Source organism: Eubacterium sp. BIOML-A2 (assembly GCF_009680135.1).
Lineage (GTDB): Bacteria > Bacillota > Clostridia > Lachnospirales > Lachnospiraceae > Faecalicatena > Faecalicatena contortus_B.
The window spans coordinates 1-57,671 of record NZ_WKZK01000027.1 but is presented as its reverse complement, the minus strand read 5'-3'; the positions used below and the strand labels follow the sequence as shown (position 1 = coordinate 57,671).

Below are 57,671 nucleotides of genomic sequence, written 5' to 3'. Positions count from 1 at the left end.
TCTGCAGATACGGCGCAGGAGTCTGTAGGTTTTGAGTGCCGCGTCCCCCGGGACTGCTGCTGACTGGGCGGTACGCATGGCTTCACAGCGGACGGGGGCCCGCAGCAGGCTCTGGCCCGCGGCTATCTGGCCGTAGAATTTGTCTGAAGTAACGGAAAGCCCGCGGACGGAGAAGAATTCCCGGTTTCTTGTTTCACAACCCGGGATGGGCGTGGTGTGGACGATAGGGATTCCTTTTACCGCTGCTTCTGTGCTGGTCAGGCCTCCGGGTTTTGTGTACAGCACATCACAGGCGTCCATGTAGGCGGCAATGTGCTCTGTATAACCCACGATCCTGACGTTGGCAGAACGGCCGAATTCTCCCGTCAGAATATGGTATAATTTTTTGTTGGCGCCGCAGATGACGATGATGTATTCATCGGGCTGAATTCTGCGCAGCAGTTCCGCGACGAACAGCTGGATCTTTCCGAAACCCATGCTGCCGCTCATGATCAAATAGACATGTGCGTTCTCAGGTATCTTACACATCTGCCTTGCTGCTTTTGGAACCCGGGGAGCCGAAAATGCCTGCCGGACCGGTATGCCGTAAGGTTTCAGCCTGTGTGCAGGGAGCCCCCTGGCAGCAAACTCTTCTTTTAGCTCTTTGTGCGGGATTATATAATAATCGCAGTCCGTTTCTTCCCAGAATGGAATGCAGGTATAGTCGGTCTCAATAGCAACTACTTTATGGGACAGCATCTTTTTATGCTTCATGTAGGTAAGTGTCTCCGCAGGGAACAGATGCGGTGTGGCGATGACATCATAATGGTGTTCCTCCAGATAGCGTTTCAGGGGTTTGGCGAGCATGGCGTTCGCATAGTATACGGGAGACTTGCGGTGTGATGAGCTGACAACCCCTCCCAGTCTATACAAAAAATGAAAAAAGCGGGGAGCATGTTTTACAATTGACACATACCCACCGCCCACGAAACGGGACACACGTTTACCCGCAAGCAGCATGATGTCAAGCATATCCGCTTCATCACCGTGAAGGCGGATACACTCCTGAAGTGCTTTTCCTGCATAGTTATGTCCTTCTCCTGTGCTGCATGATAAAATTAAAACTTTCATATAAACTCTCTCTGAATCTGATTAGTAGTCTCTTTTACAGGATATCCATTTTCCCTTAGAAATTTCTATTTTATTAAAAATCCGGCAATAAAAGTAACGAAAGGAATCGTCACCATAGACAAAACGGTAGTAAATGTAAAAATTTCTGAAGCGTATGTATAGTTTCTTTTATAACGAATTGACATCATTGTCATTGTGGTAGCTGTGGGACATGACGCTGCGATTAATGTAGTATATGCAATGTCATGGTCTATACGAAGCAGGTATAAAAATACGGTGACTGCCAGCGGCACAGCGATCAGCTTCAGAAAGCTGACCCAGTAGATGTGCAAATGTCCGAATATTTTCTTCAGGTCAGCCTGTGCAACAGAGAAACCTGCAATCATCATGGCAAGAGGCGTATTCATATCTGCTATATAATTCATAGAATCCAGAACAGCGGAAGGAATCCGCAGCTGTGCAAAAAACAGAATCAGAGCGGCGCAGGTAGCAATGATCATAGGCGATAACAGCCCCTCCTTCAGCTGCCGCAAAGAGAACTTATTCTCCAGCAGGCTGAGCCCGTGAGTCCATGTAAATAGATTGAACATGGTCATATAGGCGGTGAGATAGAAGACTCCTTCGTTTCCCAGCACACTGTAGATCAGTGGAATTCCGATAAAGCCGCAATTGGAATAGATTGAGCCAAAGCGGTCGAGATAATAATTCGGGTTATTTTTCTCAGGTACCAGAAAGCGGGCAATCAAAATGGCTATGATATGGGCAGCAAAAGCGGCCGCAAATGCGATCAAAAGCCCTCTGACAAGTCTGGCGTCATAGTCTGTCTGATATACGGTAATAATCAGGCAGGGGTTGACAATCATAAGGAGCAGATTGGATATACTTCTGTTTCCTTCCTGGCTTACGATCTTCAGCCTGTAGCAGGCAAACGCCAATATCATAATAATGAGCATTTTCAGCAGTTGATTAAAAATTAATAGAAACATAATAGATACTTTACCCTCTCCTATAAGAACTACAGCTCCGGCAGCGAATACAATGTTTCAGCGAAACAGGCTGAATACCGGTATGCCTGACCGTCAGTTAACAACTCAATCAGTATACTTTATAATGCTTAAAAAATCAATCCTGCAAAAGTGGACGGTTACATTAAGATTGTACATCTTGCACAAAAACGTACTGCGGTTTTTGAGTATAGTGTGGAAAAAGTCGTTGAATCTTGACTTAATTATAAAGAAATGATAAACTGTTTATAAAATGAGAATCTGATTCACATATACGAATCGGTGGAACGGAGTAAACTTTGAATGTGTCATTTTAAAGAAAAGAAAGGAAGGTACTTATTATGGCATTAATGGGAAGAAAGATTGCAGCAATCCGTGCTTATGTTGTCGAAGGAGGTGGCGCTGATTATCATGATCAGAGTGAAGATCATTGGATTGTTAAGCAGATTGCAACTCCTATGAGCATCTATCCGGAGTATAAGGCAACCAGATCCAGCTTTGGAATTAATGCGCTGAAGACTCTTGTAGTGGAAGTTGAGGCGGATAACGGTGTGACTGGATTCGGTATTACAACGGGCGGATATCCGGCGGCATGGCTGGTTATGAATCATCTTGACCGCTTTGTTGTGGGCAAGGATGCCAATGAGATAGAGATCATCTGGGATCAGATGTATCGTGCCTCTCTTTACTATGGACGTAAAGGCGTGGTAATGAACGCGATATCTGCAGTCGACCTGGCGCTCTGGGATCTGCTCGGCAAGTTAAGAGAAGAACCTGTATATGCGATGCTGGGAGGTAAGGTTCGCGAGGAACTGACTTTCTACGCTACAGGGCCGAGACCTGACCTTGCAAAGGATATGGGATTTGTCGGAGGCAAGATTCCGCTTGTTTACGGACAGGCAGATGGAATGGAAGGCCTGAGGAAGAGCATTGAACTGGCGGCTGATATGCGTGAAAAGTGCGGGGATGATTTCCTGCTGATGTGGGACTGCTGGATGGCGCTTGACCTTTACTATGCAAAACGCCTGATGCAGGCTTCTGCAGACCTGAAGTTTAACTGGATTGAAGAGTGTTTCAACCCGGATGATTACTGGTCATACCGTGACCTTAAGAAAGCAGCGGGTAACCAGATCATGGTAACAGGCGGTGAGCATGAAGCTTCCAAGTTCGGTTTCCGCATGTTGATCGAGGACTGCGACCTGGATGTCATTCAGCCTGATGTCGGCTGGTGCGGCGGTATGACAGAACTGATTAAGATCGGTAACATGGCAGAAGCGCACGGCAAACTGGTAATTCCTCATGGAAGCGGTACATACAGTTATCATTATGTAACAACAAAAACAAATTCACCGATCACAGAGTGCCTGATGATGGCGCCGCAGGCTGATAAGGTGGTTCCGCAGTATTATCCGCTGCTGAAGGATGAGCCAATGCCGGTTAACGGTAAGCTGAAAGTCAGCGACAAGCCGGGATTTGGTGTGGAACTGAATAAGGATAAGACACTCATTGAAGTAAAAAAGGGAACAAGACTGTAAAAGCAGCCTTTATGTAGGAGGGTAAAATGTCAACAGCATTTTTAATTATAAGTTTAATAATCGCAATCGCAGTTGTTGTATTGTTTATTATCAAGGCCAAGATGAATCCGGCGATCGCCCTGATCCTTGGTTCTCTGCTCCTTGGTGTTCTGACTAAAGTACCGCTGGTGGATATTACAGCCGCGGACGGGACGGTAACAACCGGCCTGGTTAACGTGATTAACAATGGTTTCGGCAGCATGCTGGGAAGTATCGGATTCCCGATCGGCCTTGGTATCATCCTCGGCCAGTTCGTAAGTGATACCGGCGGTGCAAGTGTAATTGCTGATAAACTGGTATCTGTATTTCCAAACAAATGGGCAATGTACGCGGTAGGTTTTGCCGGATTCGTACTTTCCATCCCTGTATTTTTTGATGTAACATTTGTAATTTTGATCCCGATCGGTGTAGCTTTGATGAAGAAGCTGAATAAGGGAATCGGTTATATCGTAGGAGCAATCTCTATCGGTGCCGGTGTTGCGCATACCCTGGTTCCTCCGACGCCAAACCCGCTGGTTGCTCCGGAGTATTTTGGATTCGATCTTGGTATTATGATCGCAGCAGGACTGCTGTTCGGTATTCCTATGGTACTGATTGCCGTTACGATTCATGGGTTCTTAATGAAGAAAGGGCTTTGGAATGCAGAAAAAGATGAGAATGGAAACGGCTTGGACATCAATGAGCTGGAACTTCCGGAAAAAATGCCGGGATTCTTCGTTTCACTGCTCCCGATCCTGCTTCCGATCATCTTCATTCTTTTGAATACAGTAGCAGGCGCTATGATGGATTCTGTTCCGACCTGGATTGATTTCCTTGGACAGAAGACAACATCTATGCTGTTGGGAACTCTGGCTGGTATGGTTATCTCTATTAAGTACCTGGGACTGGCAAAGACAGAAAAAGTAGCGACTACAGCCTTGAAATCTGCCGGGCTTGTATTCCTGATTACCGGAGCCGGCGGTTCCTTCTCCTCTGTAATCACTGCCTCAGGCGTGAGTGAAGCAATTAAGAATATGGTATCCAATATCTCCAACAATATCGTGCTGATTCTGCTGATTGGCTGGATTCTGGGACTGCTGTTCAGACAGATCACCGGATCCGGTACAGTGGCTTCACTGACCACATTTGCGATAATGCAGAGCGTTGCAGCAACCGTAGCTATCCACCCGGTATTTATCGCCTTGGCGTGCCTGGACGGCGCACTGTTCGGCGCAACGGTTAATGACTCAGGCTTTTGGATTGTATCAAATATGACCGGATTTAATTTTACCGGCGGATTGAAAACATATACTTTGGGGCAGGCAATTGCTTCGGTTGTAGGTATTATTCTGATTATTATTGTAGGTTTGATATCATGCCTGTTCATCTAGTGCAAAATGCATCAGGTATGACATAGGTATACGGCAGTATGCCGTAATGTACAGGCCCCTCAGAATTGAGGGGCTTGTGCACTTTATCATCATTTTAGGCATTCTCTTTTTAATAGGAAAAGAGGCAGTATAGAAGAGCCATGCAGAGCTCTTCAAAGTTGACAAGAAAAGTTGGGCGTGGTAATGTAATTTTATATTGAAAATGGGGAAGTCGCCCTTTGAAAATGAAAGGAGCAGGTGTTTTATATGGCGGTTAAATCGGCAGAAAGAGTATTGAAAATTTTCGACCTTTTAGAGGGTAGCTCCGATGGGCTGACGAACAAGGATATCAGCACTCGTCTGAATTATGCTCCAAGCAGTACGATAGCCCTTTTACAGACAATGGCGGAAAACGGTTACCTGGCGGTGGATGAGCAGAAGCGGTATTCACTGGGGGGCAAGCTGGTAAGCCTTGGAGCGGTAGCGGCATCCAGATTCGATATCGGGAGGATGGCTACACCTTATTTAAAGCATCTCATGCAGACGCTGGGTGAGACCTGTTTCCTGGGGGTTCTCTCGCAGGGAGAGATTGTGTATATTGCGAAGGAAAACTGCGAGCGGACGATTAATACAAATGCACAAATCGGATCCAGAAAGCCGGTTTACTGCACCGGTCTGGGAAAAGCATTTCTATCCTTTCTTCCGCCGGAGGAAAGCCGTGATATAATGAATGGGCTGAAATTTACCGCATTTACGGAAAATACGGTGAAGGGCGTGGAAGAATTGAGAAAGCAACTGCAGGAATTTCGTCTCCAGGGCTATGCGACGGACGACCAGGAGATCGAAGAAGGATTATGGTGTCTGGCAGTTCCGGTCTATGACGGCTACCATAGGATGATTGCTGCCCTCAGTGTATCGGGCCCGAAAGAGCGCATGATGGACAAGAAGGAACTAATCATAGCAGAGATGCTGAAGGCCGGAAAGAGTTTATCCAGAGAGCTTGGGTATCAGAAGGAGGAATAGTATAATGAAGAAACTGTGTGGCGTGAATCCGCCGGTCATCACGATATTTGATGAAAAGTGTAAGATAGACATTGAGGCAAGCAAGAGACAGGCGGATTTCCTGATCTCAAAGGGTGTGGACGGACTGGCATATCTGGGGACATCCGGAGAGTTCAGTATTATGACTGTAGAAGAGAAAAAGAATTTTATTAAAGAAATGATAGACCATGTCAATGGGCGGGTGAATGTGATCGTAGGTGTCGGAGATACCTGCCTTGAGAATACAATGGAGCTGCTAAAATATGTGGAGGCTGCCGGCGCTGACGGCGTACTTCTGATTAATCCGTATTTCAGTGTATACAGCTCAGAGATGGTGGAGGCATATTTTGGTTATGTGGCTTCCCATACGTCTCTTCCTATTATAATATACAATTTCCCGGATCTGACAGGCTATTGTTTCAATGCGGATGTGGTGAGCAAGCTTGTGAAGGATAACCCGAATATTGTGGGAATCAAAGATACGATCAATGACTTTAACCATGTTCTTTCTATGCAGAAGGTGAAGGAAGTGAATCCTGATTTTTCTGTGTTCTCAGCCTATGAGAACCAGGCTATGGGACTTCTGGTCTGCGGTGTGGACGGATTTATCAATGCAACCGCTAACTTTGCTCCTGAGTTTACGGTCAATACGTATCAGTCCGCAAAGAGGGGTGACTATAATGAGGCAGCTCTCTGGTTTAAAAAGATGGTGAATGCCATGGACATCTATGGTTACAGTACGCCGCTCTTTTTGGCATGTAAACAGGCTATGTACTACCGCGTGCTGAACCAGGACGGCCACGAGAGGCTGCCGGCTCTTTCTCTGGATGCAGAGGCTAAGGCTAATGTATATAATAAGATGAGAGAACTGAAACTGCTGTAGATGCAGACGCAGATTTGACAGATTGGAGAGGTAGCATAATATGATAATGGATAAGCTGGAACATTTCCGCTATTATCAGCGGTGTGTGCCCGAACTGTGGGATGCGGTGCGTTTTGTGGAACGTGTGGAGAAGGAACGCCTGCCGGCTGGCAGATACCCTGTCGGAAAGGGGTTCGCATTCGTTCAGGAGGGACAGACCCGGAGCTTTGAGGAAGCAGATTTTGAAACCCATGACAAGTATCTGGATGTGCAGATTCTTCTGGAAGGCTCGGAGATGTGGGAATACGCGGACAAGGCGGATCTAACGGTGAAGACACCATATGATCCCGACACAGATATAGAATGGTTAACCGGGCAGGGCGACAGAATACAGATGAAGCCGGGAATGTTTTACCTGGTTTATCCCACGGACGGACATAAACCCTGCTGTCATGAACGTATACCTTCCTCCTACAGGAAGGTCGTTGTGAAGATCAAGATTGACAAGCTGCTGCACGGAGTGAATACAGGCAGATCCGGAATGCAGCACAGGCGAATATCCTGGTAAAGGAGATACGAAGATGGATTTAAAGATTGATGATATAGTAAAACAAGTTCTCTCTGAGGTTGGGACACACAAAGAGAACAGGACAGCATTTACCCTGGAAAGAATGCCGGTGCTTACGGGCAATGAGACGGGGAGGAGTGCCGTGCTGGTGTCTCCTGAAAGTTATGAACTGAAAGAATATAAGCTGCCGGAGATCGGCGCAAAAGAGATTCTCGTGGAAGTGGAAGGCTGTTGTGTGTCACCTTCCGATACGATAGAATTCATGAAAGAAAAGAGAGTGGGCCAGGCGTCCCTTCTGGGACAGCAGGGAACCGGCCGCATCGTGAAACTGGGCAGCCCTTCTCTGCAGGATGCGGCAGGAACAGCCCTCAAGGTCGGTGACAGAGTCGTTGCCGTAAAAAAGGCCGGCGGAGCGGCCACCGCTTTCGGTGCAAACCGCGGCAGTGCAGGGAGCGGCTTTCACGGGTGGTATTCCAACTATGTAGTGCTCAGAGCCGACAACCAGATCTACCAGGTAAACGATCTGGATTTAGAGTCCCGTCTGCTTACAGAGACGGTCATTGCGGTAAACAGCGCGGTACAGAGGACTGTCAAGCTCGGACATCTGGATTCTTCAAAACGTGTTATCGTACTGGGCTGCGGCTTGGAAGGCCTCACAGCCATCGCCATACTGAATTGTATGGGCATATACAACATAATCGCAATAGACGGAGACGAACAGGCTCTCAAACTGGCTATAGAATTCGGTGCCAGGGAAAGCATCAATTACCGTAACAAAAACGGCATATCAGCCGTACTGGAAAAGATCCAGAAGTACTTCGGCGGAAGCCTTGCAGACGCCGTATTCCAATGCACCGCATCCCCACTGGGCCGAAGCACTGCAAAACGTTTCGCAAAAAACAGCGGCAGCATCTGCGAACTGCAATACGTCCTCGGCAAGTCCAAAACAGCCGTAAAACATTATGAAGATTCCATGCCGGCAGGAGGAAGATACTACACAACCCGCGACTACGAAGAATGCTTCAAATTCATGAAAAAAGCCGCCGAAAAAGACCTCCCCCTCTACCGCCTCATCACCCACCGCTACCGCCTCGAAGAAATCAACGAGGCCCACTGGTCAGCCATAAGAGGCGAGGGTCTGGCAATAGCCGTATTTAACAGATAGAAGTGTTTATCTCATCATTTACGTCTACTTCCAAAAACGCTCCGCCAATTCAGCCCGATCCACCGCTCCCCGTCTCCCGGCAGGATGCACCCAGCCCGGGGAACAGGGGCGTATGGGCTTTTCAGGGGCGTCAAGAAAGACGTGCTAGATTTACTTAAAGTCCAAATAGGCCGATTGCAGGATAAAAATATGATTTCCAAATCATATTTTTACTTTGACCTGACATGCGAAATCATCAGATTTCGGATGGCATGTCAAAGGTGCCTGCAATCGGCCTATTTGGACTTTTAGTAAATCTCACGTCTTTCGCCCGCCCCAGAAAAGCCCATACGCCCCTGTTCCCCGGGCGGCCCTCTTATATTTTATTGGATTAATGACGCCACGATTGTGCTTACGAGTTTCCCATCAGCCTTTCCTTTTACCTTCGGCATCAGTTCTTTCATGATCTTTCCTTTATCCTTTGCGGTTGGAGTCTCTATACCAAGATCGGCAAGCACACCCATCACGATTTCTCTGATCTCATTCTCGCCCATCATCTTCGGAGCATACTCTTCCAGAACAGCAAGACGCTTCTGGCATTCCTCAATAATATCCGTGCGGTCTTTGGGAGTCATTTCCAGTGTTTCCTTTGTCTGTTTAATCTCTCTTAGAATTACCTGGTTTTCCTCTTCCTCCGTCAGATCTGCCCGCTTGTCGATCGCCTTATTTTTCAGGGAAGATAACAGAAAAGAGAGAGCTGCCTTTCTTTCCTTGTCGCCGGCCTTCATAGCGGACATCATAGCGCTTCTTACTTCATCGATTTTACTCATGTTAAAATACCTCCATTTTGAAATTGTCAGAATAGTGTCGGATTTGCACGGGGGTCTGACCCCTTTGCAAAGGGGTCAGACCCCCCTGTTGATTCCGGACTGCAGTTCATCTGCCCATGTCTGCAGATTATAAGTATGCCCGTCAAATAGTTTTAAAATCACGCCGGTTGGGTTATCCTCGTTGGCAAATGCGTTGGCTTCGTCGGTATCCACATGCATGGACAATGCGAATTTAGGGCTCACCCGGACGACCACATCGGAAAAAATAAGGGAACGCTCATAGCTTGTGGTTATGACAAAAACGATATCGTTGTCCTTTACATGTGCCCTGAGGGCATCGATGGGCGTCATATGAATGTGGCGTTTGGCTACGATGACCCCTTCCTTCAGCTCTACTTTTCCGTGAGGGCCCACGAGAGTGCATCCCGGTGTGCCGGCGATATCTCCGGACTGGCGGATGACGCTTGGTATGCCAAGCCTGCGGGCATCTGTAACGGATATTTCGACCTGGGTTGCGGGACGAAACGGGCCCAGTAAGATGACCTTTTCAAAGCGTCCTTTGGGGCCGATGACGGTCAGCCTTTCTTTGCATGCATACTGGCCGGGCTGACTGAGCTCCTTTGTATAGTTCAAACGTGTGCCGGGGCCAAACAGTTGTTCAAAGTCTTCCTGGGAGACATGGATATGCCTGGCGGAAGTTTCTATTGGAATTTTCAGGCTCATATTGTTTTCTCCATCCTGCGTATACTTTTTTATTTCATGACATGTAAATTTTAGCAGAATATAATGAGGTTTTCAATATCTACCTGGCGGTTTTGCAGATGGCGCATCCGATCTGGAGCAAAAATTCGTTCGCGGGCAGTTGCACTTTGACTGCGGCAGTGCATGAATTCGTGTGATGTAACGCAAAAGCTCCAGTAAGTAATTAAGATACCGCTAAGAAACGTGCCGGTCAGATTGACCTCGTGTTTTTGGCTATGATAATCTGTGTTAAGAGTGCGTAAAAATTAAGGCATGCAAAGGAGAAGTATGAGAGATGGGAATTAAGGATTTACTTGCATTACTGGGAGGGCTCGCTCTCTTCTTATACGGAATGCAGATGATGAGCAACGGTCTGGAGGCTGCGGCGGGCAACCGGATGAAATCAATTCTGGAAAAACTAACATCCAACAGAGTAAAAGGGGTGCTGGTGGGAGCAGGCATCACAGCGGTCATACAGTCTTCCTCCGCTACGACTGTTATGGTAGTCGGCTTTGTAAATTCCGGGCTGATGACATTGAAACAGGCTGTATGGGTGATTATGGGCGCCAATATAGGGACGACAATCACCGGTCAGCTGATTGCACTTGACATCGGCGCCATTGCCCCTATATTTGCCATCGGCGGTGTTGCGGCCATCATGTTTGTAAAAAACGAAAAGGTCCACCATATCAGCAGCATTTTTGCCGGACTTGGTATCCTGTTCATGGGCATGGATATGATGGGAAGCGCCATGGAGCCGCTGCAGAATTCACCGGCATTTATTCAGTTTATGACTACATTTAAAAATCCACTGGTGGGTATACTGATTGGGGCGGTATTTACCGCAGTGATCCAGTCCTCTTCCGCATCAGTAGGAATCTTGCAGGCACTGGCGGGTACCGGTATGATCCCGCTGTCCAGTGCGGTATATATTCTTTTTGGACAGAATATCGGAACCTGTATCACAGCGGTTCTGGCTTCCATCGGAATGAAAGTCAATGCCAAGCGTACAACCGTGATCCATCTAATGTTTAATATATTCGGTTCGGTACTGTTCACTCTGATCTGTATGTTTACACCGTTTGTAGCATGGATGGAGGCATTGGTTCCGGGAAACCCGGTATCCCAGATCGCCAATGTACATACCGTATTTAATATCGTAACGACCCTGATTTTACTTCCGTTCGGCGAATACATGGCCCAGGCTGCGGTAAAGATTCTGCCGGACAGCAAAAAAGAGGAGGAAGAAGATTACCGGCTGAAATATATTGCCAGATTCGAACCATCGTATGCCATCGGACAGAGCGCCGTCGCGATATCCCAGGTGGGGAATGAAGTGGGAAGAATGCTGGGGATGGTAGAAAAAAATATTTCGCATGCATACGATATACTCATGAAATACGATGACAGAGAAATGAAAAAGATCCGGGAAAGAGAGACTTACATCGATTATCTGAATCAGGAAATATCTGCTTATATAGTATCCCTTATGGCCAACGAAATGTCCATGTCCGACTCCCGGCAGATTAATGGATATTATGTGATCATAAGCAACCTGGAGCGGATCGGGGACCATGCGGTCAATCTGGCGGAATATGCGCAGGACTTAAAAAAATGGAACGGTGAATTTTCGGATATTGCCAGGGACGATTTGAAAAATATGAAAAAGCAGTGCCTGGAAGCTTTGCGTATCGTGAACAGGCAGGAAGAGGATGTTCCCGCCGTTATCCTGAACCAGGCGGCTCTGATGGAGCAGAAAATAGACGACACCAGAGAAAAATATTTTAAAAAGCAGATGCAGCGTCTGAAAAAAGGTAAATGCCGTCCGCAGACAGGAATTGTGTTCACAGAGATCCTGACAGATTTTGAAAGAATCGGCGATCATGTGAAAAATATAGCAGAACAATACGTGGAAATGGAAAACTGACTGGAGCACGAATATTTTCCTCTATTTAACAAATACTAGTAGAAGTGCTAATGATTACTAAGACGTTAAATGGAGGAATTTCTTTATGAAAGCTACAGGAATCGTAAGGCGGATTGACGATCTGGGAAGGGTTGTTATTCCGAAGGAGATACGAAGAACCCTGCGGATCCGGGAAGGTGATCCGCTGGAAATATTTACAGACCGGGAAGGTGAAGTAATACTTAAGAAATATTCCCCGATTGGGGAGCTTGGCACACTTGCCAAACAGTATTCAGAAAGCCTTGCCCAGACAATGGGATGTACAGTGTGCATCACCGATAACGACCAGATCGTGGCTGCGTCAGGCAGCGGAAAAAAGGATCTGCAGGATAAGTATATCAGCAAAGAGCTGGAGAAAGTAATTCAGGCAAGAGAACAGCTGCTGGCAAAATCCGACAGTGCCAAATATGCGGGGGTTGTGCAGGATGAAAAAGAATTCAAAGAGGAAGTCGTGTGTCCGATCCTCTGCGAGGGAGATGCCATAGGCGCGGTTGTTTTCCTGAATAAGGACGAAAAGAAAAAATTTGGCGAACTGGAGCAAAAAGTCGCAATGAGCGCGGCAGGTTTTCTGGGACGGCATATGTGCACTTGGGCGGATTGCGGCTATCCCTTCCTTCCGCTGGGTGCATCCAATCGGCAGGGCGCAAATGGGGAGGATCATTAATGGGGGCGGCGTATGGATTCTTTTGATGGTACATCATAGCTCCGGTAGATAAAAAGAAGAGTCATACCTTATTCTGCAGCTGTGCTGCAGATCCGCCCGCAGGGCATGAGTTACGGGGTGCCCTTTGGGTATACCGTATTCTGCAGTTTGGCTAAAGCACCCCTAAGCAGTGAATAAAGCAATGGGGATTATATGCCCCACCGGGCGAATCAATACACTGCGCCCGTTACGGAGCCCTCCCGGCAGGCAACCTTTCCTTCCGATTGGATGCATCTAGCAAAATGAAGGGACCGCCGCCAGCCTGTCTAATGCACCTATGCCGGTGAAAAGTGCTAAAGCGGACCTTAGAAATTCTTGGAAGGCGGCAGCCAGAAAAGCAGGGAGATTTTGTGATCACCGAATCACAAAATCAGGCGGCCCAGCGCGAGAAATCATGGGATTTCTTGTGATGTGCCGCCTGTGCCCTGCTTTTCTGGCTGCCGGCTTCCTAGAATTTCTTAGGTTCGTGTCCGCACTTTTCACCGGCATAGGTGCATTTGGCAGGCTGGCGGTGGTCCCTTTATTTTGCGCCCCGCCCCCATCCACAATACGAAACTTGCCCGTCACACTCCGCTTTTTTGGGGATAAATGCATATTCCGGGAAGGACAATCATATGTTGTAATAGTACATAGATGGACGAGGAGGAATTAGATGGAGAATAAGACAAATAAGGGGCGGGGGGCCGAGGGGAAAGTCGTCTGGCTTTTAAAGGCTCTTTTGTGTGCTTATGTGGTGACGGGAATCCTTCTGCTTTTACTGACTCTGCTGCTTTATAAATTGAACCTGGATGAGGGGAAAGTAACGGGAGGGATTATCGTTATTTATGTTGTTTCCACATTTGTAGGCGGCTTTGCGGCAGGGAAGATGGCAAAATTCCGTAAATTTGCATGGGGGCTGACGATCGGGATTCTGTATTTTGGTCTGCTGCTTCTGATCTCTCTTGGAGTGTACCGCTCCATGCAGGGAAGCGGGGCAAATATACTGACCACATTCCTGCTCTGTGCGGGCGGTGGGATGCTGGGGGGCATGGTCTCCTGATGAATTAAGATATACAGGAGAATACGTGCGGGAACGCTTATAGACAGCCGATACCGTTCACGAAAAAAACACTTTAAAAACTACAGGCACTGTGCTATAATGTTACGAGGTAAATACATGCCTGCAGCATGAATATAGGAGGAGAGAACATGAAACATATTAAAACACTGAATACACAGACCTTAAACAATACAGTAAAAAAAGGCGGCTGCGGAGAATGCCAGACATCCTGTCAGTCTGCATGCAAGACTTCCTGCACAGTGGGAAACCAGACCTGCGAACATAAGAAGTAATATATTTGCAACGGGAAACAGAATATAAGCACAGCACTTACATAACGACGGATGGTCGGGCGTGTGCTGTGCTTTCAGAGTATTTAAAAGTACCAATCAGGGCAGCGACCTCGGCCGCTGCCTTACGCTTGTTACCGGGAATCAAAACCGGTAATGGCCTGAATTATGATGAAAGTGAGGGTATCTGTTGTGATACATCAGTACCAGAATAATGGATATAACATTGTCCTTGATGTGAACAGCGGTGCTGTCCACGTGGTGGACAAGGCCGCATATGATGTGATAGCATGTCTCGAGGCAATGAATCCTTCCCATACTGTGGAGTCTCTGCAGTCAGAAGAAACATACCGGTGTCTCAAGGAGACTCTGGGAGGATCCTTGAGCGAATCGGATCTGCAGGAAGTGCTGGAAGCGGTGATCGGGCTGACCGAAGCCGGACAGCTGTTTACGGAGGACATCTATGAGGATTATATTGGGGAGGTAAAGCAGCGGAAAACGGTGGTAAAGGCGCTCTGCCTTCATATCGCACATGACTGCAACCTGGCCTGTAAGTACTGTTTTGCGGAAGAGGGGGAATATCACGGGAGACGTGCGCTGATGTCCTATGAAGTGGGCAGGAAGGCGCTGGATTTTCTGATTGCCAATTCCGGAAGCAGAAGGAACCTGGAAGTGGATTTCTTCGGAGGCGAGCCTCTGATGAACTGGCAGGTGGTAAAGGACCTGGTAGCATACGGAAGAGAACAGGAAAAGCTGCATGACAAGCATTTCCGTTTTACCCTGACCACGAACGGCGTTCTTCTCAATGATGAGGTTCAGGAATTTGTGAACCGTGAGATGGATAATGTCGTGCTGAGCCTCGACGGCAGAAAAGAAGTGAATGACAGCATGCGGCCCTTCCGCAACGGAAAGGGAAGCTATGACCTGATTGTGCCTAAGTTCCAGAAGCTGGCCGAGAGCAGAAATCAGGAGAAATACTATATACGCGGAACATTTACCCGGGGGAATCTGGACTTTTCGAAGGACGTGATGCATTTTGCGGAATTAGGTTTCCAGCAGATATCTATCGAGCCGGTGGTGGGGGAAGAGACGGATCCCTATGCCATACGCGAGAGCGACCTGCCGCAGATCTTCAGCGAATACGATACGCTGGCAAAGACAATGGTGGAACGCGAGCGAAATGGCGAAGGATTTACATTCTTCCATTTTATGCTGGATCTGGAAGGCGGACCGTGTGTGGCCAAGCGTCTGTCCGGCTGCGGTTCGGGAACCGAGTACCTGGCGGTGACGCCTTGGGGGGATCTGTACCCCTGCCATCAGTTTGTGGGGGATGAAGCATTTTTAATGGGAAATGTGGACAGCGGAATTGTGAAGCCGGAGATTGCAGATGAATTCCGCGGCTGCAGCGTTTACTCAAAGGAGAAGTGCCGCAGCTGTTTTGCAAGATTTTACTGCAGCGGCGGCTGTATGGCTAATTCATACAAATTCCATAATACAATCCACGATACCTATGATGTCAGCTGTGAGATGGAACGTAAGCGTGTGGAGTGCGCGATTATGATAAAGGCTGCATTGGCAGACGAAGAAAGGAATGTGACTCATGAAGAAAAGTAAAGGCGTTATCAGCCTGATTCTGACGGTTGTCCTGATTGCCCTTCTGGGCTTTACAACGATTGTAGGATTCGGGAAAACAGGTTCAGGCGCTGCAAAGAACATTAAACTTGGGCTGGATTTGGAAGGCGGTGTCAGCATCACCTATCAGGTAAAAGGGGACAAGCCGTCCCAGTCTGACATGGATGATACAATCTACAAGCTGCAAAGGCGTGTAGAACAGTATAGTACAGAAGCAACAGTTTACCAGGAAGGTGAGGACAGGATCAGCATCGAGATCCCTGGAGTTAAGGATGCCAACAAGATCCTTGATGAGCTGGGTCAGCCCGGTTCCCTGTATTTTATCCGGGAGAAAGACAGTGAAGGCAATGCAAACTACAGTCTGGATTCCAACGGCAAATACAAACTGGACAAGACAATTGAAGAGCTGCAGGAAGACGGCTCCATTGTTCTGAATGGTACGGATGTTAAGAATGCGCAGGCAGCGACCACCCAGGATGATCTGCAGAATAAGGAAAATATCGTACAGCTGTCTTTTACAAAAGAAGGGACAGAGAAGTTTGCCGCGGCTACAAAGGCTGCGCTGGCGGCTAAGGAGACCATTGCGATCTATTACGATGGAGAGCTGATCAGTGTTCCGAGTGTGAATTCCGAGATTAAGGACGGCGAGGCTCAGATTTCAGGCAGTATGAGCTTCGAGGAGGCGGACAAACTGGCTTCTACGATCCGGATCGGCGGGCTGAGCCTGGAACTGGAAGAACTCCGTTCAAATGTAGTGGGGGCACAGCTCGGTGAAGAGGCAATCAGCACGAGTTTAAAGGCGGGAGCTATCGGCCTTGCTATTGTATTTATCTTTATGTGCGTTGTTTATCTGCTTCCCGGACTGGCGGCAAGTATCGCACTGCTGATTTATACAGGGCTGATCCTGGTTCTGCTGAATGCATTTGACATTACACTGACCCTGCCGGGTATTGCGGGTATCATCCTTGGCATCGGCATGGCGGTGGATGCGAACGTAATTATCTTTGCCAGAGTGCGGGAGGAACTGACGACCGGCAAGTCCGTGAGGGCATCCCTGAATGCAGGTTTCCATAAGGCAATGTCAGCCATTCTGGACGGCAATATTACAACACTGATTGCGGCGGCAGTCCTGTGGCTCAAGGGAAGCGGCACTGTCAAAGGTTTTGCGCAGACGCTGGCCCTAGGTATTGTGGTTTCTATGTTTACTGCGCTTGTAATTACCCGTCTCATCGTATATGCTTTCTATGCCGTGGGTATTCACAATGAGAAAGTATACGGACGTGTGAAAGCGGAACGCAAACCTATCGATTTCCTCGGAAAGAGAAAGGTGTTTTTCGGAATCTCCATCGCGTTGGTTTTAGTAGGTTTTGTCTTTATGGGAATCAATGGAGGCCAGGGGAAGGGCGTTCTGAATTACAGCCTGGAATTTAAGGGCGGTACCTCAACGAATGTGACCTTTGATCAGGAATACAGCCTGGAGGAGATTGATCAAAATATCGTACCTCTAATTGAGGACGCAACCGGCGACAATAATGTCCAGGTTCAGAAGGTGGAAGGAACAAACCAGGTCATCTTCAAGACACAGACTCTCGAACTGGATAAGCGGGAAGCATTTAATAAGGCTATGGTCGATAATTTCAAGGTAAATGAGGATGAGATTACGACAGAAAATATCAGTTCAACGGTCAGCTCAGAGATGAGACAGGACGCGGTCATCGCGGTTCTGATTGCAACAATCTGCATGCTGCTTTACATCTGGTTCCGTTTCAAGGATATCCGCTTTGCAACCAGCGCGGTACTGGCGCTGCTGCATGATGTTCTTGTGGTACTGACGTTCTACGTGATCGCAAGAGTATCCGTTGGAAATACATTTATCGCATGTATGCTGACTATAGTAGGTTACTCCATCAACGCAACCATCGTAATCTTCGACAGAATCCGTGAGGAGATGAAGACGAAGAAGCGCGGGGAGGATCTGGCTGTTCTTGTAAACAGATGCATCACCCGTACACTGACGCGTAGTATTTACACCTCATTGACAACATTTGTAATGGTGGCGGTTCTTTATATTATGGGTGTAAGTTCAATCAAAGAATTTGCACTGCCGCTGATGGTGGGAATTGTATGTGGAGCTTATTCATCTGTGTGCGTAACGGGAGCACTTTGGTATGTGATGAAGAAGAGAAGCAAGTAGAGTGGCGGCGGGGGCGCCTGAGAAAATCGGGATGCACCGCCGCTGTCCGGTGAGGCTTATGCTGATTCCGGAAACCGGGCGCTTAGCCTAGTACTGCGTTGCGCAATTAACAGTGATAAAGCACCTGCTATCTACAACAGGAGCACGTCTGCGAAGCTAGACGTAGGAACCGCTACGCCGTCGCTTCGCAGACGCACACCTGATGCAGATATCAGGCACTTTATTCACTGCTAATTATGCAACGCAGTACTAGAAGCGCTAACTGCGAAAAAGCCGCATTTTATGGAACCGAGCGTATTCACTTAGAAAGCTGATGCTTTCTAAGCTCAGACGCTCTGGATAATTGATTCGGAATCAATTATCCTCCATAAAATGCGGCTTTTTCGCAGTAAGCGCTTCTATGGCACGCTAGAGGCTTCCGGAATCAGCATAAGCCTCACCGGACAGCGGCGGAGCATCCCGATTTTCTCAGGCTGGACGCATCCTTGCGGGAGGGGGGCTTGCCCGGAGGTTTGGCGGGGGCAGCTGATTGGGTTGGGAGACGGGGGAGCTTTTTAGAGAGTTTATAGTTACTATGCGCGGCCCCTGGGGCGTTAGTAGTAACTGTTTATATGCTGCGTCGACAAATTACGACAGGTTCTTGTTGACAGTGGGGTGTGTTTGTGGATAATATGGTACTGATATGTGTAATTCGGAGATGTTTTGGGGGATGCGCTTTTAGGGGCGGCAGTGAGTTGTTATGTTATGTACGGGTGTGCGGATGTGGTGATGTTTGACCAGGCTAATGGGTGAAGGCAATAGATGTGCACTGGGGTGCGGTATAATGTGTACGAGGAGGATAAAAGGTGGAGAAGTGGTTTGTTTCTATGAAGAAGGCGGATTTTAATGGGATTGCTGAGCGGTACCATGTTTCTCCGATTCTTGCGCGGCTGATTCGGAACCGGGATTTGATGACGGATGAGGAGATTGGGTTTTATTTGAATGGGACCATTGCGGATTTGTATGATGGAATGCTGATGAAGGATATGGATAAGGCGGTGGAGATTCTGGCGGAGAAGATCCGGGGAGGGGAGGCCATCCGTGTTATCGGGGATTATGATATTGACGGGGTGAATGCGACTTATGTGCTGCAGGAAGGGATCTCTAAGCTGGGCGGTGATGTAGATACGGATATTCCGGACCGGATACGGGATGGGTATGGACTGAACAGGATGCTGATTGACCGCGCCCTGGAGGATGGTATCGATACGATTATTACATGCGATAATGGGATTGCGGCTGCGGAGGAGATTGCTTATGGCAAGCAGAGGGGACTTACGATTATTGTGACGGATCACCACGAGGTGCCATATCTGGAGGCAGGCGGTGTGAAGGAATATCTGCTGCCCCAGGCGGACGCAGTGGTAGATCCGCACCGGGCGGATTGTGAATATCCTTTTAAAGGGCTTTGCGGGGCGGCAGTGGCTTACAAACTGGTGGAAGCGCTTTATGAGGTGATGCAGAAAGATGTGGATGATATTGATTATCTGATGGAAAATGTGGCCATAGCTACTGTAGGGGATGTGATGGATCTGACCGGTGAAAACCGGATTTTTGTGAAGCAGGGGCTGGAAATGCTGAAGCGTACCGGTAATCTTGGACTGAGGGCGCTGATTGAGTGTACGGGAGTCCCTGTGGACAGACTGTCGGCTTATCATATCGGATTTGTGCTGGGGCCCTGCATTAATGCCAGCGGCCGTCTGGACACGGCAAAACGCGCGCTGGAGCTTTTGAATGCACCGAACCGCAGAGAAGCAGTGATGCTGGCGGAGGATCTTAAGGCTCTCAATGACAGCCGCAAGGAGATGACGGAAAAGGGCGTGGAGCAGGCGGTGGAGCAGATTGAGAATACTTCTCTGAAGGAGGATAAGGTTCTGGTTGTTTATCTTCCGGAGTGCCATGAAAGTATAGCGGGCATCATAGCGGGAAGAATTAAGGAGAGATATTACCGTCCCACTTTTGTGCTCACCCAGGGCGAGGAGGGCGTGAAAGGCTCCGGGCGGTCCATTGAGTCCTACAATATGTTTGAGGAGATGTGCAGATGCCGGGCGCTGTTTACGAAGTTCGGGGGGCATAAGCTGGCGGCAGGGCTGTCCCTGGAGGAGGAAAATGTGGGCAGATTCCGTGAAACAATCAACGAGCTGGCTGTTTTATCTGAGGAAGATCTTCTGCCGAAGGTATCCATTGACATGCAGCTTCCTCTTGCATATGTGACCGAATCGCTGGTATCCGAACTGGAGCTTTTAGAGCCTTTTGGAAAAGGGAATACGAAACCCCTGTTCGCAGAAAAGAATCTGAAGGTGCTCAGTCCCAGGATTATCGGAAAAAATCAGAATGTTTTGAAATTTCGTGTCCAGGACAGGCGGGGAAACCAGATGGAGGCAATTTACTTTGGGGATGCGCAGGACTGCCTGGATTATATAAAGCGGAAAGACGAGTTGTCATTTACTTTCTATCCGTCTGTGAATGACTATATGGGTAAGAAAACGCTGCAGATTACAGTAGTAAACTATCAATAGCGCCATTTTAAGTTACTGTATATAGTAATTTTAGCAGCAATTCAGACAGGTTTGGGTATTTACTGCGAAGACCGTACGAAAACATGGCAGCAGCAGGCATCCGGCTCTTCGCAGGAGGCGAATTTAAATGAACTGGATGCGCAACAGTTCAGGTCTGTCTGAACTGTTTCCAATTTTATGCGTTTTTGCGTCTATTTATGGGGAAATAGTTTGAAAATTGTTAAAATAATGTTATACTTAGGGGTATGAAACTTACCATAGAAGAAAGGGGGAATTGATATGGCGGGAACTCCGGAATATGAATTACTGAATAAAAATCTGGAGATTGTGGATGGGCATGCTGTGAAAGCACCCGAAGATTATCAAGACCCTGAACAATTATATCAGGCTTTGATAGCCAGAGTCAGGAAGTATCACCCATCCGCAGATATTACCCTGATTGAGAAGGCCTATAGGACGGCTAAAAGCGCGCATAAGGATCAGGCGCGCAAGTCAGGCGAGCCGTATATTATACATCCTCTCTGGGTGGGCATTATACTTGCCGATCTGGAGATGGATAAGGAGACGATTGTTGCAGGTATGCTGCACGATGCCGTGGAAGACACGGAGATGACACTGGAGGATGTGGCAAGAGAGTTCGGCGAGGAGGTAGCACTTCTGGTCGATGGGGTCACGAAACTGGGACAGTTATCCTACTCCCAGGATAAGCTGGAGGTTCAGGCCGAGAATCTGCGTAAGATGTTTCTGGCCATGGCGAAGGATATCCGTGTGATCATTATTAAGCTGGCGGACCGGCTGCACAATATGCGTACACTGGAGTTTATGACCCCGGCTAAGCAGAAGGAAAAAGCCCGGGAGACGATGGACATTTACGCCCCGATCGCACACAGGCTCGGTATCTCCAAGATTAAGACGGAACTGGATGACCTGTCGCTGAAGTATTCCCAGCCGGAAGTGTATTTTGACCTGGTGAGGGATCTGAATGAACGCAAAACTGAGAGGGAGGAGTTTGTACAGCAGATCGTGGCTGAGGTTTCCACCCATATGAAAAACTCTCACATCGAGGCCAAAGTATATGGCCGGGTTAAGCATTTTTTCAGTATTTATAAAAAGATGGTAAACCAGAATAAAACGCTGGATCAGGTGTATGACCTGTTTGCCGTGCGCATCATTGTGGATTCGGTTAAGGACTGCTATGCTGCGCTTGGCGTGATTCATGAGATGTACACGCCGATACCGGGGCGTTTTAAAGACTATATTGCCATGCCGAAAGCCAATATGTACCAGTCCCTGCACACAACACTGATGGGACCTTCCGGGCAGCCTTTTGAGATACAGATCCGCACGGAAGAGATGCACAAGACGGCAGAATTCGGAATCGCGGCGCACTGGAAGTATAAAGAAGGCGGCGCAGGAAAGAGCGTGAAAGCGCAGGAAGAAGAAAAGCTGAGCTGGCTGCGCCAGATTCTGGAATGGCAGCGTGATATGTCGGATAACCGGGAGTTTTTAAGCCTGCTAAAAGGCGACCTGGATTTATTTGCAGAGGATGTATATTGTTTTACCCCCAACGGGGACGTAAAGAATCTGCCTAACGGCTCCACTCCGGTGGATTTCGCATATGCGATCCACAGTGCGGTGGGGAATAAGATGGTGGGCGCCAGGGTGAACGGGAAGTTGGTCAATATTGACTATAAGATACAGAACGGGGACAGAATTGAGATTCTGACCTCACAGAATTCCAAGGGGCCCAGCCGGGACTGGCTGAATATTGTCAAAAGCACCCAGGCGAAGAACAAGATTAATCAGTGGTTTAAGAGAGAATTTAAAGAAGACAATATTATCAGGGGAAAAGAGCTGATCGCTGCCTACTGCAAGACAAAGTCTATCAATCCCCAGAATATCATGAAAGCGAAATATCAGCAGATTGTGCAGCAAAAGTACGGATTCCGCGACTGGGATGCGGTGCTTGCGGCGCTCGGGCACGGCGGTGTGAAGGAAGGCCAGGTCGTGAACCGCCTTGTGGAGGAGTATGAGAAAGAACATAAAAAAGAGATCACGGATGAAACAATCCTGGAGAAGATCTCCGAGGCGAATAACCAGAAGGTGCATATCGCTAAGTCCAGGAGCGGGATCGTGGTTAAGGGAATCGATGATATGGCGGTGCGTTTTTCAAAATGCTGTAATCCGGTGCCCGGAGATGAGATTGTTGGTTTTGTCACCAGGGGACGCGGCATGTCGATTCACAGGACAGACTGTGTGAACATGATTCATCTCTCCGAGACCGAGAGAGAGAGGCTGATTGATGCCGAGTGGGAAGAGACGGCAGCGGAAGAAAACGGCGGTCAGTATCTGGCGGAACTGAAGATGTTTGCCCATGACAGGCAGGGGCTTTTGATGGAGATTTCCAAGATTTTCACAGAGGCTAAGATTGACGTGAAGTCTATGAATATTAGAACGAGCAAGAAGGGAACGGCTTCTCTGGATATGGGATTTATTGTCCATGGCAGAGAGGAACTGAACCGGGTAATTGAGAAGCTGCGCCAGATTGAAGGCGTGATGGATATTGAAAGGACGGCGGGGTAGAGCGATGAAAGTAGAGAAGTTTGTTATTGGAATGCTCCAGACGAATTGTTATCTTGTACAGAATGAAGAATCAAAGGAATGTTTTCTGGTGGATCCGGCGATCTGTCCGGAAGAGCTGGTGGGCCATATAAAAAGCGAGGGACTCAAGCTGAAGGCAATTCTGCTGACCCACGGGCATTTTGATCATATTATGGGGCTTGATGGATTCCTGAAGGAATTTCCGGTTCCCGTCTATGCGCACGAGGAGGAGCAGGGGCTGCTAAATGATTCTGTGCTGAATGCCTCGGCAGAATATGGACCAGGCTATACCTTTTCCGATGCCGAGTATTTAAAAGACGGCCAGAAGCTGACAGCCGCGGGGATGGAGATCGAGGTGCTGTATACGCCGGGACATACAATCGGCGGATGCTGTTACTATATTCCTGCGGAAGGAGTCCTGTTCAGCGGGGATACCCTGTTCTGGACTTCCATCGGCAGAGGGGATCTGCCCACAGGAAGCTACAGCGAGCTGGTGCGGTCCATTCAGGATAAGCTGATGCGCCTTCCCGGGAAGACCAAGGTTTATCCGGGGCATATGCAGGAGACTACGATTGGTTTTGAGAAGATACACAATCCGTTTATTTGATATGGCAAATCCGGTTGGAAATCCCTTTACTACATGGCCAGTAACTCTCCAAAAATAACGTATAGTCAGGAATTTGAGTTTATTATGATAGAGATCAGCAGTAATGATACATTGTATATGTACAATTTGTACCATATCGTAAAAGCCTTTTTTCCGAATGAGGAAATCAGGCAGAAGGTGGATGACAGGCAAGAACCCCTGGTAAGACTAGTGTTGGAAGGGGGCTCTTGCTTTTCCATTACGAAGGAGCAAGCCGGGCATTCCGGGGACCGGCAGGAGACGAAACGGCATGTGACAAAACAGACCTATGATTATCTCAGCAGCGTGACCGGGAGGACACTTGCCTGGGGAATGCTGACCGGCGTCAGGCCGACGAAGCTGGCAATGCAGAAGCTGGAAAACGGTATGAGCAAAGAGGAGACGATCAGATTTCTGGAGGATGTATTTGGGGTCAGCCCACAAAAAGCGGAGCTTGGATGTGAGATTGCGCAGCGTGAAAGGGATCTCCTGGGACGGCTGGACTGCAAAAATGGCTGGAGCCTTTATGTAGGTATCCCATTCTGCCCCAGTATTTGCTCATACTGTTCCTTTGGATCGTCCCCGCTTAACCGGTGGGCGGACAAGATGGATCTGTATATGGAAGCCCTGTGTAAAGAGGTGTCGGCCATCGGCAGGGCGGCAGCGGGCCGAAAGCTGAATACGATTTATATCGGGGGAGGCACCCCAACCACGCTCCACGCAGCGCAGCTTGATCAGCTGCTAAGCCTTTTGGAGGAGGAATTTTCTTTTGACAATCTGCTGGAATTCACGGTAGAAGCGGGAAGACCGGACAGTATTACGGTTGAAAAGCTGGAGGTACTGGCGCGTCATCCGGTGACCCGGATTTCGGTGAATCCGCAGACCATGCAGCAGAAGACGCTGGATGCAGTTGGAAGAAGACACAGTGCCCAGGACGTGAAAGACGTGTTTTGGCAGGCCAGGAGACTGGGATTTACGAATATTAATATGGACTTGATTGCGGGGCTCCCCGGAGAGGACGCCGCGGATATGCGCGATACGCTCAGACAGATCGAGGAACTCGGGCCGGACAGTCTTACGGTTCACTCGCTTGCAATCAAAAGAGCCGCGAAGTTTGGGCAGGAGAACCGGGAAATAGACATGCATTCCGGGATTGAGCAGATGGTGGAAGAGAGCGCCGCGACCGCGGAAAGAATGGGCCTTTTACCTTATTATCTGTACCGGCAGAAGAATATTGCAGGAAATTTTGAAAATGTTGGCTATGCAAAGGTTGACAAAGCCGGAATATACAATATACTAATTATGGAAGAAAAGCAGACAATCCTGGCTGCCGGAGCCGGTGCTTCCACGAAAATCGTGCTGCCGGAGAAGATTACCCTGGAGAACGGCAGGCAGACAAGTCTGGTGAGAATTGAAAATGTGAAGGACATTGCGGAGTATATCGGCCGCATTGATGAGATGATAGAGAGAAAAGGAGAATGGTTATGGCGTTAAAGAAAAAACCGGTTACCGGAATGAAGGACATGATGCCCGGCGAAATGGAAATCAGGGATTACTGTATCGGGCTCATTAAGGAAACATACAAGGCATTCGGATTTTCATCAATCGAGACCCCTTGCGTGGAGCATCTTGAAAATTTGTGCAGCAAACAGGGCGGAGATAATGAAAAGCTGATTTTTAAGATCCTGAAAAGAGGAGAAAAGCTGAAAATTGATGCGGCCCGGGAAGAGGCGGATCTTGTGGACGGCGGCCTGCGCTATGACCTGACTGTGCCGCTGTGCCGTTATTACTCCAACAATGCGAACGACCTGCCATCCCCTTTTAAGGCGCTGCAGATGGGAAATGTATGGCGTGCCGACAGACCCCAGAGAGGACGTTTCCGTCAGTTTATGCAGTGTGATATTGACATTTTAGGAGAGCCGGGCAACCTGGCTGAGATCGAACTGATCCTTGCCACATCCACCCTGCTTGGAAAGCTGGATTTTAAAAACTTTACCATCCGCATCAATGACAGAAGATTTTTAAAGGCAATGGCAGCATACAGCGGATTTCAGGAAACAGACTATGAAAATGTATTCATTACACTGGACAAGATGGACAAGATCGGAATGGACGGTGTGGCAGCAGAATTAGAGGATTGCGGTTATGCAAAAGAAACGGTGGAAAAATATCTTCAGTTATTTAAAGAAATTACGGGGGACGTGGAAGGCGTACGCTACTGCAAAGAGAAGCTGGAAGGCTTTCTCGAGGATGAAGCGGCGGCTTCACTGGAAATGATTATTACGAGCGTAGACAGTGCAAAAGAAGCGGATTTCAGAATCACATTTGATCCCACACTGGTGCGCGGCATGTCTTATTATACCGGAACTATATTTGAAATCTCCATGGATGAGTTTGGTGGTTCTGTTGGCGGCGGAGGACGCTACGATGAGATGATCGGAAAATTCACCGGGCAGAACACCCCGGCGGTAGGGTTCTCCATCGGCTTCGAGCGGATTGTCATGTTATTGCTGGAGCGGGGCTATCAGGTGCCGGCCAGCCGGGATAAAAAGGCATTTCTAATCGAGAAAAATATGCCACAGGAAGGTATGCTGAAAGTGCTGAACCTGGCAAAAGCAGAGCGCGCGGCAGGGCGGCAGGTTATGATCGCCAATATGAAGAAGAACAAAAAGTTCCAGAAGGAACAGCTGACAGAACAGGGATACGCAGACATCGTAGAATGTTATCGGGATTCCATAGATACTCTCTAAATGTGAAAAAAGTGTGAACGGGGTCTGACCCTTTTGCAAAGGGGTCAGACCCCTATGAAGAAAGGATGAATAGGAAATGGCTGAATCAATGAAAGGATTAAAGAGAACTCACCGCTGCGGTGAGTTGTCCAGTTCAAATATCGGTGAGATGGTAACGGTTATGGGCTGGGTCCAGAAGAACAGAAACAAGGGCGGGATTGTGTTTGTGGACCTGAGAGACCGTTCCGGTATTCTGCAGATTGTGTTTGAGGGGGAGGATAAGTCTGCCCTGATCGATAAAGCTGCGAAGCTGCGCAGTGAGTTTGTAATTGCGGTTGTGGGCAGGGTGGAAGCGCGCAGCGGCGCTGTGAATGAAAACCTTGCAACAGGAGAGATTGAAATCAGGGCGGATGAACTGCGGATCCTTTCCGAATCAGAGACCCCTCCGTTCCCGATTGAAGAGAACAGCAAAACAAAGGAAGAACTCCGCCTAAAATACAGATATCTGGATCTGAGAAGGCCGGATCTGCAGAAGAACCTGATGATGAGAAGCCGGATTGCTACTCTTACCAGACAGTTCCTTTCTGAAGAGGGATTTTTGGAGATTGAGACTCCGATACTCGGTAAGAGCACTCCGGAGGGCGCAAGGGACTACCTGGTGCCGAGCCGTGTTCATCCGGGCAGTTTTTACGGGCTTCCCCAGTCTCCGCAGCTTTTTAAGCAGCTGTTGATGTGTTCGGGTTATGACCGCTATTTTCAGATCGCAAAATGTTTCCGCGATGAGGATCTCCGTGCGGACAGACAGCCGGAGTTTACCCAGATCGATATGGAGCTTTCCTTTGTGGACGTAGACGATGTAATTGATGTAAATGAAAGACTTCTTGCAAGACTCTTTAAAGAGGTGCTGGATGTGGATGTAGCGCTGCCCATTCCAAGAATGACATGGCAGGAGGCGATGGACCGTTACGGTTCCGACAAGCCGGATACCCGTTTCGGCATGGAACTCGTGGATGTGACGGAAGCGGTCAAAGATTGTGAGTTCGTTGTATTCAAAGGCGCCGTGGAGAATGGCGGGACAGTCCGGGGCATCAATGCCAAAGGCCAGGGCGGCATGCCGCGCAAGAAGATCGATAAACTGGTCGATTTTGCAAAAGACTTTGGCGCTAAGGGACTTGCCTATATTGCACTGCAGGAGGATGGCAGCATGAAGTCTTCCTTTGCCAAATTCATGACAGAGGATGAAATGCAGGGCCTTGTACAGGCAATGTCCGGCGAGCCGGGGGATCTGCTGCTCTTTGCGGCCGATCAGAACAAGGTTGTATGGGACGTTCTGGGAAATCTCCGCCTGGAAATTGCAAGACAGACGGAAATCCTGGATAAAAATGAGTACAAGTTTGTGTGGATCATGGAATTCCCGCTGCTCGAATGGAGCGAGGAGCAGAACCGTTATGTGGCAATGCACCATCCGTTTACCATGCCGATGGAAGAGGATCTGCAGTATTTAGATTCTGACCCTGGGAGAGTGCGCGCAAAGGCATACGATATCGTGCTGAGCGGAAATGAAATCGGAGGCGGCAGTGTCCGAATATTCCAGAATGACGTGCAGGAGAAAATGTTCGAGGTGCTTGGATTTACAAAAGAGCAGGCCCATGAGCAGTTCGGATTCCTTCTGGACGCTTTCAAATATGGAGTTCCGCCTCACGCAGGACTGGCATACGGACTGGACCGTATGGTAATGCTAATGGCAAAAGAAGACAGCATCCGTGATGTAATGGCCTTCCCGAAGGTAAAAGACGCTTCCTGCCTGATGACAGAAGCGCCGAATATTGTGGATGAAAAACAGTTGGGAGAACTGGGACTGGAACTTAAAAGCGCTGAATAGGAAGGTGGACCATGTATATTGTTGCTTATCGGCTGATTAACCTGCTCAATGATTCGGAATATGATTCTACAGAAGCCCACATTGCGGAAAGCCTGCTGGGGATGATCAAAGATATCGAACACATGCCCATAGACCAGGTCGCGGACAAATGCCACATATCAAAATCCACGTTGTCCAAGTTTGTAAAAAGACTGGGGTTTGAAGACTACAAGGAATTCCGTGACAATGCACGCAATGAAAAAAAGAGGGCAGGATACCATAACTACGAAGAAAAAGTCCCCATGGACAGATTCATTGAACAATACGGTATCGAGAGATTCCTGAGCGTTCTCTCGGGAGATATCGAACACTTCTTATCGGGCATAGACAGAAATCAGATCAGGGAACTCGCAAAAGCCCTGCATCAGTATAAAAAGGTGGCGGCATTCGGTTCTGTATATTCCGAGACCGTTGCAATGGATTTTATGTACGAAATAGCCGGAGTGGGTAAATACATCAAGACCAATATCTATGATGTCAAGCAGGAACAATATATCAACGAGGCCGATGAGGACACACTCATTATCATCTTCTCAAATTCAGGACAGTATATATACGAAAACGGGATGAAGCCCCTGGATCAGTCCAGGTCCTTCGTTCGCAAAACAAAGGGCAGGATTGCCCTGATCACCTCCAACCGGGAGGCTGCATCCGATCCAAGCGTCAGCTATCCGGTACTGTATCATTTCACAACCAGGGTGCAGAACCATCCCTTCATAGAACGAATCATAGCCCAGATGATTGTCGAGGAGTTTAAACGTATTGGAGGGGGTCGCAGTACAGGCCCATAGAACGCCGTCCGCCGCTGGAAACGGAGATAGGGGGATTGGGAAGCGGGGGTTCGGCTGTAAGCTGGAGTAGAGTAAAAAAGAAGGAAAACCGGGGTAACCTGGCCACATCACCCGAAGCCTGATGGCTTCGCGCGCTGGGGCCAGGAATTTTTGTGATTCGGAATCACAAAAATTACCCCGGTTTTCCTTCTTTTTTACTTTACTCCAGCTAACAACCGAACCTACGCTTCCCAATCCCCCTATCTCCGTTTCCAGCGGCGGACGGCGTTCTATGCGCTGTACTGCTGGGGAGTTCCGGGGGCGGGAGTTTAGCGGGGAAACTGAGAGTTTTTTAGGCGGGAGAGGCGGATTTTGGATGGGGATGCGGGAAGGGTATCGGTATAATAGGATGAAAAAGCACCGGCTTGGTTATTGTGCATTTGATCAATATATATCCTCATCTCCACATCTAATTCTGCAGCGGATATGCCTGCATAGCCAATTTGATCCACTGCTCCCGTCCAAGCCGCTTCCATCTGCAAAGATAAACCCAAACTCCCGTCCGGATGGACCCAGCCTGACAGGGGCGGAGGGGGTGCCGGAGGGGGAAACTTTGCAGGCCTTTTTGAGCGGCATAGAGAGCGCCGTAGTATCACTTGATAAAAACCGCACCGGATGAGAAGGCTAAACTCTGCTTCCGAAGCAGAGTTTAAGCCGGCCTGAGCCGCGCAATTCATCAGAATTGCGGGGTGAATGCCGGTGGTGCCTTCTCATCCGGTGCGGTTTTTATCTAGTGATACTTGGCAAACGGACAGCCGCTAAAAAGGCCTGCAAAGTTTCCCCCTCCGGCACCCCCTCCGTCTCTGTCAGGCGCCCCTTCCCTCATCTTTTTGTGTAGACTACACAAATTTGGGGTATCCTATGCTTGCAATTTGCATAAAAAAGTTTCCAAATTGCGAAATTTTACACGTTAAAAAAATAATCTGTTTATAATTAGGACAATCTATTATGCATAATAAATTTATTTGAAGGGAGACAGAGTGTGGAGATGATTAAGAATTTTGAATGGCCGGATGACTATGGGAATCCTGAATGGTTTATGGAGGACCGCTTCGGGCTGTTCATACACTTTGGATTATTTTCGGCCGCGGCCAGACATGAATGGGTAATGACACTGGAGCAGATTGGAAAGGATGGATATCAGAAGTATTTTGACAACTTTAATCCGGATCTGCTGGACGCCAGGGAATGGGCAAAAAAGGCAAAGGCAGCGGGCTTTAAATATGCGGTGCTGACAGCAAAACACCATGAAGGATTTGCTTTGTGGGACACAGCACTCAGTGATTACAAGATTACCAATACGGCCTATGGCCGCGATCTGGTGAAAGAATATACGGAGGCGTTCAGGGCAGAGGGCCTGCAGGTTGGCCTGTATTTTTCTCTGATCGACTGGAACCACCCGGATTTCCTGGTAGACGGGTATCATCCGGAGAGAAATAACAAAGAATATATTGAGAATCATCCGGGGGATATGGAGTCCTATACAAAGTTTATGCATGGGCAGGTCAGAGAGCTTCTGACCAATTATGGTAAGATCGATTATCTGTGGTTTGACTTTTCCTATGCAAACAGAGACTGGGGAGATTCCGTCGGAAAAGGCAGGGAAGACTGGAAATCCGAGGATCTGGAGAAAATGATCCTCTCCCTTCAGCCCGACATTATTCTGAATGACCGTCTGGATCTTGGGCGGGGCGTAGGAACTCCGGAGCAGTATCAGCGTAATGCCAGGATGGAAAGCGGCAAAAAGCAGCTTGTCTGGGAGGCATGCCAGACGCTGAACGGAAGCTGGGGCTATGACAGAGACAATCTGGACTGGAAGACACCGGAGATGGTAACGAAGTTATTGATTGATACTGTTTCCAAGGGCGGTAACATGCTGCTGAACATCGGACCGAACGCCCGCGGCGAATGGGATGCAAAGACGGAAGAGATTTTGAACCGGGTCGGTGAATGGATGTGGCTGCATGGCAGGGCAATATATGGCTGTGGGGCCAGCGAGTACGATGCCCCGGCAGATGCACGCTTTACACAGAATGGGAACCGCCTCTACCTGCACCTTTTCTCATGGCCGTACAGAACGCTGCTGATCGAAAAGCTGGGAGGAAAGGTTGCCTATGCACAGCTGGTCCATGATAACTCTGAAATAAAATATATTCAGGACGAAGGGCTTTCCGGCAAGAGAAAATCCCATAAAGATTTAAACGCTGAGGTAACCGAGATTCATATTAAAGACAAGTTTGAGGATAACTCTCTGTTGGTAACCCTGCCGGTGCAGAGACCGGATGTGCTTGTACCGGTCATTGAATTTATCCTGAAAGACTAGAGGAGGAAGACATATGTATTATATCCTTGCTTCACACGGAGAATATGCAAAGGCTTGCAAAGCAAGCTGTGAAATGATAACAGGGGCTGCACCGCAGTTCTTTGTGGTCACATTTACCGAAGACATGACAAAAGAGTCTGTGGAAAAGGCTTACAGGGCAATACTGGCAGAGAACGGGGCCGATCAGTGTGAGGCCATCATTACGGACGTGCCGGGCGGCACACCGTTCAATGCGGCTGCACCTGTTATACATGAAAACAGCCGGATCGCGCTGGTATCAGGATTGTGCATGGGAATGCTTATAGCGCTGAATACAGGTGATACTCTGTACAGTGCGATGGAACAGGCAAAGGAAACGATCATGGGCGAAGGTGTTAAAAATGACAGCCAGCCGGAAAAGAAACAGGAGCATAAAGAGCCTGTTGAAAAGAACGGTATTGTAAACTTCAGACTGGATGAACGTCTGATCCATGGCCAGGTGGCAACTTACTGGACAAGGACACTGGGAGCAACCAGAATCATGGTGGTCGGAGATGACATCGTAAATGACGAGATCGCTAAAAATGCACTCAGGGCTGCAGTTCCGGCGGGTATGAAGCTAAGCGTGCTGACTGCTGAAAATGCTGCAAAGCGCCTGAATGAAGGTATTTATGCAGGACAAAGAGTCTTTTTAATTGTCAAAGACCCCTCTACGATTGTAAAACTACTTGAATATGGCGTTAAGGTTAAAGAAGTCAATATAGGAAATATGGGAATAAAAGAGGGCAGGGAACAGATTAAAAAGTCTGTCTACTGTACGCAGGAAGAGCTGCAGACAATTCTGTCCATTGAAGAATCCGGGGTTCCTGTATATGCACAGATGGTGCCCAACGATGAGAAAAGGAAATTTGCATCTTATTTAAAATAGCAGAGGAGGAAACAAAAAATGGAAATTCAAATGTGGCAGATTCTTGCATTGACAGCACTTGCATTCTTTGCAATTTGTGAAAACTTATCCACATCAGTTCTGGGAAACCAGCCGGTTATTATAGGTACGATTGCCGGAATCATCATGGGGGACATGAAGATGGGGCTGGCTGTTGGAGCAACCCTGCAGCTGATGATTCTGGGTGTTGGTACTTACGGCGGTTCTTCCATGCCGGACTACATGACGGGATCAATTATCGGTACGGTGTTTGCAGTAACATCCGGAAAAGGAATGGATTTTGGTATCGGACTTGCGGTTCCGGTAGGACTTTTGATGGTACAGCTGGACGTGCTGGCCAGATTCAGCAACGTATTCTTTGCGAAAAGAGTAGAGGCGGCTGTAGAGAGAATGGACTTTAAGGCCATTGGAAGAAATACATGGCTGGGATCTTTGTCCTGGGGGCTTTCCAGAGCACTTCCCGTATTTTTAATGTTGATTTTCGGACAAAATCTGGTCAATCTGATTGTGGACTACATGCCGGAATGGCTGATGGGCGGACTTACAGTTGCAGGCGGACTGCTTCCGGCAGTCGGTATCGCAATCCTGCTGAGATACCTTCCGGTGAAGAGTTATATCTCATATCTTCTGGTTGGATTTTTTGCTGCTGCATATTTAAGTGTTCCTATGGTCGGAGTGGCAATATTAGGTACAGCATTGGCAGTCGTTGCATTTAAACAGTTTCTGGAGAAAAACCAGAAAGTAGTTACGGTTAATACAGGATCAGCTCAGGAGGGATTGTTAGATGGAGAATTTGAAGATTAATCAGGAGAAGATTACAGATCAGGATATTAAAAGGGTCAGCAAAAGATGGATTCTGGCATCCCAGATTACATGGAATTATGAGAAAATGATGGGTGTCGGTTATCTCTATGCGATCCTGCCTATATTGAGAAAGTTATACAAAAAGTCCGAGGACTTAAAAGAGATGATGAAAAACCATGTGCAGTTTTTTAACACCACACCGCATATGGGAGGATTTATACTGGGAATTGATGCAGCGACAGAAGAGTCAGGCGGTAAAACGGCGAAGGATGCAGCCAGTGGTATCAAGACAGGTCTGATGGGACCGTTTGCAGGCGTGGGCGACACTATTTTCGGAGTACTGATCCCAACCATTTTCGGTTCTATTGCAGCTTATATGGGACAGAATGGAAATGTGACAGGTGTTGTGATCTGGCTGCTTGTCAATATTGCAATACTGATTTTCAGATATTTTACAACAGGAATTGGTTACCGCGAGGGAACAAAGCTGGTTACCTCTGCAAAGGATAAGCTGGATGCTCTTACACACGCAGCCACCCTTCTTGGAATAACCGTTGTGGGTGCGCTGATCCCTACAGTTGTAAAGGCTAATATTGCGGCAAACTTTAAATCCGGTGATGTAACTTTGGAAGGCCAGGCAATTGTGGATCAGATTATGCCAAGCCTCGTGCCGGTACTTGTAGTAGCCGGGATTTATTTCCTGCTCGGCAAGAAAAAAATGACTTCAACAAAAGCAATTTTAATTATTATGGTGGCATCTATCGTATTCTATGCTATCGGATTATTAGCATAATTGAAAGACAAGGAGAGCGTTATGGGACTGGAATTTTTTGACAAGGCAAAAGAAGTTATGGAGAAACTGGAAAATACGCAGGCAGAGAATATTCATGCAGCAGCACTTTTGATTTCAGAATCGATCCAAAAAGGCGGTATTCTGCAGGCATTCGGCAGCGGGCATTCCTATGCCGGGGCGATTGAAGTGTGCGGAAGAGCAGGCGGTCTGATACCAAGCAAGGTTATACGAGACAGAGCAGAAGGCATGTATGAAAGCGTGGAAGGCGTTGCGCCGTTCCTTATGCGCTGCGTAGACATACAGCCAAACGATATTTTCATCCTGATCTCCAACTCAGGGAGAAATCCAATGACGATCGAGATGGCAGAACATATTAAGAAAAAAGGCAACAAGTTAATTGTAGTGACAGCGCTGGAAGTATCCAGCAGTTCCACTTCCAGACATTCTTCAGGAAAACTGTTATATGAATTTGCCGATGTGGTTCTGGACAACCAGTCCACCTTCGGAGACGCCTCTCTGGACATAGAAGGGCTTGACAGCAAGGTGTGCGGTACATCCTCATTCAGTACATGTCTTCTTCTGCAGCAGACAATTTATGAGGCTGTGAAAGACATGACCGAAAAGGGATATGAGGCTCCGGTCTATAAGAGTGCGAATATAGATGGCGGCAGGGAGTTTAACAATGTCCTGGAACAGAAATATGCGGACAGAATCTGGCATATTTAAAGATATAGAGAAAGAGGGCCGTTTTTACGGTTCTTTTTCTATTTGATGTATTATATGAAACAGGAGAAACGGTGAGTGCTATTATGCTACGGCGTTTTCATTGCGCTGAAAAAACGAGAACCGGACAAAAAATAAGAAGACCGTGGCAAGCGGCAGAATGGAGGATGATATGAAGTTAATAAAAGATAAGAAAATATACACCGGCAAAGAAGTGATTTACCGGGGATATATCCGATTTGACCAGAAAATTACAGAAGTAGGTGATATGGAAAGCTTTACGGAAAAGGCCGGCGACGAGGAGGTTGCGACGGAAGGGAATATTCTGATTCCGGGATTTATTGATGTCCACAGCCACGGCGGATATGGTCAAGACAATATGGATGCACTGCCTGGAGAAATCAGCAGCATGGTGAATAAAATGGCTGCAGAGGAAGGGATCACTTCCTATTTCTGTACAACCATGACACAAACTTATGATAAGATAGAAGAAGCGATGAAAAATATCTGCAGTGCAGCAAAAATGAACCCGATCATCCAGGGAATCCATGTTGAGGGGCCGTTTATTTCTGAAAAGTTTAAAGGTGCGCAGGATGCCTCTTATATTAAAAAACCGGATGAGAAAGTGCTGGAGGAGTGGAATCAGATCAGCGGCGGAATGATCCGGCTTGTGACATATGCTCCTGAGGAAGCGGACACACAGTTTGAGGCTTGGTGTGAGGAGCACAAGGTAGTCTTAAGCGCCGGGCATTCGAATGCACTTTATGCAGAGCTTGGACGCAGCCGTGCAAGCCATATTACCCATCTTTACAATGCACAGAGAGGCTTAAACCACAGAGAGCCGGGAGTGACCGGATACGGCCTTTTGACGCCGGGGGTGAAGGCTGAGATTATCTGTGACGGAATTCATATTGTACCGGAGATGGTGCGGCTTGCCTATGAAATAAAAGGAAGCGGCGGGATTGAACTGATCACGGACTCCATGAGAGCCAAGGGGATGCCGGAAGGTTTAAGTGAGCTGGGCGGACAGAAGGTGTATGTAAAGGATGGGACAGCCAGGCTGGAAGACGGTACGATAGCAGGAAGCGTTCTGACATTTATTCAGGCATTCCGCAATATCATGGACTTCACGGGGGCTTCACTGGAAGATGCTGTTCAGATGAGTTCTGTTAACCAGGCAGAAGAGTTTGGGCTGGAGCACAAAGGGATGCTGTCTGTGGGAAAGGATGCGGATATCCTTGTTCTGGACGGAGAATTTCATTTGAAGAACACATTCAGCTGTGGTAAATTAATATGTGGCTGAAATACATGGGTAGACAGTGATAATCAATTCGGATATTTATTTAAGGCAGAAGAGGGCATGAAAGGAGAAAAAATGGGAAAGTATGTATTGGAAGTATGTGCGGACTGCGTAGAGTCCGCAATAGCAGCGGAAAAAGGAGGCGCAGACAGGATCGAACTGTGCAGCAATCTGGTGATCGGGGGTGTGACGCCGGGACAGGCGTTATTCAAGCTGGTGCGCAAATATACGGATATTCGTGTACGTGTGCTGCTACGTTCCAGATACGGGGATTACTGCTATAATGATTATGAGTTTGAACAATTGAAAGAAGAATTGCAGATGTACCGGGAACTGGGAGCTTCCGGGGCGGTTGTCGGCATGCTGAATCCGGACGGCACGCTCGATACCGGAAGAATGTCAGAACTGGTGAAAGCGGCAGGAAATATGGACGTTGCACTGCACAGATGCTTTGATGTATGCAAGGATCCATATAAAGCGCTGGAAGAGGCGGTATCAATAGGGATGAAGACGATTTTGACCAGCGGGCAGAAAGAAACCGGTTTGGATGGCCGGGATGTTTTGGCCAAGCTGGAGGAGAAGAGCGCAGGCAGAATCGAGATTCTGGCGGCCGGTGGAATTCAGGCTGGGGTGATTGAGAAACTTGTACCGGCTGCCGGGATAACCTCCTTCCATATGTCTGGAAAACAGGAGGTAGAAAGCGCCATGCAATTCCGCATGGAAGGAGCCAGCATGGGCCTGCCGGAAAGAAATGAGTATCTGCTCTGGAAAACTTCTGAGGAGGCTGTCAGACAGGCTGCGGCGGTGCTGCATAAGATGTGTGGTTAGCAGCCGATATCGGGACGGCATGATGCGATATAGGAGCTTGATGCGATAAAGCATAAAAGTGATACATCCTGCTTTGCAATGTAGTATGATACAGGCCTGTTTATGGTTTAGGAAAACGATTTCCGGAACCAGACAGGCCTATTCAGTAAAACAGATATTTCTGTTTACAAGTGTATCCAAACTTACCTGAAATGTATCTGCAATCGATATCAGAATAAATATATCGGGGAGCCGTTTGCCGCACTCATAGGAGCACAAAGTGGCCCGGTGGAGATGAAGCTTTTCTGCTAAATGTAACTGTGTCATATTACGTTCTTTTCTCAGGCGCCGTATATTCTGGCCGATTGAATCATTAGTAATCATCGTATTTACCCAATCTAATTTGAAAATTTATGGCCGTCCCGGGGGATTCTTTCGAACGTACCCAGGGATGATCTGCAGGTATTTTATTAAAAGACGCAATGTGTCTATTTTATATTACGGGATGTAGAAATACAAATGGAAAACACTGGTATATTCGTGGCGTTATGGAGAAATAGACAAAGCGGCCGGTGAGGGCAGATTAAAGCAAGTCTGCAGAAAAAATAAAAAAGTTAAAAAAGTTTGAAAAAATTGTTGACAATACGGACTGCATATAGTATAGTAATTATTGTTCCGGTCAGGGAACACACAAGATACGCGATAGTGGCTCAGTTGGTAGAGTACGACCTTGCCAAGGTCGGGGTCGCGGGTTCGAATCCCGTCTATCGCTCTCAGTTATCCTTTGAAGGATGCATGGATGGGTGTTAAAATAATTGTCTAAGCAAATTAGGTGATTATTTTAATGCCCATTTTAGTATATCAGATTCTCTACATAAATCTATTTATTTTCTGTCGTTCAGGCATTGAATTTTCAGCTGATTTCCAAGGGGAAGTACCTTGATAATTTAATAGACTTTATACCGGGGCATGTGTTATAATGTCCACACAAAAGGTGAGGTGGTAAGCATGTTCATATCAGAAGAACAGTTATTGCAGGCAATTTCCGATATGATGGATAAAAAGCTGGATGCAAGGCTGTGTGAGATGCCGACGAAAGCAGAACTGGATGCAAGGCTGTCGGAGATGCCGACGAAAAAAGAAATGGCTGATAGTCTGTATAGACTCAAAAATAATCTTCTTGAGGAACTTGATTTTGTGCAGGAGAAAGCCAACAGACATTTTGAAAGGCTTGAGAACCGGATGGTTTCTCTGGAGTCAGCGGTAAATGCAATCAGAATAGAAAGCAGTACGATTAATCTGCTGGCGGAAAAGTATTCAGATTTAGAGACAAGAGTAAAAGGATTGGAACAGAAAATTTCATAACTGCAGGACACTGATTTCGTGTCCTGAGGCTTATATTTATATGGATTACATAGTACATGCGAAGGTGTAAAGCCTGTTAAGTTATTAAGTAAATGAAGCGGGATCGGTGTTTCTTTGGCAGGCTGTTCATTTCCGCAGCACAGACGGGGTGTTATAATGAAGGGACAAAAGATTAAGGCAGCGCTGCTCGGACTGGGTACGGTGGGGAAGGGTGTTTATAAACTGATTCAGAGAAGAGCAGATGTAATGGAACGCACGATAGGTGCGGAACTGGAGATATCACGGATACTCGTGCATGATATGAGAAAGAAAAGGGAAGGGATCGCTCCCTCACTTCTGACTGATAACTGGCAGGAGATACTCGCGGATGAAGACATAACAATTGTGATCGAAGTGATGGGTGGAATCGAGCCGGCCAGGACTATGATTTTGGAGGCTCTTCAAGCCGGCAGGCATGTAGTAACGGCCAACAAGGATCTGGTGGCAGAGTATGGCCGGGAACTACTGGACGCTGCGGAGGAGAATCATTGTGATTTTTTATTTGAGGCAGCTGTTGCAGGCGGGATTCCGATCATCCGTCCGCTGAAGCAGTGTCTGGCAGGAAATGATATTTCTGAGGTGATCGGGATCGTAAATGGGACTACCAACTATATTCTGACGAAGATGTTTGAAGAGAATATGAGTTTTGAGTCAGCGCTGGCGAAGGCAACGGAACTTGGATATGCCGAGGCCGATCCAACTGCGGATGTGGAGGGGCTTGATGCGGGAAGAAAGGTAGCGATCATGGCATCTATAGCATTTCATTCCAGGGTGGTATTTAAAGATGTCTATACAGAGGGGATCACGAGAATATCTCCGGAAGATATTGCGTATGCGAAAGAATTTGATAGTGTTATTAAGCTGCTTGGCGTAGCACATAATACGGAAACCGGGATCGAGGTGGGGGTATATCCCATGCTGCTGAACAAAGAACATCCGCTTGCATCCGTGCGGGATTCATTTAATGCTGTATTTGTTCATGGTGATGCGGTAGATGACGCGATGTTTTATGGACGAGGGGCAGGTGAGCTGCCGACAGCCAGTGCGGTTGTCGGTGATATCATTGATGTGGCAAGAGACCTGCAGTATGGCTGTATGGGCAGAATCAGCTGTACATGTTACAGGGAACTGCCGGTAAAAGATTTTAGTGAGGTCAGGAATAAGTTTTTTCTGAGGATGCAGGTGAAAAACCAGCCAGGCGTGCTGGCGTGTATCGCACAGGTTTTTGGAGACCATAAGGTAAGCATTGCAAGGGTTGTCCAGAAGCATGTAAAGGAGAACCAGGCGGAACTTGTTATCGTGACAGAAAAGGTAAAAGAATATCATTTACAGGATGCTCTGACCGGACTAAAGGAAATGGAGAGTATACTGGAAATCAGTAGTATTATCCGCGAGTACTAGATCCGGCAATACAGGACTTTCATAAAAGGGGTGTGATGAAGTTGACACACCTCTTTTATAATGGTATAACAGTGTATAGCAAGCTATATATTGCCAGTACGGAAAGGAGAAAACCATGGAGCGAAGAAACCAGCCGATTGGATTTACTATAAAACAGATCAACAACGTCTTTGAGAAAGACTTGAACGGAAAGCTTAAAACTATTGGAATTACAGCTTCCCAGTGTGCGGTGCTGGATTATCTGTTTCATACGAACAAAGAAGAAGTGAACCAGAGGGATGTAGAACGCCATCTGAGTCTGAAGAATCCAACGGTAACCGGACTCTTAAAGAGGCTGGATGAAAAAGGTTTTATTCTCTGTGTCCCCAACGCAGCTGACAAACGGAGAAAGAATATTTATCTGACAGAAAAGGCATATGATATTCAGCGCAGGATGGAAGCTGACCGCAGAAAGATGGACAGAGAGATGACCAGAGGAATGACAAAAAAAGAGATTGCGGCATTAAACAGAGGTCTGGAGAAGATGCTTTATAACATCTCAGACCCATAAAAAATAGATGGGAATTTTCAGAATATTCAGAATATGGTAAGCAAAGGGGTCAGACCCCTTTGAGGAAGGAGCGACATGAGTTACGCAGATAAGGTTTTTATTGGAATGTGCCGGGATATTATTGATCATGGCACCAGTACGGAGGGGGAAAAGGTGCGTCCCGTGTGGGAGGATGGCGCGCCGGCTTATACAGTAAAACGATTTGGGGTTGTGAACAGGTATGATCTGAGGAAGGAGTTTCCGGCGCTTACGCTGCGCAGGACGGGGATTAAGAGCTGTGTGGACGAGCTGCTTTGGATCTGGCAGAAGAAGTCGAATAATATTCATGAGCTGAACAGCCATATTTGGGACAGCTGGGCTGACGGGGATGGTTCGATTGGGAAGGCTTACGGGTATCAGATGGGCGTGAAGCACCAGTACCGGGAAGGGATGATGGACCAGGTGGACCGGGTGATCTACGATCTGAAGAATAATCCCTACAGCCGCAGGATCATGACCAATATTTATGTACATCAGGATCTGCATGAGATGAATCTGTATCCTTGTGCTTATAGTATGACGTTTAATGTGACAAAGGAAAATGGAAGCGATAAGCTGACGCTGAATGCGATTCTGAATCAGCGGTCTCAGGATGTGCTGGCGGCTAATAACTGGAATGTGTGCCAGTACGCGGTGCTTGTCCATATGCTGGCGCAGGTTTGTGATATGCAGCCGGGGGAATTTGTACATGTGATTGCGGATGCTCATATTTATGACAGGCATATACCTCTGATTGAAGAGCTGATTTCCAGGGAGCCGCTTCCGGCGCCGCAGTTTTGGCTGAACCCGGAAGTGAAGGATTTCTATGCCTTTACGACGGATGATGTGAGGCTGGACCATTATGAGACACATCCTCAGATTAAAAATATTCCGATTGCAGTATAGAGGGGCAGTCAGAAAGCGCAGAACGTAGATGGAAGGCTTTTACAAAGTTACTGGTTTACTGCCGTCAAATACGGCATTTGAAAATTCGGATAAAACAGGAGGATAATATATGAAATTGATAGCTTCAGCAGATAAGAACTGGGGAATTGGCTTTAAAAATAAATTGTTGGTGAGCATTCCGACGGATATGAAGTTTTTCCGTCAGACGACTACGGGGAAGATTGTAGTGATGGGGCGTAAGACTCTGGAAAGTTTTCCGAACGGGCTGCCTTTAAAAAACAGAACTAATATAGTATTGACGGGCAACAAAGATTACCGTGTAAAAGACGCGGTTATTGTCCATACTCTAGAGGAACTGCAGGAAGAATTGAAACGTTACCAGTCGGATGATATCTATGTGATCGGGGGAGAAAGAATTTACCGCCAGCTTCTTCCTCTCTGCGATACCGCTTATATTACCCGGATTGACCATGCGTTTCAGGCGGACACATTTTTGCCGAATCTGGATGAACTGGAAGAGTGGACGATGACAGAGGAAGGGGAGGAGCAGACCTGCTTTGACCTGGAATTCAGATTTACCAAATACGAGAGGCAGGCATAAGAATGCAGCAGTTATCTTGCTGGGAAAAGGAAGTGGTGTTACATGGCCGGCATTTACAATGGAAATGGAAAAACAACAGCAGCGGTTTGCCGGAAGAGGACAACCGTTTTGCTGATGTGTCTGTTATTCGGTATGTCTTGCTTTCTGTCAGGCTGCTCTAAAGCAAAGCAGCAGGAAGGAACAAGCGCGGATGACCACAGGATCAAAGTGGTTACAACCATATTTCCCCAGTATGATTTTGTCAGGCAGATTGCAGGCGGCAGGGCAGACCTGAAGATGCTTCTGAAGCCCGGGGAGGAGAGCCATTCTTATGAGCCTACTCCTCAGGATATCATAGCCATCCAGAACTGTGACCTTTTTATCTATGTGGGCGGGGAAAACGACGAATGGGTGGAGGACATCCTGTCCTCAATGGACACGGGCAGGATGGCAACACTCCGCCTGGTAGACTGTGCGGATACTGTGGAGGAAGAACATGTAGCTGGGATGAAGGAAAATCACCGGGAAGAGGAAGATAATCCGGGGGAATATGATGAACATGTGTGGACATCTCCTAAAAATGCGGTGAAGATTGTGGATAACATCACGGAACTGCTGTGCAGTGCAGACGCTGATAATGCGGATGCCTATAAGCAGGATGCAGAAACCTATATACACAAACTTGAGGATCTGGACGCACAGTTCAGGCAAGTGGTGGAGGAATCTGACCGGGATACCATTCTGTTTGGGGACAGGTTTCCGTTCCGCTATTTTGCGGATGAGTACGGACTCAGGTATTATGCTGCATTTCCCGGATGCGCCTCGGATACGGAACCCAGTGCGGCCACCATGGCTTTTTTGATTAACAAAGTGAAGGAAGAAAAAATACCGGTCGTTCTAAAAATGGAACTGAGCAGTGATCATATTTCCCGGGCCATTGCAGAGGCAACAGGGACGGAAGTAAAAGTGTTTTACAGCTGCCATAATATCAGCGCGGAACAATTTCAGAATGGCGAAACATATTTGAGCCTGATGGAAAAAAATGTAGAGACATTAAGGGAGGCATTGTCAGATGGCACTGATTAAATGTGAAAACATTTCAATTGCATACGAAGGCCAGACGGTTGTGCATGACCTGTCTTTTCAGGTGAGTGAAGATGACTATCTTTGCATTGTCGGGGAAAATGGTTCCGGCAAGAGTACTCTGGTGAAAAGCATTCTGGGGCTGAAGAACCCGGTAAAGGGGAAGATTATCCTGGGAGACGGCCTTTCCCAGAATGAGATCGGGTATCTGCCGCAGCAGACGGATGTACAGAAAGATTTTCCGGCAAGTGTCTATGAAGTGGTACTGTCGGGGCGGCTGAACGGCCGGGGGATGCGTCCCTTTTATACCGGAGCGGACAAGCGCAGTGCAAAAGAGAATTTGGAACTGCTGGGTATCCGGGAACTGGAAAGACAGTGTTTCCGGGATTTGTCCGGTGGACAGAAGCAGCGGGTTCTGCTTGCCAGGGCTTTGTGTGCTACCAGGAAATTACTGCTCCTGGATGAGCCTGTAACCGGCCTGGACCCGATTGTGACCCAGGAGTTTTATCAGCTGATTAAACAGATCAACAGAGATTCCCGGATTGCAGTGGTTATGGTATCCCACGACATTGAAAGTACAATGGAATATGCCAGCCATATACTGCACCTCCAGGAGACGGCCCTGTTCTTCGGGACGGCAGAAGAATACAGGAACAGCGAGATTGGAAAGGCATTTCTGGGAGGTGGACAGCGTGTTAGATAAATTAATTGAAATGTTCTCCTATCCGTTTATGGTAAGGGCCATACTGGTGGGGACAATGGTATCGCTTTGCTCTGCCCTTCTGGGAGTCAGCCTCGTGCTGAAGCGGTATTCCATGATCGGGGACGGCTTGTCCCATGTGGGATTCGGTGCCCTTGTCATTGCAGCCGCAGCCAATGCTGCACCGCTTACAGTGGCTATTCCGGTGGTGGTTCTGGCGGCGGTTCTTCTGCTGCGGATCAGCGGCAGCAGCAAAATCAAAGGGGATGCGGCTATTGCACTGATTTCAACGAGCGCTCTCGCGGTGGGAGTTATGGTGATATCAATGACCACGGGCATGAATACAGATGTCTATAATTATATGTTTGGAAGCATTCTGGCCATGAGCAGCGGGGATGTCAGAATGAGTGTCCTCCTTTCTGCGGCAGTACTGATTTTATATATTCTGTTTTACCATAAGATTTTTGCAATCACATTCGATGAGACTTTTGCTCTGGCAACGGGGGTAAAAGCCAATCTCTATAATACATTGATCGCCGTTCTCACAGCGGTTACTATTGTTCTGGGCATGCGCATGATGGGGGCGCTGCTGATTTCAAGCCTTATTATATTCCCGGCACTGACTTCCATGAGGGTGTGCAGGACATTTAAAAGTGTGGTTATAAACTCGGCGGTCATCTCCGTCGTATGTCTGTTTATCGGTATTACTGTCTCCTACGTATGGGCAACACCGGCGGGCGCAAGTGTAGTTATTGTAAATATCGGTGCGCTGTTGATCTATACGATTGTGGGGGCAGTGAAGAATAAAACCTTTCAGTAAACAGATGGAAAGGGGGGGCGTATGTTAGGGATGGAGGCAGTATTCATGGCAGTCTTCGGTCTGGTATATTTTTTTCGAAAAGAGAGCGGCAGCAGGAAACCGCTTATATTTAAGGCACTGGCTACGTTTATGCCCGTACTGATGGCGCTTTCTTTTGCCGTATCTTCGCAGACTCCTATGGCTTGGTGGACCTTTGCCGGGATTGTCTGCTATATGGCTGCGGACGTACTTCTGGAAATATGGTTTCTGGCAGGCGTTGCCTCTTTCGGAGTGGGGCACATCTGTCTGATAACCGGTATTCTGCTGGATGGGTGTGGCTGGCGGAACGCAGTCATTTTGTTTGTAATTCTGTATGGGTTTATGTTTTTGATTCTCAGTCCTCACCTGAACAGACTGGAAAGACGGCTGCTGGTTCCGGGTTTTGTCTATGCGGCATTGCTTTGCTTCATGGCGGCTTTTATGGCGTCCTGGGGGATGAATGACGGCAGTATGCCGGGGATCATCAGAGGAGCAGGAGGGATCTTTTTTGTTATATCGGATACGATTCTGGGTTGGAGCTATTTGAGCGGGAAAAGAGCCCGCTGGCACAGCGCGGTACTTCTGACGCTTTATTATCTGGCTGTATATTTTCTGGCGGTCAGCCTGTACTGAGGAGGGCTTTTACTCCCGGGGCAAAAGCTCATGATTAGAATTCCGATTATATTTTATCATTGACAAAGTGAAAAGCAGACACTATAATAAGTATAACTTTCAGCAGTTTAAAGCTTACCCAAAGGGAATTGTATAACAGAGGCCCTGCGGGCAGATTTTTATATACTGCGGAATATGGATTGTGAAATGCAGTGATAAGGAGGAGTACATAATTACCGGAAGCTAAGAGAGAAGGCGGCAGGTGCGAGTCTTCGTGAAGGGATTGTGGAAGTAGCCTTTGAGCAGTGGACCGAACAGGTGGAAGCCCAAGTAAGCTCCAACGTGATTCCTACGTTACAGGGAAGCAGTATCGGACAGTGGTTCCCGTACTGACAGAGTGCAGAGAAGATTTCTCTGAATTTAGGTGGTAACACGGATTGGATATTCGCCCTAAGCTAGCAATAGCTTAGGGTTTTCTTATGATATAGGAAATTCCTTTGGAATTTCCTATATCACAAAAACCCTCCGGGGGATGCACACGCCGCGATAAGGTATATAGCCGCAAGGCGGCATCGCGGCGGCGCCAAAATGTGCAAACCCCTTATGAGTGGGGGAATGGGAAGCCCATGTGGGCTTGCCCGCTTTGTTTTGATTTAGGAAATTCAAGGAGGTATAAGTATGAGACAGATTTCAGGAAACAAATTATTGGTTAAGGCGCTGAAGGAAGAGGGGGTAGATACCCTGTTTGGCTATCCGGGGGCATGTACGATTGACCTGAGCGACGAACTATACAGACAGGATGATATCAGAGTGATCCTTCCGCGGCATGAGCAGGCCCTTGTGCACGAAGCGGATGCTTATGCCAGGACAACTGGAAAAGTCGGCGTATGCCTGGTTACAAGCGGGCCTGGGGCAACCAACCTGGTAACTGGCCTGGCAACGGCTAATTATGACAGTGTGCCGCTTGTATGTTTTACGGGGCAGGTAGCCAGACACCTGATCGGAAACGACGCATTCCAGGAGGTTGATATCGTAGGTATCACCAGAAGTATCACAAAATATGGGGTGACGGTCCGCAATAGAGAGGACCTGGGCCGGATTATAAAAGAAGCTTTTTACATAGCCAGTACAGGGAAACCGGGGCCGGTTCTTATTGATCTGCCGAAAGACGTGATGGCAGAACTGGGCAGTCCGGAATATCCTTCTGATGTCAACATCCGGGGGTACAAACCGAATACTAATGTACATATCGGGCAGCTGAAGAAGGCGATTAAGATGCTGAACAAGGCAAAGAAACCACTCTTTCTTGCAGGCGGCGGAGTCAATATCGCCAGAGCAAACAGCATTTTTACTGAGGTTGCAGAGAAGACGAATGTACCGGTAATAACGACGGTTATGGGGCGCGGAGCGATTCCGACGAATCATCCGCTGTACATAGGTAATCTGGGCATGCATGGTGCGTATGCAGCAAATATGGCAGTCAGTGAGTGCGACCTGCTTTTTTCCATAGGAACCAGATTCAATGACCGTATTACGGGTAAGCTTCATGCATTTGCCCCAAAAGCACAGATTGTACATATCGATATCGACACGGCGGCCATTTCCAGAAACATTCATGTAGATATCCCGATTGTAGCTGATGCTAAGGAAGCAATCTTGAAAATGCAGGAGTATGTTGAGCCATGCAATACAACGAAATGGCTGGGGCAGATCGGCGAATGGAAGACGAACCACCCCTTGGATATGAAGAAGCACGCCGAGATGGGCCCGAAAGATATTATAGACGAGATCAACCGGCAGTTTGATGAGGCCATTATTGTAACAGACGTGGGACAGCATCAGATGTTTGCTGCGCAGTATGCGGAGATCACCGAGAAGAAACGGATCATCATGTCCGGTGGGCTGGGTACCATGGGATATGGTTTTCCGGGAGCGGTCGGCGCCAAGCTGGGTAATCCGGATACGCCGGTCATCGCTATTTCCGGGGACGGGGGTATGCAGATGAATATCCAGGAGTTCGCAACTGCGGTGCTGGAAGAACTGCCGGTGATCCTCTGCGTATTCAATAATGCATATCTCGGCATGGTACGGCAGTGGCAGAAGCTGTTCTACGGGAAGCGATACGGCATGACAAACCTGCGCTCCGGTGCGCTTTTCCGCAGGACCGATGGAAAAGAGATGCCGGAATACACACCGGATTTCATAAAACTGGCAGAGAGCTATGGGGCAAAGGGGATCAGAGTCACCAAAACGGAAGAAATCTCTGCTGCCTTTGAAGAGGCAAAGAAGAACACGAAAACACCGACCCTGATAGAATTTATCATTGATCAGGAAGAGATGGTATTCCCGATGATCCAGCCGGGAGGGACTCTGGAAGAGATGATTGTGGACTGTTAGCATCGAAAGGAGAGAAGAGCATGGAGAACAATACAAAAAAAAGATGGATCTCATTATTCGTAGAAAACCAGGTGGGTGTCCTGTCTAAAATATCCGGTTTATTTTCCGGTAAATCCTATAATCTGGACAGTCTGACAGTGGGGACTACAGAGGATCCTACCATTTCAAGGATGACGATAGCAACTGTCAGCGATGATGAGACATTTGAACAGATTAAGAAACAGCTGAACCGGCTTGTGGAGGTAATTAAAGTCATAGATTTTACAGACATTTTTGTGAGAATGAAGGAAATTTTGTATGTAAAGGTCAGAAAATGCACACCGGAAGATAAGGTGCAGCTCTTTCAGATAGCAGAAACATTCAAGGCGAGAGTGATTGACTATGGTAAAGACAGCCTCCTGCTGGAATTCGTTCAGACAGCTACAAAAAATGATGCGGTCATTAAGCTCATGAAGGAAGAGTTTAAGAACATTGAAGTCGTACGCGGGGGCAGCGTCGGCATCGAATCCATCAGTATGATGGAGCGTTAAAGCGTGCCGGAAGCCGGGCGGTTAGATGTGTAACAGTTCTGGCTCGCATAAACTATTACGCCAGCGGAATAGCTTGTTAAGAAAAAACAGAGCGCACTCTTGAATTTTAGTGGGAGAAGTATTATAATTGGCTCATAAACAGTGATTTGCAGAATGAAAGCAGAGGATCGGAGGAGTTACAGATGGATAAGAAAAACATTGACTGGGAGAACCTGGGGTTTGCCTATATTGAAACGGACAAAAGATATGTGGCTGACTTTAAGGATGGCAAATGGAACGAAGGCGGGCTGATTGACGACCCTAATATTACGATGAACGAGTGTGCGGGCGTCCTGCAGTATGCACAGACAATCTTTGAGGGGCTCAAAGCATACACGACGGAGGATGGACATATCGTGGCGTTCCGCCCTAATTTAAATGCACAGCGTATGGTGGACTCCGCGAAGAGACTGGAGATGCCTGTATTTCCGGCTGAGCGTTTCGTAGAGGCGGTGGTGCAGACCGTAAAGGCAAACGCCGCCTATGTACCGCCCTATGGGTCAGGAGCAACCCTGTATGTCAGGCCTTACATGTTCGGAATCAACCCGGTGATCGGTGTAAAACCGGCTGATGAGTTTCAGTTCCGGGTATTCACAACACCGGTCGGCCCTTATTTTAAGGGGGGAGTAAAGCCTCTTACCCTGTGTGTATCTGATTTTGACCGTGCGGCTCCATGCGGGACCGGGCATATCAAGGCCGGACTGAATTATGCCATGAGCCTTCACGCAATCGTAACAGCACATGCAAATGGATTTGACGAGAACATGTATCTGGATTCTGCAACAAGAACAAAGGTGGAGGAAACCGGGGGAGCGAACTTTATCTTTATTACGAAAGACAACAAGGTCGTGACACCGCATTCAGATACGATCCTTCCTTCTATAACAAGACGTTCCCTGCTCTATGTGGCAGAGCACTATCTCGGCCTGGAAGTGCAGGAGAGGGATGTTTATCTGGAGGAGGTAAAAGACTTTGCGGAATGTGGACTCTGCGGTACTGCTGCTGTTATCTCTCCGGTTGGAAAGATTGTTGACCATGGGAATGAAATCTGCTTCCCGAGCGGAATGGAGAAGATGGGGCCGACAATCCAGAAACTGTACGACACACTGACCGGTATCCAGATGGGACAGATTGAGGCGCCGGAGGGGTGGATTCAGGTAATTGTATAGTAAAAAAAATGTGTAACAGTTCAGGCCTGCCTGAACTATCAGAGAAATGTAACATTATATGAAAAAGCAATCCTGACAGGCTGTTGACAGCGTATAGGGATTGCTTTTTGTATCTTATAGGAAAGCCTATAAGATACAAAGGCCCTCCCGGCGGGATGTGCACGCTGCGATAAGGTATATAGCCGCAAGGCGGCATCGCGGCGGCGCCAAAGCGTGCAAGCCCCTCATGAGTGAGGGGGGAAGCCCATGTGGGCTTGCCCGCTTTGTCATAGATTATCTCTCGGAGAACCGGTTGCGAACAGCTCTGTCTGAAGTGTCTCATTCATGTAGTATTTTGCATTGGATGCCATTACAACCTCTAGTTTGTTATACATCAGCGAACTGGACGGGTGAACCTTTTTAAGAAGATAACGGTGAAGAATTTTCACGGCAAAGTATCCCTGGTTAAAAGGTTCATGACAGATGGTAGCGGTGATATATTTATTTTTTAGCCGTTCAAATATATGTTCATTTAAATCATAGCCGACAATCACGGGAGCAGGGTCTAGGTTGAGAGCCTGCACCGCATCGGCCGTCTGTACAAGTGCGTCAAAACTGACATAGATACCCTGGAAATCCGGGGATTCCTTCAGGAGATCCAGCAGTACCTCATATACGCGGGAACCGTCACGGTTGAAACGTTCAATGCGTTTGATATTCAGGTGCTCATGCTTGGAGAGTTCCTTGCGGAAACCGGTGATCCTCTGTTCGATTGCATAAACCGAATCTTTCAGGGTCAGCACGAGCAGATCGGAGCGGTCCGGAAGAAACCGGGAAAATAATTCCCCTGCAAGGATGCCTGACTGAATATAGTCACAACCGATATAGCAGAGCTGATTGGCTGTGGGGATCTCCACGTTGATGATGACAACCGGGAATCCGCTGTTGGAAAGCCGGTCGATCTCGCTTGCCAGCATCCGGGGGTTATTCGGAGCAACGGCTATTCCGTCGTATCCTTTCTGAGGAAGGGTGCGGATTAGTTCCAGCTGCTCTTCCGGTTTCATCATATCGGTTACAAAATAATCCACAATAACGCCCTGGGACGCCAGATCGTTCTGGGCAGTGCTGACTCCGCTCTGAACCTGGGCCCAGAAAAATGCCGGCTGGGAGAAGACAATGACTGCAATGTGGAATTCCTTTTGCATCACCAGTGAGCGGGCGGTTTCATTCGGAATATAATTCAGTTCTTTGAGCGCTTCCAGTACCCTCTTACGTGTCTCGGGTTTTACATTGGGGTGGTTGTTGAGCACACGGCTCACGGTCCCCCTTGAAATTCCTAATTTTTTTGCTATTTCTGAGGTTGTCATTCTAAACTCCTTTACTTATTGCTTTTATACAGACGTCTACCGGATGGTGATGCTCCATGACTTTTCACATGAGCAGCCCAAAGGCAGTGAAATCAGATTTTTCTGCTGTTCCAGATCTTCGATAACTCCTTTTCGGGAAGGAAGGGAGCACCAGGGTTCGATACAAATATAGCCGGCTTCGGTTCTCGGGCAGTGCCAGAGTCCCAGATAAGGAAAGCCGTCGAACTGTACGTTCACAGAGTGAGGTGATTTATCTGAAGCAAGAGTGATCTCTGAACCGGCATTTTGAAGTATGAGTGCGTCTCGGTCAAACAAACTGTGTCTCAGCGCAAGCCTGCTGTCTGCGGCAAGCTTAAATTCCTCTGCCGCATCAGTTACGAAACAATCTTCTGAAAAAATCAGCTGCTCCGGACGGCAGCCGGACTCAAACTGCAGAACATAGTCTTCGAAGCACAGCGTCTGATCCAGAGGGACGAGGAATCCGGGATGCCCGCCCAGGCCAAAGTACATGGTTTCATCGCTGTGATTTTCGATGTGGTAGGTGATATGAAGTGTCTGTTCTTTCAATTCGTAGCAGATAGAAAAACGGAAGGAAAAAGGGTATTGCCTGATCGTTTCTTCTGTATCCTCGAAGTACAGTACAAGCCGGCTGTCGCTGCGGCTTTCGCATAACATTTCGGAATCTTTTAAAAATCCATGAATATCCAGGCTATAAGTTTTACCCCGGTAAGTATACTTCCCGTCCGTCAATCTTGCAACATAAGGAAAAATATTAGGCGCACGGTCCGCCCAGTATTCCGGATCACCCTGCCAGAGGTATTGTGTTTTATCTGGCGTGCAGATGGATTGAAGTTCGCCGCCGTGTGATGAGACATTAACATTTAAAAATGGATTGCAGATCGTATAGTTCATGTATAGAATCCTCCTTGTTTGATGGGCTTCAGACACAATACTTTTCCCAGAACGCTGTGAGTAAAGGCAGCGCCTCGTGCTCATAGTGAATGATTTTGACCGGACGGCTGAACTTTTCTGTGAGCTTTTGGGCAGCTTCACTGAGAGCAGTACAGGGAGACGTATACCACGCTTCACTCTTCAGTGTGTCTAAAGTTCTAATTTCCGTTATTGTACCATTTTCTACCAATAAAACAACATCAAACCAGATAAATTCTGATTTTGTTACAACAAAAAATACAATTTGCCTGTCATTTAAAAATTTTCCGGCATAATCCAGAGCTTTCCGGTAAAATGTGCCGGAACACTTTCTGCGGGAATAAATGTCGATCCCTTTATGGCAACTGTAATAATCTGTAATGAAGTCCAGATATTGCATTGTATTCTTCTCTTCCAGGCTGATACTCTGCACTGAGGTGTAGTAGTGGACAAGGGCAGCGTATTCAAGCACATGGATTTCGTCGATATCAGGATACAGCTCAAAAAGCCGGCAGGAAGGAAATTCTTCTGCCTGATATTTGGAAAAAGGAAGAGTGCAGGCCGTATTATCAGAATCTGCAGCTTTACTAATAATTCCCTGATCATGCAGGATATACAATATTTTGCGGCGTGGATTCAGATATTCCATCAGTTCACCCAAATGCCGCCAGGTGTAAGGATAAATGTCTAAATATTTGCAGTCAGGATGAATCATGGCAGTACCTCCCATATGCTGATCGAGTAGGCGGGCATACATAGAGAAATGGCATCGGTGCCCTCTTTGCGGCCGGCATTGTATTTAGGTTTAAAGGTTTTCTTTCCCGAGAATTCTATGGTGCATTCCTGTGTGCGGCTGAGTGTATTTGCAGCCCAAAGGAAAACCGTCTCATCCCGGTAATGGCAGCTAAGTTCAATCCCCTCGTCCCGGGTTTTGAATGGAACGGGAATATCGAGTTCATTTAAAAGCTGGGCATCCACCTTGGTACAGAGACGGACATTGTCCAGTCCTGCAGCCTTTTCCAAAATGTTACAGGGGAACATTTCCATGTTAAGATAAGGAAGTCCGGGCCCCAGAATCAGTGTTTTCCCGGCGTGTGCGTATGAAGCGAGTGCATCTTGTGCAGCTTCGGACATGAAGTCGTAGGAGGATGCAAAAATATAGTCATACGAAAGCATTTTTTGGACGGGAAGGTGGGTGTCGCTGATGTTGAAATCGATTTGCAGGAGCGAAAGTTCCCGGATTGTATTTTCGATCCAGAATTCGGAAGCCCAGTGCGAGTTATCTTCATCAAAGTGTTCGAAACCAAATATATTTCCGATGGAAAACAGTTCCGAAGGAAGATTGAATCCGGGAGCGAAGGTATTCACATCCAAAGGGGCAAAGTCCATGGAGGATAAAACGGCTTTTATCCGGGCACAATCATAATTCTTCAATACAAGTACTTTTGGTTTTCTAAAGAATTCCCAGTACCTGTTCTCGTATAAGAAATTCTGGAAGCGCCTGTAGAATTCGAAGTAACCGCTGCGTATCCGGTTATCTCTTGTAATGGGACTGCCCTGCCACCGGTCTCTCTCCACCAGCATATAATAATTAATTGCTTTCAGTCCGTTCATAAATGCATAGTATGTGGTAAATTCCTCCTCTTCCGGCAGAAATGTTTCGGGAAATTCAAACCAGACCCCGCTTCCGTATTCCGGCACAAAGGGCAGTATACTGCTTCCGCTCATATAGCGTATCTTTTCCCTGATTGGTTTTAGGGCGGTACGGTTCGGATACATGTCAATCCCGCAGATATCCACGCATTCGCGTTCGATACGGATGTTATCAACAGGCGTGTAGTAATGGTAACCGGTATTCTGATAAAAAGGCAGGCAGACCCCTCTTTCCCTCCACATATCTGCGAAACGGCGCAGACACATGCATATCTGAAATTCTTTGTATTCTGCCCAGTCCAGATAATAAGGAAGATCCTCTCTGCAGGAACCAGAGAAGCCATGTGGCGGCTCTATCTCACTGAATTCCTTCCAGGAACTTCTGTATACGCTGTTCAGAGTCTCGATGGAAGTGTATTTGTCCTCCAGCATTGTGCGGTAAAGCGCCACAGAGTCAGGGTGGTAATCGGAAACATAAGGCTGCTCCCTGAAAAAATAGCAGGTTTCATTATCAGACTGTATTGCAATTATATTGCCGTTTGGATAGGTATGTTTTCTTATAATCGGAGCGAGCGCATCGAAATACACTTCAACTTCCCGGTAAAAAGCCTCACTGGCATAACTGGGCACCGGGATCACCTTGGGCGAGTGAGGGAGGTTTACCGGCGTACGAAAAGGGGAACGGGCCTGAATGGCTGTATCATACACGATTCGTTTCGGGTAGCCAAAATAAGTCATCTCCGAGTTAATGTGGGGACCCGGGCGGACGTGAACAAAAAGACCGAGCTCTTCACACAGCGTAAGAAACGCATCCAGATCCTTTCTTTTATCAATCCTTCCGAAATCAAATTCCCCGCGGGAGATTTCATGTACTGACCAGGGAATGTAAGTTTCTATAATATGGAAACCCATTTTCTTCACGTTTTCCAGAATATCCTTCCATAACGTGCGGTCCAGCCTCCAGTAATGCACGGCGCCGGAGTAGAGTGGTAGCAGTTCGCCATCCAGCGAAATGCCTTGAGGTGTAACTTCTGCTCTTTTTTTCATGATACGTACTCCTTTTTAAAAACTGAATGTTACAAAATGTTACAAAACAAGGATTTGTATAATTGTATTATAACATTTGTAATATTAAGAATCAATATTAAAAAACTCAATCTGCTATTTTGACGAAAAAAACAGTTATAAATTGGTATATTTGCACATAAAAAATCAATTAACAGGACTGGGAATGTACGATATGATAAATAAAACAATATTACACGTGTACAAAACAAAAGTGGAGGAGAAACAATGAAGAAAAAGAGAATGATTGCGGTTCTGTTAACCGCAGCGATGGCAGCAACCATGTTTACAGGCTGTAAAACAAAAGCTCCCGAATCAGAGAGCACGGAAAGCAAGGCAGACAGCGGAAAAAAAGTTCTGACATTTAATACGAACTCCTGGGCTGCGCCGCAGAACGTTCCGGGTCTGCAGGAGCTATTTGACCAGTGGGAGGAGGAGAATAATGCAGAACTTGAAATCACGATAGGAACGGATGATTACCTTCCAAAGCTTCTGCAGGATATTAATGCAGACAATGTGGCCGATATTTGTATGGTAGACGGCTCGAATCTGGCGGAAGTAGACAAAACCGGCGCAATGGTATCTCTGGATCAGTGGTTTACCGAAGAGAAAAGGGCGGAACATTATCCCTACGCTGCAGAAGGAAGCATGGTAGATGGAGAAGCAAAAGCAGTCTGGTTCCACGGCGGTCTCTGGAATCTTTATTACAGAGAAGACATTTTAAAAGAGGCGGGATATGACGCACCTCCGAAAGATTGGGACGAGCTGCTGGAAATGGGGAAAAAGCTGACGGTTGACGAAGACGGCGACGGCGTAATTGACCAGTATGGGCTTGGGATTCCTGCGTTTCCGGATGCCGTTACCTCTTGTACACTCCTGCCGTGGTTCTGGGGGCATGGTGAAGGCGCTGAGCTGACAGACGGAAAAGAAAAAGTGATATTCGGTGAAGGCAAGAGCTTTGATGCGATGCTTGATACCATGCAGTTCATTCAGAAACTGATTGATGAGAAGATCGTGGCCGAGGATATTGCATCTGTGAAGTTTTCAGACGTAGAAGCTAATTTTGTAGGCGGTCAGACGGCTATGGCTATTCTCGGAAACTGGCATTACCCTCTGATGAAAGATTCCGGCGGCGAAGAGTTTATCTCTAAGGTTGGTATTGCGGATATTCCGGCAGTTCCGGGGCAGGAGCCGTGCACAACAGCCGGAGGCTGGACACTTGCTATGTTTACCGATGACCCGGAGCAGCAGGAGCTTGCCTGGAGCTTCATAGATTTCTACAGAAGTGTGGAGGTACAGACACTTTTCACCAGAATCGGACAGATGTCAAGTCTGTTGGAAGTATATGAGCAGGATGAATTCAAGAATGACCCTGTTTGGCAGGCGTATTCCCAGGGCCTCTATGCGGCTAAGCCAAGAGATGCAGTAGCATTCTACAGTGCTGCAGACGAATCTTTTAAAGAGATTGTACAGAGTGCGGCTACCGGAGAGACTGATCTGGAGGGTGTTATCAAAGAAGAGGCAGAGAAAGCACAGAAATCGGCTGATGAGATTATGAAGCAGTAGAAATTGAACGAACGTGGAAATGGCTCATTTCAAATTTGCAAATGAGCCATTTTACGTAAAGGTTCAGACAGGTTTGAACCTTTACCATTTTCCAATAATAGCGAGGTGCAAGATGGGAAAATTTATTAGGAAGCATATATACCTGGTTTTCATATTACCTGCATTAATATGGATTGGGATTTTTACGATTTATCCGTTTTTCTATTCCTTCTATATTAGTGTAACAGACCTGAATCTACTTCGGATGGGGACTGAGGAAATCATCGGCATGAAGAACTATGTGGAACTGTTCCAGAACAAAGATTTCATACACAGTTGTGTTGTATCGCTGAAGTTCTCGGCAGTTGTAGTTGTGGGGCAGTTTACCCTTGGGTTTGCACTTGCCTTTCTTTTTCAGAAAAAGAGACCTTTTTCTGGTATCGGGAGAACAAGCGTCATACTGCCGTGGGTCGTACCGCCGGTGGCTCTTGGCCTTATGTGGAAATGGATTCTAAGAAGCGGAAAAATGGGGCTTTTGAATGCGGTATTAATCCAGCTCGGCGGCAGTCCTAAAGACTGGCTTGGCAGTGATATGGCCCTGACTACCTTAATGTTTGTCACTGTCTGGATCGGAGTTCCATTTACCTTTATGCTTGAGATGGCGGGGCTGCAGAAGATTCCGGGAGAGCTTTATGAAGCAGGCGCCATAGACGGCGCAAACGGGTTTCAGAAATTTATATATTTAACAATACCTATGATGAAGAGTACATTTTTGATTAACCTGATTATGATCACAATCGGTACCATCGGGTACTTTGATATTATATATGCCCTGACAGGGGGCGGACCTAAAAATGCCACAGAAGTACTGCCGCTGTACATGTATAATTCGGCATTCAAGTTCCACCAGCTTGGGCAGGGAGCGGCTATGGCTGTCATCATGCTCCTCATAAGCCTGATACTTACCGTTGTATATATGTTTGTATTTAAGGGGGAAAGTGAAGAATGAGAAAATGGAAAAAGAAGGCCAGGCCGGTCGGAGTTTACATATTGTATATCCTTGTAATATTAGCTTTTCTAACACCAATATACTGGGTAATCATCACGTCCTTCAAACAGCCCGGAGATATGTTTGCTTATCCCCCGCAGTGGTATGTGTCTAACGGAACCCTTGCCCATTATAAAAAGGTGCTGCTTGAAACCATGATGCCGATAGGATTTCGGAATTCCTTTATTATCAGTTCTGCGACTGTTCTGATTGCGGGGGTTTTGTCTGTACTGGCAGCGTATGGGTTTTCCAGATATAAGTTCAAGGCAAATAAACCGCTGATGCTTCTGCTTCTGATAACGAAGATGCTTCCGGCGAGTGTATTGATTGTTCCGCTGTACGTTATGATGAACAATATGAGGCTTCTGGATACATTTCCGGGGATTATAGCCGTATATGTATCCATAAATATTCCGTTCTCAGTCTGGATACTCAAGTCGTTTTACGATTCCATACCAAAAGAACTGGACGAGGCGGCGCTGATTGACGGCTGTTCTACGTTCGGAACATTTACGAAAATATTATTACCGCTTACGATGCCGGGAGTTATCGCAACTTCGGTCATTACATTTTTTACCTGCTGGAATGAATTTGTTATTGCCATGACGCTGACCTCCAGCACAAAGATCCAGCCGATGTCAATCGGACTGTACACATTTATGACAGAACAGGGCGTAAAATGGGGCCCGATAACCTGTGCGACAGCGATTGCGATATTTATACCTGCCGTGCTGTTTATCATCTTCCAGAAGCATTTTATTTCCGGCATGACAAGCGGAGCAGTGAAAGGATAGGCGCGTCCAGAAAAGGGCGGTTGGTTTAGTGGGTGGAAATCCCATACGGCAAGGTGTAGCGAGCCACCGTTAGCGAG

At 47.5% G+C, this 57,671-nt stretch carries 50 protein-coding genes, 1 tRNA gene and 1 other annotated feature (1 of these 52 running past the window's edge); of the genes, 42 read left to right on the top strand and 9 right to left on the bottom strand.

The features are described from left to right. On the bottom strand, positions 1 to 1,110 hold the 5' portion of the coding sequence (locus GKG43_RS11450) for a glycosyltransferase (RefSeq protein WP_055154589.1). 21 nt of this gene lie to the left of the window's left edge; only the first 1,110 of its 1,131 coding nucleotides appear in the window; the start codon lies at positions 1,108 to 1,110; its stop codon lies beyond the left edge, outside the window. Between the two features lie 65 nt (positions 1,111 to 1,175). After that, positions 1,176 to 2,096, bottom strand: a complete 921-nt coding sequence (locus GKG43_RS11445; RefSeq protein ID WP_055154590.1) for an AEC family transporter — start codon at positions 2,094 to 2,096, stop codon at positions 1,176 to 1,178. A gap of 359 nt (positions 2,097 to 2,455) precedes the next feature. Here GKG43_RS11445 and rhmD point away from each other — a divergent pair, with 359 nt between their 5' ends. From rhmD to GKG43_RS11415, 6 genes are all read left to right on the top strand, one after another. Continuing rightward, positions 2,456 to 3,649 carry an L-rhamnonate dehydratase gene (gene rhmD, locus GKG43_RS11440; RefSeq protein WP_025655270.1) on the top strand — a complete coding sequence of 398 codons (1,194 nt, stop codon included), beginning with the start codon at positions 2,456 to 2,458 and terminating at the stop codon, positions 3,647 to 3,649. 26 nt (positions 3,650 to 3,675) lie between these two features. After that, positions 3,676 to 5,058, top strand: a complete 1,383-nt coding sequence (locus GKG43_RS11435) for an SLC13 family permease (RefSeq protein ID WP_050641401.1) — start codon at positions 3,676 to 3,678, stop codon at positions 5,056 to 5,058. A gap of 246 nt (positions 5,059 to 5,304) precedes the next feature. Next, positions 5,305 to 6,060, top strand: coding sequence for an IclR family transcriptional regulator (locus GKG43_RS11430; protein WP_050641400.1), 756 nt, complete (start codon positions 5,305 to 5,307; stop codon positions 6,058 to 6,060). A 4-nt stretch (positions 6,061 to 6,064) separates the two neighbouring features. Further along, positions 6,065 to 6,961 (top strand): dihydrodipicolinate synthase family protein, encoded by an 897-nt coding sequence (locus GKG43_RS11425; RefSeq protein ID WP_025655273.1) that lies wholly within the window; start codon positions 6,065 to 6,067, stop codon positions 6,959 to 6,961. Between the two features lie 40 nt (positions 6,962 to 7,001). Then, positions 7,002 to 7,508: a YhcH/YjgK/YiaL family protein gene (locus GKG43_RS11420; RefSeq protein WP_050641399.1), complete on the top strand. Its 507-nt coding sequence runs from the start codon at positions 7,002 to 7,004 to the stop codon at positions 7,506 to 7,508. Positions 7,509 to 7,521: 13 nt separating this feature from the next. Beyond that, positions 7,522 to 8,673, top strand: a complete 1,152-nt coding sequence (locus GKG43_RS11415) for a zinc-binding dehydrogenase (RefSeq protein WP_050641398.1) — start codon at positions 7,522 to 7,524, stop codon at positions 8,671 to 8,673. Positions 8,674 to 9,035: 362 nt separating this feature from the next. On the opposite strand, the gene GKG43_RS11410 is transcribed toward GKG43_RS11415, so the two are convergent. Continuing rightward, entirely contained in the window at positions 9,036 to 9,482 is a 447-nt protein-coding gene (locus tag GKG43_RS11410) for a GatB/YqeY domain-containing protein (protein WP_050641397.1), read from the bottom strand. A 75-nt stretch (positions 9,483 to 9,557) separates the two neighbouring features. Continuing rightward, a complete protein-coding gene (locus tag GKG43_RS11405; RefSeq protein WP_055154591.1) occupies positions 9,558 to 10,205 on the bottom strand; it encodes a phosphate propanoyltransferase in 648 nt (215 codons plus the stop codon). Positions 10,206 to 10,518: 313 nt separating this feature from the next. On the opposite strand from GKG43_RS11405, the gene GKG43_RS11400 reads away from it, so the two are divergent. The 20 genes from GKG43_RS11400 (at position 10,519) to GKG43_RS11300 (ending at position 37,007) form a co-directional block, all read left to right on the top strand. Beyond that, positions 10,519 to 12,150 (top strand): Na/Pi cotransporter family protein, encoded by a 1,632-nt coding sequence (locus GKG43_RS11400; RefSeq protein ID WP_050641396.1) that lies wholly within the window; start codon positions 10,519 to 10,521, stop codon positions 12,148 to 12,150. Between the two features lie 85 nt (positions 12,151 to 12,235). Further along, on the top strand, positions 12,236 to 12,853 hold the full coding sequence (spoVT, locus tag GKG43_RS11395) for a stage V sporulation protein T (protein ID WP_243125849.1): 618 nt from the start codon (positions 12,236 to 12,238) through the stop codon (positions 12,851 to 12,853). A gap of 691 nt (positions 12,854 to 13,544) precedes the next feature. Then, entirely contained in the window at positions 13,545 to 13,931 is a 387-nt protein-coding gene (locus GKG43_RS11390) for a TIGR04086 family membrane protein (protein WP_050641393.1), read from the top strand. Between the two features lie 149 nt (positions 13,932 to 14,080). Further along, a complete protein-coding gene (scfA, locus tag GKG43_RS11385) occupies positions 14,081 to 14,224 on the top strand; it encodes a six-cysteine ranthipeptide SCIFF (protein WP_009002406.1) in 144 nt (47 codons plus the stop codon). Positions 14,225 to 14,413: 189 nt separating this feature from the next. Further along, positions 14,414 to 15,835 (top strand): thioether cross-link-forming SCIFF peptide maturase, encoded by a 1,422-nt coding sequence (scfB, locus tag GKG43_RS11380; RefSeq protein WP_050642714.1) that lies wholly within the window; start codon positions 14,414 to 14,416, stop codon positions 15,833 to 15,835. Then, positions 15,822 to 18,047 (top strand): protein translocase subunit SecDF, encoded by a 2,226-nt coding sequence (locus GKG43_RS11375; protein WP_050641392.1) that lies wholly within the window; start codon positions 15,822 to 15,824, stop codon positions 18,045 to 18,047. The genes scfB and GKG43_RS11375 overlap by 14 nt, the downstream gene beginning before the upstream one ends. A gap of 845 nt (positions 18,048 to 18,892) precedes the next feature. Continuing rightward, entirely contained in the window at positions 18,893 to 20,605 is a 1,713-nt protein-coding gene (gene recJ / locus GKG43_RS11365; RefSeq protein WP_050641391.1) for a single-stranded-DNA-specific exonuclease RecJ, read from the top strand. A 279-nt stretch (positions 20,606 to 20,884) separates the two neighbouring features. After that, positions 20,885 to 23,188: a bifunctional (p)ppGpp synthetase/guanosine-3',5'-bis(diphosphate) 3'-pyrophosphohydrolase gene (locus GKG43_RS11360; protein WP_050641390.1), complete on the top strand. Its 2,304-nt coding sequence runs from the start codon at positions 20,885 to 20,887 to the stop codon at positions 23,186 to 23,188. Positions 23,189 to 23,192: 4 nt separating this feature from the next. Then, complete coding sequence (locus tag GKG43_RS11355) at positions 23,193 to 23,813, top strand: MBL fold metallo-hydrolase (RefSeq protein ID WP_055154594.1); 621 nt, start codon at positions 23,193 to 23,195, stop codon at positions 23,811 to 23,813. 84 nt (positions 23,814 to 23,897) lie between these two features. Beyond that, positions 23,898 to 25,325 (top strand): coproporphyrinogen dehydrogenase HemZ, encoded by a 1,428-nt coding sequence (hemZ, locus tag GKG43_RS11350; protein ID WP_055154595.1) that lies wholly within the window; start codon positions 23,898 to 23,900, stop codon positions 25,323 to 25,325. Beyond that, positions 25,316 to 26,581: a histidine--tRNA ligase gene (gene hisS, locus GKG43_RS11345; protein ID WP_050641387.1), complete on the top strand. Its 1,266-nt coding sequence runs from the start codon at positions 25,316 to 25,318 to the stop codon at positions 26,579 to 26,581. The genes hemZ and hisS overlap by 10 nt, the downstream gene beginning before the upstream one ends. Before the next feature lie 76 nt (positions 26,582 to 26,657). Next, positions 26,658 to 28,442: an aspartate--tRNA ligase gene (gene aspS, locus GKG43_RS11340; protein WP_055154596.1), complete on the top strand. Its 1,785-nt coding sequence runs from the start codon at positions 26,658 to 26,660 to the stop codon at positions 28,440 to 28,442. Positions 28,443 to 28,453: 11 nt separating this feature from the next. Beyond that, complete coding sequence (locus GKG43_RS11335) at positions 28,454 to 29,272, top strand: MurR/RpiR family transcriptional regulator (protein ID WP_055154597.1); 819 nt, start codon at positions 28,454 to 28,456, stop codon at positions 29,270 to 29,272. A gap of 1,027 nt (positions 29,273 to 30,299) precedes the next feature. After that, complete coding sequence (locus GKG43_RS11330) at positions 30,300 to 31,634, top strand: alpha-L-fucosidase (protein WP_055154605.1); 1,335 nt, start codon at positions 30,300 to 30,302, stop codon at positions 31,632 to 31,634. Between the two features lie 13 nt (positions 31,635 to 31,647). After that, the gene (locus GKG43_RS11325) at positions 31,648 to 32,541 is read left to right on the top strand and encodes a PTS mannose/fructose/sorbose transporter subunit IIAB (protein ID WP_083487144.1); all 894 of its coding nucleotides are present in this window, start codon (positions 31,648 to 31,650) and stop codon (positions 32,539 to 32,541) included. Positions 32,542 to 32,559: 18 nt separating this feature from the next. Then, on the top strand, positions 32,560 to 33,363 hold the full coding sequence (locus tag GKG43_RS11320; protein WP_050641384.1) for a PTS sugar transporter subunit IIC: 804 nt from the start codon (positions 32,560 to 32,562) through the stop codon (positions 33,361 to 33,363). Next, entirely contained in the window at positions 33,344 to 34,156 is an 813-nt protein-coding gene (locus GKG43_RS11315; RefSeq protein WP_025655290.1) for a PTS system mannose/fructose/sorbose family transporter subunit IID, read from the top strand. The genes GKG43_RS11320 and GKG43_RS11315 overlap by 20 nt, the downstream gene beginning before the upstream one ends. A 21-nt stretch (positions 34,157 to 34,177) precedes the next feature. Then, positions 34,178 to 34,882 (top strand): sugar isomerase domain-containing protein, encoded by a 705-nt coding sequence (locus GKG43_RS11310; protein ID WP_050641382.1) that lies wholly within the window; start codon positions 34,178 to 34,180, stop codon positions 34,880 to 34,882. A 169-nt stretch (positions 34,883 to 35,051) separates the two neighbouring features. After that, positions 35,052 to 36,182: an N-acetylglucosamine-6-phosphate deacetylase gene (gene nagA, locus GKG43_RS11305; protein ID WP_050641381.1), complete on the top strand. Its 1,131-nt coding sequence runs from the start codon at positions 35,052 to 35,054 to the stop codon at positions 36,180 to 36,182. A 72-nt stretch (positions 36,183 to 36,254) separates the two neighbouring features. After that, a complete protein-coding gene (locus tag GKG43_RS11300; protein WP_129879108.1) occupies positions 36,255 to 37,007 on the top strand; it encodes a copper homeostasis protein CutC in 753 nt (250 codons plus the stop codon). A gap of 138 nt (positions 37,008 to 37,145) precedes the next feature. Here the strand turns inward: GKG43_RS11300 and GKG43_RS11295 are convergent, their stop codons facing one another. Then, on the bottom strand, positions 37,146 to 37,370 hold the full coding sequence (locus GKG43_RS11295) for a helix-turn-helix transcriptional regulator (RefSeq protein ID WP_154253319.1): 225 nt from the start codon (positions 37,368 to 37,370) through the stop codon (positions 37,146 to 37,148). Positions 37,371 to 37,685: 315 nt separating this feature from the next. Between GKG43_RS11295 and GKG43_RS11290 the strand changes: the two genes are divergently transcribed. The 13 genes from GKG43_RS11290 to GKG43_RS11230 all read left to right on the top strand — a co-directional run bounded on the left by GKG43_RS11290 (position 37,686) and on the right by GKG43_RS11230 (position 49,213). Then, positions 37,686 to 37,758 (top strand) — tRNA-Gly (locus GKG43_RS11290). 236 nt (positions 37,759 to 37,994) lie between these two features. Beyond that, positions 37,995 to 38,351, top strand: a complete 357-nt coding sequence (locus GKG43_RS11285) for a hypothetical protein (protein ID WP_129879107.1) — start codon at positions 37,995 to 37,997, stop codon at positions 38,349 to 38,351. A 156-nt stretch (positions 38,352 to 38,507) separates the two neighbouring features. Then, positions 38,508 to 39,791 carry a homoserine dehydrogenase gene (locus GKG43_RS11280; protein WP_154253321.1) on the top strand — a complete coding sequence of 428 codons (1,284 nt, stop codon included), beginning with the start codon at positions 38,508 to 38,510 and terminating at the stop codon, positions 39,789 to 39,791. A 115-nt stretch (positions 39,792 to 39,906) separates the two neighbouring features. Continuing rightward, entirely contained in the window at positions 39,907 to 40,341 is a 435-nt protein-coding gene (locus GKG43_RS11275) for a MarR family transcriptional regulator (protein WP_025655297.1), read from the top strand. A 75-nt stretch (positions 40,342 to 40,416) separates the two neighbouring features. Continuing rightward, positions 40,417 to 41,265: a thymidylate synthase gene (thyA, locus tag GKG43_RS11270; protein ID WP_050641378.1), complete on the top strand. Its 849-nt coding sequence runs from the start codon at positions 40,417 to 40,419 to the stop codon at positions 41,263 to 41,265. Positions 41,266 to 41,374: 109 nt separating this feature from the next. After that, positions 41,375 to 41,866: a dihydrofolate reductase gene (locus GKG43_RS11265; RefSeq protein ID WP_050641377.1), complete on the top strand. Its 492-nt coding sequence runs from the start codon at positions 41,375 to 41,377 to the stop codon at positions 41,864 to 41,866. Between the two features lie 42 nt (positions 41,867 to 41,908). Next, entirely contained in the window at positions 41,909 to 42,931 is a 1,023-nt protein-coding gene (locus tag GKG43_RS11260; protein ID WP_055154601.1) for a metal ABC transporter substrate-binding protein, read from the top strand. Beyond that, entirely contained in the window at positions 42,918 to 43,631 is a 714-nt protein-coding gene (locus tag GKG43_RS11255; protein WP_055154602.1) for a metal ABC transporter ATP-binding protein, read from the top strand. Before GKG43_RS11260 ends, GKG43_RS11255 begins: the two co-directional genes overlap by 14 nt. Beyond that, positions 43,621 to 44,448, top strand: coding sequence for a metal ABC transporter permease (locus GKG43_RS11250; RefSeq protein ID WP_055154603.1), 828 nt, complete (start codon positions 43,621 to 43,623; stop codon positions 44,446 to 44,448). Before GKG43_RS11255 ends, GKG43_RS11250 begins: the two co-directional genes overlap by 11 nt. Positions 44,449 to 44,469: 21 nt before the next feature. Then, complete coding sequence (locus GKG43_RS11245) at positions 44,470 to 45,099, top strand: lysoplasmalogenase (RefSeq protein ID WP_055154604.1); 630 nt, start codon at positions 44,470 to 44,472, stop codon at positions 45,097 to 45,099. 182 nt (positions 45,100 to 45,281) lie between these two features. After that, positions 45,282 to 45,534: a binding site (T-box leader), on the top strand. A 222-nt stretch (positions 45,535 to 45,756) separates the two neighbouring features. Then, complete coding sequence (ilvB, locus tag GKG43_RS11240) at positions 45,757 to 47,475, top strand: biosynthetic-type acetolactate synthase large subunit (RefSeq protein ID WP_050641372.1); 1,719 nt, start codon at positions 45,757 to 45,759, stop codon at positions 47,473 to 47,475. A gap of 20 nt (positions 47,476 to 47,495) precedes the next feature. Then, positions 47,496 to 48,005, top strand: a complete 510-nt coding sequence (ilvN, locus tag GKG43_RS11235) for an acetolactate synthase small subunit (protein WP_025655305.1) — start codon at positions 47,496 to 47,498, stop codon at positions 48,003 to 48,005. A 146-nt stretch (positions 48,006 to 48,151) separates the two neighbouring features. Continuing rightward, entirely contained in the window at positions 48,152 to 49,213 is a 1,062-nt protein-coding gene (locus GKG43_RS11230) for a branched-chain amino acid aminotransferase (RefSeq protein ID WP_278314361.1), read from the top strand. Positions 49,214 to 49,479: 266 nt separating this feature from the next. On the opposite strand, the gene GKG43_RS11225 is transcribed toward GKG43_RS11230, so the two are convergent. Genes GKG43_RS11225 through GKG43_RS11210 form a run of 4 tightly spaced genes read right to left on the bottom strand, consistent with a single transcriptional unit; the run spans position 49,480 to position 54,189 of the window. Further along, a complete protein-coding gene (locus tag GKG43_RS11225) occupies positions 49,480 to 50,559 on the bottom strand; it encodes a LacI family DNA-binding transcriptional regulator (RefSeq protein WP_055155303.1) in 1,080 nt (359 codons plus the stop codon). Between the two features lie 36 nt (positions 50,560 to 50,595). Continuing rightward, positions 50,596 to 51,471, bottom strand: a complete 876-nt coding sequence (locus GKG43_RS11220) for an aldose 1-epimerase family protein (RefSeq protein ID WP_050641369.1) — start codon at positions 51,469 to 51,471, stop codon at positions 50,596 to 50,598. A 28-nt stretch (positions 51,472 to 51,499) separates the two neighbouring features. Continuing rightward, a complete protein-coding gene (locus tag GKG43_RS11215) occupies positions 51,500 to 52,204 on the bottom strand; it encodes a hypothetical protein (protein ID WP_055155304.1) in 705 nt (234 codons plus the stop codon). Further along, positions 52,201 to 54,189 carry a beta-galactosidase gene (locus GKG43_RS11210; RefSeq protein ID WP_055155305.1) on the bottom strand — a complete coding sequence of 663 codons (1,989 nt, stop codon included), beginning with the start codon at positions 54,187 to 54,189 and terminating at the stop codon, positions 52,201 to 52,203. Before GKG43_RS11210 ends, GKG43_RS11215 begins: the two co-directional genes overlap by 4 nt. Positions 54,190 to 54,435: 246 nt before the next feature. Here GKG43_RS11210 and GKG43_RS11205 point away from each other — a divergent pair, with 246 nt between their 5' ends. The 3 genes from GKG43_RS11205 (at position 54,436) to GKG43_RS11195 (ending at position 57,594) form a co-directional block, all read left to right on the top strand. Continuing rightward, complete coding sequence (locus GKG43_RS11205) at positions 54,436 to 55,773, top strand: extracellular solute-binding protein (protein WP_050641366.1); 1,338 nt, start codon at positions 54,436 to 54,438, stop codon at positions 55,771 to 55,773. Positions 55,774 to 55,885: 112 nt separating this feature from the next. Further along, a complete protein-coding gene (locus GKG43_RS11200; RefSeq protein ID WP_050641365.1) occupies positions 55,886 to 56,761 on the top strand; it encodes a sugar ABC transporter permease in 876 nt (291 codons plus the stop codon). Further along, entirely contained in the window at positions 56,758 to 57,594 is an 837-nt protein-coding gene (locus GKG43_RS11195) for a carbohydrate ABC transporter permease (protein ID WP_055155307.1), read from the top strand. The genes GKG43_RS11200 and GKG43_RS11195 overlap by 4 nt, the downstream gene beginning before the upstream one ends. The last annotated feature ends 77 nt before the right edge of the window (positions 57,595 to 57,671 follow it).

Excerpts from the sequence above, each read along its gene's own strand:
- GKG43_RS11445 (WP_055154590.1), bottom strand. The coding sequence starts at position 2,096 with ATGTTTCTATTAATTTTTAATCAACTGCTGAAAATGCTCATTATTATG.
- rhmD (WP_025655270.1), top strand. The coding sequence starts at position 2,456 with ATGGCATTAATGGGAAGAAAGATTGCAGCAATCCGTGCTTATGTTGTC.
- GKG43_RS11435 (WP_050641401.1), top strand. The coding sequence starts at position 3,676 with ATGTCAACAGCATTTTTAATTATAAGTTTAATAATCGCAATCGCAGTT.
- GKG43_RS11430 (WP_050641400.1), top strand. The coding sequence starts at position 5,305 with ATGGCGGTTAAATCGGCAGAAAGAGTATTGAAAATTTTCGACCTTTTA.
- GKG43_RS11425 (WP_025655273.1), top strand. The coding sequence starts at position 6,065 with ATGAAGAAACTGTGTGGCGTGAATCCGCCGGTCATCACGATATTTGAT.
- GKG43_RS11420 (WP_050641399.1), top strand. The coding sequence starts at position 7,002 with ATGATAATGGATAAGCTGGAACATTTCCGCTATTATCAGCGGTGTGTG.
- GKG43_RS11415 (WP_050641398.1), top strand. The coding sequence starts at position 7,522 with ATGGATTTAAAGATTGATGATATAGTAAAACAAGTTCTCTCTGAGGTT.
- GKG43_RS11410 (WP_050641397.1), bottom strand. The coding sequence starts at position 9,482 with ATGAGTAAAATCGATGAAGTAAGAAGCGCTATGATGTCCGCTATGAAG.
- GKG43_RS11405 (WP_055154591.1), bottom strand. The coding sequence starts at position 10,205 with ATGAGCCTGAAAATTCCAATAGAAACTTCCGCCAGGCATATCCATGTC.
- GKG43_RS11400 (WP_050641396.1), top strand. The coding sequence starts at position 10,519 with ATGGGAATTAAGGATTTACTTGCATTACTGGGAGGGCTCGCTCTCTTC.
- spoVT (WP_243125849.1), top strand. The coding sequence starts at position 12,236 with ATGAAAGCTACAGGAATCGTAAGGCGGATTGACGATCTGGGAAGGGTT.
- GKG43_RS11390 (WP_050641393.1), top strand. The coding sequence starts at position 13,545 with ATGGAGAATAAGACAAATAAGGGGCGGGGGGCCGAGGGGAAAGTCGTC.
- scfA (WP_009002406.1), top strand. The coding sequence starts at position 14,081 with ATGAAACATATTAAAACACTGAATACACAGACCTTAAACAATACAGTA.
- GKG43_RS11375 (WP_050641392.1), top strand. The coding sequence starts at position 15,822 with ATGAAGAAAAGTAAAGGCGTTATCAGCCTGATTCTGACGGTTGTCCTG.
- GKG43_RS11360 (WP_050641390.1), top strand. The coding sequence starts at position 20,885 with ATGGCGGGAACTCCGGAATATGAATTACTGAATAAAAATCTGGAGATT.
- GKG43_RS11355 (WP_055154594.1), top strand. The coding sequence starts at position 23,193 with ATGAAAGTAGAGAAGTTTGTTATTGGAATGCTCCAGACGAATTGTTAT.
- hemZ (WP_055154595.1), top strand. The coding sequence starts at position 23,898 with ATGATAGAGATCAGCAGTAATGATACATTGTATATGTACAATTTGTAC.
- hisS (WP_050641387.1), top strand. The coding sequence starts at position 25,316 with ATGGCGTTAAAGAAAAAACCGGTTACCGGAATGAAGGACATGATGCCC.
- aspS (WP_055154596.1), top strand. The coding sequence starts at position 26,658 with ATGGCTGAATCAATGAAAGGATTAAAGAGAACTCACCGCTGCGGTGAG.
- GKG43_RS11335 (WP_055154597.1), top strand. The coding sequence starts at position 28,454 with ATGTATATTGTTGCTTATCGGCTGATTAACCTGCTCAATGATTCGGAA.
- GKG43_RS11330 (WP_055154605.1), top strand. The coding sequence starts at position 30,300 with ATGATTAAGAATTTTGAATGGCCGGATGACTATGGGAATCCTGAATGG.
- GKG43_RS11325 (WP_083487144.1), top strand. The coding sequence starts at position 31,648 with ATGTATTATATCCTTGCTTCACACGGAGAATATGCAAAGGCTTGCAAA.
- GKG43_RS11320 (WP_050641384.1), top strand. The coding sequence starts at position 32,560 with ATGGAAATTCAAATGTGGCAGATTCTTGCATTGACAGCACTTGCATTC.
- GKG43_RS11315 (WP_025655290.1), top strand. The coding sequence starts at position 33,344 with ATGGAGAATTTGAAGATTAATCAGGAGAAGATTACAGATCAGGATATT.
- GKG43_RS11310 (WP_050641382.1), top strand. The coding sequence starts at position 34,178 with ATGGGACTGGAATTTTTTGACAAGGCAAAAGAAGTTATGGAGAAACTG.
- nagA (WP_050641381.1), top strand. The coding sequence starts at position 35,052 with ATGAAGTTAATAAAAGATAAGAAAATATACACCGGCAAAGAAGTGATT.
- GKG43_RS11300 (WP_129879108.1), top strand. The coding sequence starts at position 36,255 with ATGGGAAAGTATGTATTGGAAGTATGTGCGGACTGCGTAGAGTCCGCA.
- GKG43_RS11295 (WP_154253319.1), bottom strand. The coding sequence starts at position 37,370 with ATGATTACTAATGATTCAATCGGCCAGAATATACGGCGCCTGAGAAAA.
- GKG43_RS11285 (WP_129879107.1), top strand. The coding sequence starts at position 37,995 with ATGTTCATATCAGAAGAACAGTTATTGCAGGCAATTTCCGATATGATG.
- GKG43_RS11280 (WP_154253321.1), top strand. The coding sequence starts at position 38,508 with ATGAAGGGACAAAAGATTAAGGCAGCGCTGCTCGGACTGGGTACGGTG.
- GKG43_RS11275 (WP_025655297.1), top strand. The coding sequence starts at position 39,907 with ATGGAGCGAAGAAACCAGCCGATTGGATTTACTATAAAACAGATCAAC.
- thyA (WP_050641378.1), top strand. The coding sequence starts at position 40,417 with ATGAGTTACGCAGATAAGGTTTTTATTGGAATGTGCCGGGATATTATT.
- GKG43_RS11265 (WP_050641377.1), top strand. The coding sequence starts at position 41,375 with ATGAAATTGATAGCTTCAGCAGATAAGAACTGGGGAATTGGCTTTAAA.
- GKG43_RS11260 (WP_055154601.1), top strand. The coding sequence starts at position 41,909 with ATGGCCGGCATTTACAATGGAAATGGAAAAACAACAGCAGCGGTTTGC.
- GKG43_RS11255 (WP_055154602.1), top strand. The coding sequence starts at position 42,918 with ATGGCACTGATTAAATGTGAAAACATTTCAATTGCATACGAAGGCCAG.
- GKG43_RS11245 (WP_055154604.1), top strand. The coding sequence starts at position 44,470 with ATGTTAGGGATGGAGGCAGTATTCATGGCAGTCTTCGGTCTGGTATAT.
- ilvB (WP_050641372.1), top strand. The coding sequence starts at position 45,757 with ATGAGACAGATTTCAGGAAACAAATTATTGGTTAAGGCGCTGAAGGAA.
- ilvN (WP_025655305.1), top strand. The coding sequence starts at position 47,496 with ATGGAGAACAATACAAAAAAAAGATGGATCTCATTATTCGTAGAAAAC.
- GKG43_RS11225 (WP_055155303.1), bottom strand. The coding sequence starts at position 50,559 with ATGACAACCTCAGAAATAGCAAAAAAATTAGGAATTTCAAGGGGGACC.
- GKG43_RS11220 (WP_050641369.1), bottom strand. The coding sequence starts at position 51,471 with ATGAACTATACGATCTGCAATCCATTTTTAAATGTTAATGTCTCATCA.
- GKG43_RS11215 (WP_055155304.1), bottom strand. The coding sequence starts at position 52,204 with ATGATTCATCCTGACTGCAAATATTTAGACATTTATCCTTACACCTGG.
- GKG43_RS11210 (WP_055155305.1), bottom strand. The coding sequence starts at position 54,189 with ATGAAAAAAAGAGCAGAAGTTACACCTCAAGGCATTTCGCTGGATGGC.
- GKG43_RS11205 (WP_050641366.1), top strand. The coding sequence starts at position 54,436 with ATGAAGAAAAAGAGAATGATTGCGGTTCTGTTAACCGCAGCGATGGCA.
- GKG43_RS11200 (WP_050641365.1), top strand. The coding sequence starts at position 55,886 with ATGGGAAAATTTATTAGGAAGCATATATACCTGGTTTTCATATTACCT.
- GKG43_RS11195 (WP_055155307.1), top strand. The coding sequence starts at position 56,758 with ATGAGAAAATGGAAAAAGAAGGCCAGGCCGGTCGGAGTTTACATATTG.